This window comes from Terribacillus aidingensis (assembly GCF_900215625.1).
In the GTDB taxonomy this organism is placed as follows: domain Bacteria; phylum Bacillota; class Bacilli; order Bacillales; family Amphibacillaceae; genus Terribacillus; species Terribacillus aidingensis.
This window is the reverse complement of sequence record NZ_OBEK01000002.1, coordinates 230,686-288,356: the sequence shown is the minus strand read 5'-3', so window position 1 is coordinate 288,356 and position 57,671 is coordinate 230,686. Positions and strand designations below refer to the sequence as shown.

Sequence of the window (57,671 nt, the reverse complement as noted above, 5' to 3'; positions counted from 1 at the left end):
TTGGAGGAATAGCACTTCCTGTTTCCTCTACTACTTTTGTTTTTACTGTCTTAAAGCGGCCTCTCTCCTTAGGTCGGGATAAAAACTCAATCATTTGATTTTTCAGTTCTGAAGGAAATATTCCCTCGTCCAACTGAAGCTGCCGTTTCTCATGATTTAATAAGCGGGTTACATTTTCTGATAATCTAAAAAACGCACTCACTTCCTTGAACAATTGTTCTGTTGGATAAATATTATTACTAGTAAATTCTATAAAATTATTTTCTGTCCGAATAGAAACCATCCCTGAGAAAAGCCAGCGTTGTTCCTTCTCTTCATTTTGTTTAAAATAAACATCAATTAATTTATTGTTGTTGTGCTTCAAATGACTCGTTTCTAATAAAGGAAGACATTCTTTAAACGTTTTATAAATCTTATTTTTATTTTTCTCAAAAAACTTAGATGGACGATGCTGTGTTAAATAACTCTTCCAATAAGTGATGGAAATGCGGGATAAGCTGTCTTGCTTTTCATTTAACTGTCTATATAACGGAGGAATTTGAGGGAGATTTGGACTCCATTTTTCAGCTAAGCTGTATTCCCCCAACTCGTACAGCATATCTCCGATTAATGAAATATACCGCTCAATACGATGTTGACCTTTATAAGCTTTATATAAACGGTATATCATACTTAGGTTAAAAGCGGCATTAGAATTGAAAGAATAATTGATCAGCTCATATACAAATACATAAATATAACTCAAGTCCGTTTCCGGGTAGTGCCCATTTATCACTTGCTCCCTCCAGTAAAAATACCAGTTCTTTTGCTCCTTATTCATATCAGAGAACGTGGAGTAGAAAGCTTGAAAGTGAGGCATCTCACATCTGGAGTGTGTCCTATTTTTATATCTGAATGAATCTCTTATAAAGTTACTATCTCTTACACCATATGAAACCGTAAAAGTCATGCCGTTTCTGTTTTCAGATTTCGGCTGCTTTACTGCATCAGCAACCATATTTAAGATTTTAGCTGTAGTTTTTATGTGTCTAAATTCATCAATGTATACATTGGCTTCATTATATAACAACTGATGATTAATCTGATTTTGTTTAGGATCAGGATTAGCAAAGTGAGTTGTTTTCATAACCTCGACTGCTCTATCAATTTTTGTATTATTTTTTTCCTCTCGGTTAAACAGCTTCTTAAAAAACACAGAACTCACCCTTTTGTTTCGATATTTCAATAGTCTAATCCTATTTTACTAGAATGTGTTTAAATTTGGAAACTTTTATTCCATTTTCGGGATATTGTTAAAGATACGGGTAGACATTACAAAGACCAAAACAACCTTAAGAAATCTATTTAATAATAATATCGCCACGATTTCACTTGGATACAGAGGCGGAAGATGGGTAAATTCCTATGGAGCTTGTAAGTAATGAACTAGATTAAGAATATAATGGAGAAAAGGGCAGTTAATTGAATGTTTTTTGCATAAAAAAATGCTGCTTATACTAAATTGGATGAATGGTATTTTCTCATCAACTATTATTTGTTCAGATATTTCTCGACAAAATCAGTTTAATGACAGCACTCCAGGTTATTACAATTATTTTTAACAATGAAAAGACCTCATTTACTTATGGTACGGTTCCCTTATCACAAGTAGTTGCCCATAAAAGCGTACATTTATGATTGTTTATATTATGTTGATATCAAAGCAACGAGCCCTTTCCTTTTATAGGAGAGGGCTCATATTAATATGATTTTAATTTCTGCTATCTGATCTATGAATTACCGATATCCAGTTCGGTAGCAATCTCTTTCAAGCCTTGGTTCAATTGCTTTCTTTTCATAAGCGGAAGGCTTCAGCCCGCCCGAACATTGCCTTCCGTTAATCCCATTAACTTGGAGATTTCCTGATATGATAAGTTATAGAAAACCTTATATTTAAAAACCTGCTTGCCGGACTCATTTAATACTGTTAACAAAGCATCAATTTGGTTTTCAAATATTAAACGCTGCTCCCATTCCCCTATATTTTCATTTGCAGTTTCTACAAATTCATTTTGATATTCTTCGAGAAGCACACCATGCCGTTTGTTTTTTCTGTAGCTATCAATTGCTTTGTTCTTTGCAATTTTTAATATGTAGCGCTTAACCTCGCAATCATCCAGACTGTGAAGTTTTTCTATATTGTTATAAAGTGTAATAAATGTTTCCTGGACAGTGTCTTCAGACTGCTGAATATTATTCAGTATAGAATAAGCTGCTGAATAAACTTTTTGCTCATACAACTCGTATAGTTCTTCCATCTTTTTATAATCTTGTTTAACTTGCTTTTTTTTCTTCATCTTATCCCCCTCTCACTCTATATAGCGAACGTGTCTAAGCATTTGTGACACATTATTAATACTTTTAGATTCTCGTACAGGATAATGCTCAAATTCAATAAAAGAAAATGCTTAGAAACATTAGTAGATCAGTTTTTCACATAAAAAAGCGTGAGAGCTCATACATTGAGGCGTCCCTGTGCAAGCCCTGAGGCATAAAAGGATTGAGAATACCATTACATATTTCAAAAGGCAAGCTGCACGAAGGAAGCATGCAGGACATACACGGATAAAATCAAAAATTATGGACTTAATTTAGGTAAGTATTAACCTGTATAAGGAGAGAGTCAACTGCTTGGCATCTCCGGTAATTAAAGAAGGATACTAAACAACGCTACTGCGTAATTCAGTATCCTCCGGTTACTGTTAGAGAACAAATAAGTGGAAAATATCCCCTCATATATATTTTAGTCAGATAAGTACCTTATAAATGTAATTAAACTTATGTCTTATTAAGATTAAGCGTTGTAGGGGCTTACTCACCTACCATTCCGTCATTATCACGATCGTCCATATACTTGTATAACCAATGATCACTCGTTATTGGCATACTGAACCCTGCTGCTTTTGCTTCTGCGATTGTAACCTGTCCATTACCATTTGTATCAACACTAGAAAGGTCCCCTTCATTTGTAGAGGAACTTGCTGATTCGGACTCGGAGTCCTTATTTCCGGTTAGTCCAAGTGATTCGTTTACTTCATCAGGGTTCACATTGTCAAATGTATCAAAGATCTCGTTACCCATTAAAGTATAAGTATACTGATAACTTGAAGGAATCTGCGTTTCCGTATCCGGATAGGTGATGACAGCTTCAAAATTAGTGGCTCCACCTGCATCACGGATACTTTTTTCCATATACGCTTGATCACCGTGTCGGTTGAGCGTGCTATCTTGAGGTGTGATATTATAAGCATTTGAGACCCCTCCTAGAGAGTCTGCAATAATATGTCCTTCATCTAAAACGTCACTTTCGACACCAGGAACCTTTGCTTCATCAGAGTAATATCTTCCAGACGATAATACAGGTTCGTTACTGTCATCTTGTATAATGATTTCGTCAGCAATGACACGTACCAATTGCCCGTATTCGTTAGTAAACGCCTAATATTCACGTCCCCCAAAACCAATGTCAACGACAACGTTCGGTTGACGATAGCCAGACAAATCACCACCATCGACTTTAAGGATATCGTATCCCGGAAACTCTTCTTCCTTTTCTCCGGTTGAGGTTTCCTCTACTTCAGGCTCCTCTCCATCTGGTTCTTCCACAACCTCCGCAACAGCATCTTCCTTTTCACTTTTTATATCTGAATTCTCTGTGGCTGCTACTTTTGGAGCTGTTTCATTATCGGTAGTGGCTACATCTTCTACATTGGTACAACCAACCATAAAGATGATAGTTAAAAGTAAGATTAAATAGTTCACATTCTTCTTCATTTATTTACCTCAGCTTTCAATGTAATTACTTTAAGGCTAGTTCCAATGCTTTTTTTATAAATTCTTCGTGAGTGATTTTACCTTCTAGGTTAGTCTTTATTAACTTATTTTGTTCTTCAGTTGTATATTTCCCTGACAACACATTAGATGCTGCTGCTCTTCTCATTGATTCCTCAATACTTCTTTTAGTCATTCGGTTATACCCCTTCTATTTGCGCTTCACGAGTAATTCAACCAGCTTTAGTGTTTTTCATTTCAATTATCATGCTCATAAGTTCGTTTCTCCCAATAAGCTCTATGCCAGTTTTGTTGGCCATTTTAATTGCGTTCTTTGTGTAATTATTATTGCTTATAACAGTACCAGCATTGCACTCATAATAAATCTTTGCAGCAATAACCTCTTGCACTGCTCTTACACCTACAGGCTTACTATATCGTTTCGCTTGAATGGCACGATACTCTTTATTATTAGTTATAAGCAGATCAGCACCATAGTCACCACTTCCTGGGGTTATCTTAACTGAATATCCCCTACTCTTATATAATTGTGCTAAGTAGAATTCAAAATTAGCTCCACTCATCTTGTCTATATCTTTTATTCCGCTCTTTTTAATTCTAGAGATCTTAATTCCGGAGTTAATAAAATATACTGACCAATAAATTACAAACATTACTACTAAACCAGTGATTAATGTGCTCAACCCATCCATCTGTTATAACATCCCAATCTTTTAAATCCACTTTACTTTGATTAAGTTTGAATTCCCTTTATTCTTATATCGACATTACCTGTCTCACTTTTAATTATAAAAGTCAGAATTGGATAACATAGTGCTGCAGACTTTCAGTACTTTAAGTCGTAACAAAGTAAAAAAGGTTACCAGAATCCTCTTCCAGTATTTCTGCGTTATATCTTATATATTATCGCAAATAACGCTGGAAATGGTGAGCAGTAAAGAAACTACTTAAGATAGACCTTTATCATTTACTGAGTGCCTTATTTATAATAATAAGTGTAAGGAACAAATTTTATCTCTATGTCGACTATCATATTAATTTTAAAAACCCCTCCTAATTGGAAGGGTTTTTTAAATAATTATAAATCCACTCTGTTATAAGTGTACTTTTGTATTGTTGGTTTTCCTCTGTATTCGACAGTGGTGTATACTTCTACAGATTCTTCATTTACAACCATTTTAGCGTTATTGGCATCTAATTCATCTTGTATCTTAACAGAATCTTGTAACTTAAATTCTTCATTTTCTAAGATAGAATAATCTAATGACCATCCTTCGCCAAGAGGTTTGTGTAGTTGATACAGACCATCATTTTGTGGAGTTAAGTATGAAGCATAGTTTGCTATTTTAGATGAATCTCTCTTTTTATCACCTGCTTCAGTCCACATATAATCATCTTTACTCAAATCATACATTGATCCACCGTCGAAATAGAGAATGTTTTTTTCTGAATCTAAGTATGAGGAATCCCATCCAGAAGACATGCCTAAATTATTCACTACATATTTTTCATTACCTTCATCATCATAAATAATCCCAACGTTATCCAAATTCCTCTCGGCTATAAATACCTTTTCGTTACTACCTTCGACGAATCTCAACGAAAGTGTATTAAATTCATCGCCATCTACAGCTGGATTATCAATTATAAGCTTGGCATTCATTGTCCCTTCTGGATTAAACTTTAACTTATATGCTGTATTGTAATCTCCGTTTGTTTCATCCCAAGTACTCAGTAATAATAAGATAGAATTACCCGATTTAATAAATTCCGGCTCACTAAATGTACGATTGGAAAGATTACTATCATCAGCAATATTAACCTCATTCTGTATTGTTACCCATTTATTATCTTTTGCTACAGAAACATAATAACTACTAGGATCTACAACTTGAGCTTCCCATTGAAATAAATATGTATAGTCACCATCTTTTAATATCTCAAAATCTGTATTTCTAGGGTATATATCCTCTAAACTTTCCCCACCAAACTGATCTATCTTTTCTTCTAGCTTTAAACTAGCTGGTTCCGCTTTAACTTCTTCAGTAGTAGTTCTAGCAGATGCACTACCTTCTTTGGTATTCTTTCCTTCTGCGCCCTCTTCTTCACCGCAGGCACTTAAAAAAACAATACCAATTATAAATAATAAACCCATTATTTTCTTCATTTTTACTATTAACCCTCCTATGGATGCATTTGGAATCAGTTACTATTATAGACCATATGACCCACGTTTGACTATGATTAATTACAATTACCTATTTATCGCTCTCTTACTAAGGAGAAGTTACAGCTCTATTAGATTATTGAGGTTGTAAAGGGATGTAGTGTACAGCCTGAATATATATTGGTTATCTAGCTTATTAAAAGGTGATTAAGGTATTGACTTAAGCGAACTGTAACATAATTGTTTAAACCCTGAACTTATCCATGTTTAATCTTCAAGGCCTGATACTCTTTAAGCCTTTTAAGTAATCTGCTGCACTTCTTCATCTATTTCTGGAAGATGCGTCATCTGCCTAGTATCCATCGCTCATCCTCCTAAAAAAAGGACACCAACGACGCCATTGCATCATTAAGTGTCCTCCAGTTTGCTAGTAGAATACTATTTTTTTTCTTTTTCATAAATTATATTATCAAGTACAGCAATAATAGTTCCTATTCTTTTCTTATCCTTATTTAAGACTGTTAAGACAAAAATAACTGAATAAATTACTAACATGACAATTAAAAAGATATCCAGCATTAGTGAGATATAAGAAAAAGTGTCATTATTATTTAAAGTTATATTAAAGAAATCATTAATAAAAGTTTTAAATTTTTCTGAAGAAACAAGTTCCCTTAAAATTATGGAGAAACAACCTACTACTAAAGGGGCAATAAAACTTTTAGCAAGCTCAGCTAGATTGTTCTTCTGTTGAGCTTCGAGAAAACTCTTCAACAAATGATAATCTCCTACATTATCCCCTAACCTTTTCTTAAGGTACCATTTAACTTTATTTAAATTTAAGATATCGCTCTTTTCCATTTTATCTTCACGTAGCACTTCAAATAAAAATGAATTTTTAAGATTACCTTCACCTAGCCAACTATACAGGTAAATATTTTGTTGTATCGAAGCTTTTCTCTTTAATTTTTTTATTTCACTTTTCTCTAACTGAATAGCGTATACAACAAAATACTTCTTTATTGTAAAGTAAATAAGTACAATCAAAATAACCTTGCTAGCAATATAGCTATTATCTCTAAATATAAATATAGCAAGTATTAAGATTAGTATGCACCGCACCCATATTCTTCCTAAGGAAATGAGCTCGAACCAAGTCCTATTCTTGAACCAACCTTCATTTTTAAAGAAGTAATTACGCATACGGTTCTTATTTCTTATGTCATATCGCACATCATAAAAAAGAATGATTGATAATAGTAATACAATGCCGTAAATTATAAACTTGTTAAGATTCATAATGACCTCTAAACTGAATCGCCTCTAACTCATTAAATAACGAATCAGCTGGATTAATAACTTCTGCAATAATCCTTGGCTCTTTTTCCTCAGATGCATTAGACACCACCACCAAAGCATACTGATCACCTTTATCTGCAGCTACGATCTTCTCACGCAAAGATAAGTAATAAGTGATTTCATTAGCGTTTAAAGCAGTTCCCTTCACTTCAATAAACTTCTCTCGGCCATCTTCAAAGTAAGATTTTATGTCGTACCCTAATCCATCAGTTGTTTTCGAGCACCATTCTACCTTTTCCTGTAGGGCGGGTAAGTGTGCCAGTCTTCTAAGCTCCTGCTGATATACAAATTCTTCTGCAATGTCTCCAACAATTTTCTGCAGTTTGTTTCTCTTCTCTAGGAGAGCAGCATGTTTGTCTACACTTATTGTAGTATATCTTCTCTTCTTTTCATTTGTTTCTTTTACCTCTAACTCTTCGATACCCTTTTCCAACACTATAAGATCTAGTAACTTATGTAGTTTAATAACATACTTAATCAACTTATTGACTTCTATGTTTCTAACATTGAACCTTTTATATACTACTGTTCCTTTTACATACTTTTTAGGCCGCGTACTCTTACCTAAGAAAAAGTTGAAATTTGAATTAAGTTCTAGATCTTCAAGCGGCTCCTTTTCAATAATCTTCATCTGATTTCTTGAGAGTTCCTTTAACTCTTTTAAACCTAGAAACTCAGATCCGTTTCCTATAGATAAGTAAGCATACTCAAGGTTTATATCTAATAGGAGAACTATATAAATACCATTACGAGTTGATAACTTGTTACTTTTGTTCTTTGGTACATAGTCTTCATTAAGAAAAGCAACCCAGAATACCTCTGATAACCTTCCTTCACCAACTGAGGCCTGAATATCCAATTTCTCTTTAGATAAATCAGTACCTTTTAGTTTGGATAACAAGATTTCCGGGATCCTATTCACAAAATATTGGTGCGCAGGATTACTCTTATCAACTCTTTCTCGATGTTTAACCCCTTCCTCATATTTATATCTGTACAGATCATTAAATTCATTTTTCGAAAATAACAACTCCATTTATTACCACCTCCATAGTAATATCGGATATAACTCTTAATCCTTAAATGAAAAGGACACTAAACAACGTCAGTGCGTCATTTAGTGTCCTCTAGTTTGCTTGTAGAACTTTTCTTAAAGGGTTTTATCAGTCCTATTTGTCATATTTTGTATCGCAGATGGAAACATGCCCACTGCACTAGGATACTCTTTCAATAAATATTGTTCGTAGCTCGTTGGCAATTTATGATCTAAATCAAATCCATTACCGATTATAAATAAACTCCTCAAATACTAACTCCCCGCATCTATAAAAGATACATCACATATTTATATGTGTAATTTCAGCATTATTCTATTACCTTTTCTAAGTTATTGCATTCATTTAATCCTTCTCGTTTTCTAGCTTATCAACTTTTACCTTTAATACTATGTCCATATCTAAGCTAAAAACATGTACTATACCGTCAATTACTTATAATATATCTGCTAACTCTTCTCGTTAGGCGTAGCCTTAAACTCTTCTATTGTTTATTCAGTAACAACATGCCTAATCAGTTCTTTACTATTCTGTTTAACGATTTGCGTAATTCTATTACATACTAATTTATTCTAAATTTTTTCACCCGCTATTAGTGTTCCTATCCCTTAAATGAAATCCAAAACTTTTTAACGTAATCCTTTTCAACTGCAATTTGTAGCTGATCATAATCTTTAGTGTTGTTTTGCATACGTTCTAACAATTGGTTATTTCGCTCTTCTAAACGAGTTATATCTTCTTGGGAAGGCAAGCGGTTAGACTTTTCGGAGTTTTCACCTTTATGGCAGTATACTAAATTCCATAGATCATCCGAAAACATATAAGACCACGGTATAACATGGTCAACAGAAGTCTCATTATCAGCTATGGCTTTACCGCAATAAAAACATTTTCTTTTACCGTCCTCAAACATTAAATCAAGGTGCTCTTGAAACTTTTTTAAAGAACTCCGCTTAATGTTATTTTCATCTATTGCCCTTACTTTTCTTGAGATTCTTGGGCTATAATTAAAACCCTCTAGCATCTGTGTCCAACGGTAATTGATTACAGTGAATAAGAGATCGCTGTGTTCTTTAAGAGTTATTACATCCTTTTTATTAAAAATCACCTTACTCTCACTAAGGTTTAAACCATATATTTCATATGTTTGACGATTAAGGTTTTTAAAACGCCAACTGACATCTTGCTTTAGTGTTCTAACAATGTTTTTCACTGTCACTTCATATTCTCGAGCTAATCCAATCGCACTAAAGTCTATCTTCTCAAATCTTATTGGTTGTACAGAATGCTTATTATTAAAGAATAATGTTATTAACTCTTTAGTAGAAGAGATGATCTCAGGAGGTTTCTTTATGTTTGGACTTTGTATTAAATCAAAGTAAATTGTTTGATTCCAATAATATTTTAAACAAAGCTTTGCTATATCATTAAAATCAAATATAACAATGTCATCTATAGGGTCATTGAAATTAACGGTGGATTCAACTAATGCCTTAGACCATGCCATTTTATAAGTGTTATCAAAGCTGCAATTTAAGATAAGATCGCTCCACTGTTTAATGTAAATATTCATTTTAAACCATTCCCTGTTAATCTTGATAGATAGTTTCATCAAATAATTCCGATGTTTAGAAACACATAAGAACGCCTGCAACCTTCGGTAAATACACCACAAGATAATTCTCTAACTGTTTAAAAAATTATCCCTGTGCCACTTCATATATTGTTGCTGTCTCTCATTCATTACGATTCGCATTGTTTCATTGATATTAAAAAGAATCTTTGTTGTATCATCTAAACTTTCCTTAACCATCACTTTACCTGTTTCATCAAAACTAATATAGCTCTTATCAAATAACGCATCATGATTTGGACATAATAACAATCCATTATTAACGTCTAGTCTTTCATGATTACTAGATTTACTCCATGGCTTAATATGACTTGCAATTAGGAAGCGCTCATCCGTTATACCGCATACTTTACATTTCTTTTCAACTGCTAAAAGAGATTTCTTAAATGCAGAATGACCAATTCTAGACTTAATAATTGTTTCTTTTTCTGTTTCGTCTAAAGTAGTTGCAGAATGTAAGTCACTTTCGATTTGTGTTATTATTTCTTCTGGAATACTGTTTTCAAACTGGAATCTTTCCCTTAAAACACTATTTGTCTTTTCGATTATTTCAAAGAAAAAGTTTGCCAGTTCTTTAGACACCCTAAAAAGATAACCTGTATTTCCTCTTCCCAACCTATTAAACGGAGCATATTTTTCATTCTGAAGCTTTAATATATCCTCCATGTAATCTTTATATGTAATAGGTTCCTCTAAATCATTGTAATCTACATTAACTAGCCAACCTTCTTTTTCCCAAAGGTCTAATTCGTCTAATCCAGTTGGTCTTTCATGTTCTTTACAATTTTCTTTTGCTACTAGTACAGATACTAATTTTCCATTGTAACTATTAAAAATAATATCCTCTTTTTTAATCATTTTCATATCAGTCCAATGATGATACGTTTGACCTGTGTTATTTTTCTGAGGTGCCCATAAATAACGACCATTTCGTTCTTCTTTATAACTTTTGTTTTGGAAAACAAGAAAAAAGTTCATATATAAATTACTCCAGTCCCAATTATTCAAAACACATAAAATAATTATCTATTATTATACATAATAAAATTTTTAGATAAGATCAATTTAAGTAGAAATAAAAGCCTACAAAAGTACAATTTAGTAGAGGAATGGCACGCTGTTACCTAGTAGCTCTCTACTTTTTTCATGCTGAAACAATCGTGAACATGTCACTGGTTATTCTATAGCTAGAGGTAAAAAAAACTCATCATATATGATTAACGTTCTGTATGTTAATAAATTTAAAGACCACCTTTACAGCGGTCTTTGAGAAATATGTGTTAAAAATTAGAATGTGCAAGTATCAGATACTTATATAATTTCCAATATTTCCTTCATATACTTTTTAAACGCATCATTTTTCCAGAATCCCAGCCGAATCCCATCTATTCCTCTAGTCATCAGAATATAGTAAATGTTTAACACAAATAATGTAAACTCTTGTGCATTTTCAGGGCTATCATCGTCTTTTGAGAACTTGCCATTTACATTATGAAAATTCACTGGATTACCGAATAACCGTCCCTTTGCATCGACTTGAAGATCATTGCCGACTAAAACACCGACTTTATTCAAATCTATACCTTGGACTGCAAAGACGGAGCCAATCTGATCCTCAGCATCGTCATCTTCTGTATTAATCCAATTTTCTTGAGTAGAATTCCATCTTCGTTTGATATTCCCCTCGTGCCAATGAGTTATTGACGGATCTTTGCCATCAGCCTGCTTCCAAGGTTCAACTAATCCACCTAGTACGCGGTTTATATGTTCAGGATTGAAATTTCTATCTTCTTCTACCCAATGAATTAAATTCTTTAAAGGTTCTGTTTCAAAGTAACCAAAATAAGCATCAGAATCTCTATCGTGGAACACAGTTCTGTCAAAATCAGGGTTGAAATTGGTTTGTTTTAATAGACCTGTATCCTTATACAAAAGATATTTAATGCCATTAACGAAGTCTTCAGATGAATAGTTCTTTCCTGCTGGAGCTTGAATTCTAAATTGAGTTGTTAAATATCTCTGTTCAAAGTCTTTGGTTGCTTCATTGAATTGCGCACGTGTCATATTAGCAGGTCGAATAGCTTGCAATACGTCATACATTAAAACCATTTGTCGGCCTATTTTTCTTAAAGCTTCCAAGTGATTCCCATCCCGGGCAAATCTCCCCTTATACACATTATTAAAAGAAGCCATTTGCTTGGAAAATTTTCTAGAAAGCTTATGAGATTCGTCAACAATTACAACATCATAATCTTCAGCGGCATTAATCAACTGTGTCGAGGTAGCAATTGTCAGGTTACTGCTGTTCATCCCATATACTCTAAAAATTTCTTTTGCAGTTTTAATCCAATTAGGTTGTATAACGACTGCAATTCGCTCATTAGGTTTTTCTTTCAATAGCTTAGCGACCAAATGAGTCAACAACACGGTTTTACCAGTCCCTGCATCTCCATTAATCACCATGCTTTTATCAGGGTTTGATAGAATCTCTTCAAGATAGTTCATTTGTTGGTATGTTAATTCTTTGATTGGACTATATTTAACCAGTGCACCATTGCGCAATTCCTCTAAAGTCTTTGTGCTTACCCATCCATTTGGGTATAGCTCTTTTTCCCAAAAAGGCAAGATTACTTCTGAAGCAACCTTTTCTCGCTCACGGTAGTCATTAACACTGTTACCATAGGTTCGATTCATAATCTCATCATTATCATATTGAACCAGTTGCTTTTTAGATTTTGGATTATCAGCCATAAAGTAAGTTATCAGCTGGCTTTCGACATCATCTAAGGCCGATCCATTGAAATAGGATGATATAAGAACAATTACTTGGTCAAAATCTGCTACTATATTAAACTTTTCATCTTGACCATTGTAGTGCTGCCTATTCCGCTTCGTAAAGTGTTTCGTTTGTCCAATGTAAACCTTTTTTGACTTCGTATCTTTGTAGATATAAACGACATTACCATTTCTAAGAATATTTTGTTCAGGCTGGCGAAGTTTATCGAATCCTTCCAATTCCCCTTTTTTTACTTTTAATGTTATACAGTGGTACTTTGCCATGCTTAATCCTCATCCAATTCATTATATTTCTTTTTTTGATTGAAACTTTTGGTTACTGGATATTTTCGGGCATTTTTCATCAATTTCTCAGCGATAATTTCCTCAATATCAAATTCTAGATTGTCTGCCATCATATAGGAGTAAATCAGCACGTCTGCCAGTTCTTCTTTTAGTCGCTCAGGATCTTCCTTGGTTTCCTCTGGTGTTTTCCATTGAAATAATTCCAATAATTCATTTGCTTCTAAAGAGATGGAAATGGCCAGATCTTTTTCATTATGAAATTGCCGCCAGTTGCGCTCATCTCTAAATTGATTAATCCGCTGCATTGTTTCACTCATATTAATTTTCTTTCATTCCTTCCAGGAAACGTATCCTATCTCTTAATTATTGAACCAGGTATAGAGTTCTTTTCTAGCAATCGTTTTATAACTATGTACATATATAGTTTATGTTACTGACCTTCCTTCTTCAACTGTACTGTGCATTTATGTATCTACTTGCTCATCATTTAGAGGTATTTCTTCATTTTCTGTTTCATTAATAAATTCTAAAAGCAAATGGATAACATCCAATTAAGTCATTCCATCCTATATATAAACTATATTACTTAATGCACTTATTGATAAATTCAAATAAAATTCGTGTTTTATTAAGAATTAAATACAGTTCTCTTCTTCGATGAATACCATTCAAATAAAAAAGCAGCCAATTGGATGCTGCTTAACTTAATCCTGTATTTCTCGTTTAAAGTAAAACCTCATCTGAACTGTTTCTGAAGTTCCTAAGTGAGGCACAGGACCATTTATAGGCATAGTTGATACAAGTTCCCATCCACGTTCGCCGTATTTATTTAGATCATTTATAGTCTCCTCGAAATCATCACTCGTTGGTTCAAGATAAAGACTAGCGTATTCAAACTTTTTCATTATATCTCCTCCTATAACTGTTTATCGGATTTAGATGTGAGATTTACAACATTTAAGAAAATAACATAAAAAGACGCCCAGGAAGAGCGCCTTAATTTTATTGTCTAATATCCTATTAACTTGATGCTTACAAATTTTTCCCTGCCGCAAGTACCTGGATCGTTTCTTCCTGTGTTCATATTAATCACCCTCAACCTTCGCTGTGCAAAGATCATCATTTATCTTTATCATAATCGTTATTAATATTCTAAGAGCATGCAGATAATTTACATAATGCTCATTTTCATTCTCATAGCCAGAAGATGTACCATGTAAATATTTGTTCCTTAAGTCATAACCATTTATAAATTTACTTTTATTCAGATAGTAATCTATATAATCCGATTCTTGCCTTGATAATAATGTATTTTCAGAAACTAAAGCTGTTTCATTTAATAACTTATCCACTTCTCGCTTTAAAGGAGTAGGTAGCTTATTAGTTACAACTACACCGTTTATATGGATAAGATAATATATAAATATTCTATTCCTATTAACCATCACTACTTCATTATCGTCGTTTATCTTTACAAATTTGTTCTCAACAAGCCAATCTAAAGACGGTTTTTGATAACCCTCTATGTCATGTAAATACAGCTTATCTGTTTCTAACCTTTCAATGAGTGTATTATATTGACTATCGCCATAATTCGGGAAATAAGTAAGGTTACTTTGGTCAGAGAACATAATATTTCTCAATATTCTAGCCTCATCATTATTTGGCGCTATATACACGTATCTGTTATTTGTCATGCTTGGGCATTCAGAAAATGGCAAAGGCTTACTTTCCATTTGTACTAGCTCTCCATCAATGTAACCATCCTCTATATAAAACTTATACTTCTTGATTATACTTTCAATAGTTGGAAATATAGATTTACATTTTTCAAAATTCGGATTATCTATAGGCGGTAGCTTAATGTTGAAGTCTTCAATATTGAATTCCTCTTTTAGATAAACATTGAAGAACCATTCAATTATTGCTTCTAGATCTTTGTCTTTACTCTTTAAAAATGAATAATATACATGCATCTGTGCTAAGGATAAAGATTCTCTTATTGAGAAATCTGTACCGGTCTTGTATTCTTTTTCATGAGCAAAACCAAATCTGTCAAAGAAACCTGCATATATTTCATTATATGGAAATTTAGAAACTATATCTTTATTTACAAACTCGAATATATATATAAAGTTGTTCAATAAAGTTGGATTATCAAGATTGGATTCTAACCATTCTTTATCAACCTCTGTTCCTACTTTATTTACTGAGTAATGCTGCTTCACAGTACCCTCTACATTTTCTTTGAACTCGACTACTATATCCGTTCCCATTCCACTACCATCTTTAAAGAGTCCACTCTCAAGTCTTTCGCTTACTCGCTTTGCTTTCAATTTAACTCTAGTATCCAAAGCAAACTCTTTCGTATTCTGTACATTACTAAGAAGCCTGGTGTAATTTAAATTAGGCTTGTCTAAATCTAGGTAGGTGCTAATAATCTGCTCCTTGTCTTTTATAGTTAATGAGTGTGGTAAATAAGATTCCTGTCGTTCGCTCCTATTTTTTAATAAAAATTTATCCAAAAGTAAATTTGTACTACCTTCTGAATTATTAAGCATATATTCTCTTAATTCCACATCATATTGCATCACAAGTTTATGATGCTTAAATATTTGCCATGCAAATACATCAAGTTCATCAAGAAACATCTTAAATCTGCTTTCTGTAATATTACTCAACTTTCTTTTTTCTACTATTTCCCAAAAAGGTGCCTTATATCTGAGATCTACCTCTTCATATTCGGCTAAGATATCTGAATGCTGATTAATATATTTACCTACTAACGAATTAGCTATACTACTTTTTTCTCTAATCCATTCCTCTTTATCTTCACCGAGATATAAAAGTAACGCATCGTCCTTAACATACTTGTTAATATTATATAATTCTATTGCTTCATTGATATTCTCTATTACATGACCAATCGTCAACTCTTCATAAACTTCTTTAGCCTTGTCTAGCATATATCCTTTTGCCAAATCAGGCTCTTTATAGTATTCCACACCTCTATATCTCTCCTTTACCATGCTTCCCTCTTCTTTCTTATTATTAATTTTCTCTTACAACCCTTTACTTTACTTTCTCTTATGAATCCAAAGTTGAATAGGGAAGATCGTTTTTACGTCTTAAACCTGTTCCTAGTAGCAAATAAATTTCGTTGCCAAAACACTTTATTCACTTATGATACGGTTCACGCTGTTACTTAAAAGGTAAAAGAAAGCATCAGCAAAATTCAATTGTAATGCCTTCTTTCTCAACAACGTTATTAATTATAATTTAAGCCATTTTTTCAGTTTTCCTATAATACTATTATCTAATGCTTGTTTCCTTGGTTGTTCTATTACCACAGATTCTTTTTTTATAGGCCTTCGATAGTATGAGATGCTCTCTACTCTATATTCCTCTGCACCAATAAGAAGCCCTGCGAAGGCACGATTTTGACCGGTATTAATAAAAAACTTATCTACATCCTCAAAATAACTTGCACTTGGCAATTCACCGCTTAATCCATTAACAGCAGATAAATCCGAAAAAGCACACTCTGTACTTTTCAACCAATCTATTGAAGACTGAAGGGAAGTAGCATTAGCATTCTCGAAAAAATCATGTAATGATGAATGTCTGAAATGATGTCCATTTTTCAACAAATCATAAAGACTCCTTTCATCAATATCTTTGTGATTTGATCGAAAGATATTTATAACTTTATCCATTGGAACAATATAACCATCTTTATATTGTTCTGTTTTTATATGTTCATATTCTTTAAGATTAATATACTTCAATTTTCTACTACGCAAATAATCAACATGTTTCTGATTATCTATCGGACTTCCCTTTATATATGAGTGAAATGCGCTATAATCAAAATTATTCATCTTGCTCTCCCTTATCTTTTCCAACTAATAATCCATTTTTCATTAAACATTGTGATCACTTAATAGTTTCTATCTTCCTGTAACTGCCCTTATCTCCCTAATACATTCCGTTCTGATTCCTTCTTGTTCTCTATTTAGAACGTCCAGCCGGCTTATCTTTCGATTTCACCCAAAAAAAGGTAAGCTCCTCACTTTAATTGAGCCACTACCTTAACTTTTTCATTGCTACAAATAGGTTTGTGGAATACTAAATCAAAGGCTTCTTCAGCATTTTCTCTAATATATCGATTTGACTCTCTTAATCCATGATAAATAACATACCAGTTTGCTTTTTTGAGTTCTTTATCTCTATGTAGATTAATTCCTTCTTCTTTTCTATCAACTAATTTCATACACACTATATAATTATCATGTCTTATATTGCCGTTATTTATGTCCTTGATACGCTCTTGCTCGTATAATTCATGAAACAAATGGCTTTTTAATCGTAAGCGTACATCTGATGCTTGCCCTCTATATATCGCCTTAACGTTTTCTAATTCTTTTATTTTTAAGTCACAAGGATTCTCCACATAACCTTTCTTATAATCTGTCAATATGACATAAAGGCCTGCTGAGGTACTCGGGAACTCATTCAGATCATCAATAGTGTTAATTTTCTTTGCAAAAATCTTAGGTGTCTTTTCTTGAATTACTCCAAGACGGTACTCATCTTTAATACTTTTAAAGAATGGGATGAACAAATCTTTTTTTAATGTTTCTCCCACCTGATTTAAGATATTTTTTGCCTCTATCATTGATAAAGAGAAGATAGTATTACTCATTTATTTTACTCCTTAAATAATCCCGTTAACTGAATACTAATAATTTATTTATATCTTAAAAAGCGTTAATCACTTGATCAACGCCCAGTCCACCAATAACACACTATAATTAGTAACTTATGCAATGATAAAATATTTCTATTGACTACATCTCTACACTAAAAGTTAAATTCATTCCTCACCGATGATCTTCTTTAACTCTGCTTGAGAAAGATGTGAATTTGCTTCAGCAAAAGCCCTTTTTTCAATTCGTGCGTCTCTTGCTTCATAAGACATTTTAGACTTAAATGATTTCTCCATCCATCTTCGAATTTTTATATTTCTAGGATAAAACCGTCCATACTGTTTTGCTGGTGGGTCAAAAGAAGATAAGCGTCTTCTTTTGAATTCCTCCGCTATTTTAGTGCTATATATATTTCCAAAGTAATCTTGAGAGATGACATAAACAGCACTTCCTTTATATCGATCGAAATTCTTCAGATGTTGATTAGTAATATCCTCATCAATTCTTAGTGGAATCTCAATCTCAGCCTGTTCTTCAAATTTTAAGTTATTAACTGGTTTTGAAAGATAGAAAGATTTTCGAGTATCTTTCATTACAATTAAGAGAAATGTCTTTCGCGCTATACCCCTACCGTAGTTCACTATATGAACTCCAATATTTAATCCATTCTCTTTCTCACTTTCGAAATAATTAAATATACCTACCCTTGGTGCATCAGTTGCAGTAAGGGTTCTCTTTGCGTATCGCAGAGTAAAAAAGGTAATTATCATACTAAATAAAGTTATAATCGCGAGTATAATATTTATATAATCACTTATCTTCATATTGCACTCCGTTCTCTTTAACAGTGATTCTGATGTATTGATAATGCCACCTTAATTTTTCAATTCTGATTTTGCAGTTTTCAGCCAATACATTAGATTATCATTGTTCTTTATTACCGAAAAAATAATGTCGTCTTTAATGTTAAGCCTCTGACTAATTCGATAAAATAGCACAGCATATAAGCGTTGATTAGTAAATAATAATTCCCAGCCTTTATAGTAGTAACTGGGTAACTCACCTAGGTGAGTATAGTAATCTCTTGTATTGGTTATATCAACTGGAACATTTTTTAATTTTTTTGGACTTTCAAACATTATATCTTTTAATTCTTGTGGTAATCCAAGAAGCAACTCTTTTACTCTACGTCGAAAACCAAAGTGATGTGCATAATCAAGGGTACTTTTAAGTTTGTTAATAAGGTTTATATCTGTTCCTTCTGGAATAGCATTAATCATACTATCCTTAATTAACTTGTAACCATCATCATCCATAAATTTCCCAGCATCTCCAGATGTATTTCGATGGAAACTTTCTATGGCCTTTGAATAATCTAAAAATGTAGTCTCTCCATCAACTGCTTTTGAATATAAAATACGCATTAGAATATTTCTTGGCGGTTTAATCTCTTCATCATTAAACCAAGCAGACAGTATTTCGGCTATTTTTTCTTCTATTAGATTCAAGCTTAGAAAACTTTCATTAGCGTCAATTTCCGCCCCCTCTTTTTCTGTAGCGGGTTTTATAAATATCTCAATACTTTCTCTTACATTTCTCTCTTCATTAACAATGTCACCTTTAGCAATAATTCTTTTAACAGAAATAGGGCGATTCATAAGGAAAGTAAGTAAGTACTGAAGTTCTTGTGTTACATCTAAGAACCAATCGATATTTTGTTCAGTATCCGGAATGATATTCAATGAACTCGTATGCTCAAAGATTCTTCTAATATGTTTTTCTCGATTAGCTGTGAAGTTATAACTAGCTTTAATAGTTGACTTCAAGCTTTCTATACGTGCCTCAAATATAGGAGGATACGCATAGGTAAGTCCTGCTTGGGTTAATTTATTTTCTTCTAAAACAATATCATCCGTAAAAGGATTATGGCTCATCCACTCTTCTAAATGAGTATAATTAACATATAAAGAATGAAATTTGATATCTTCAGTTTTAGTAAAATGCTTGCCTATAATTAATTTTCTAAAAACAAGTATAGATGAATTATATCTTCCTAAAGTCAGGTTTGCTATGAACCCACTTTGCAAAGTTATATTTCCTCTTTCGGTCTGGCCTAGAATTAGATCGTATCTGTTTATATCTGAAATAGGATCACTTAGTGTCCCAAATAATTCAAGTCTTATTTCATCACTGCTATAATATAAATTTCCAGCTATTACAACATCCGGATTGGATGGACTCCACCAGTGCCCTCTTATTTCAAAATCCTCGAACATGGTATATTTCTTTTTCTTCATAAGGGATGCCACCTATCTATCCTGAAAAGAATGTTTTTAACTAAATTTGCCTCTATTGGATACTTTAGTTCATAGGTATCAATAAGTCAAATAAAATAATAACTTACATTATAATATAAGTTAATATATGGTATAATCGTATAAAATCATTAAAGGAGTGAATATATGGCTAGTTACCGAAAAAGAGGGAATAGCTGGCAGTACCGCATTAAGTACACTAATCCCATTACTAAGGAAATAAATGAGGTATCAAAAGGCGGTTATAAAACTAAGAAAAAAGCCCAATCTGTCGCTGTAATTCATGAGCAGAGGTTAGCTACTGGTCAAGAGGTAATCACTAAAGACGAGCTCTTAAGTGAGTATCTAAGGATATGGCTTACAGAGTATAAAAAGGATAATGTCAGAAAGAACACCTATATTCTCCATGAGCGTAACATAGAAAAGCACATTATCCCCTACTTCCAACTTATTAATCTCAAAGAAGTTACAGCGCTAAGGTACCAAAAGTTTATAAACCACCTTAAAGCCAAAGGATATAGTACTCGTACAATAGAGATAATTCATCAGACTATGTATAGTGCTATGCAGACTGCAGTTAAGCCATTAAAGAAAATAGGTGAAAATCCATGTGAAGATGTGACGCTTCCCCGTAAAACCCGCAGAATGGCAGATAAGATACAGTATATTGATTCAGATAAAATATCTGATTTCCTCTTCCATGCTCGACGTGATAACTACATGTACTATATGTTCTTTAAGACTCTAATTGAGACAGGAATGAGAAAAGGCGAAGCAGCTGCATTGCAAAGATCAGACATCGACTTAAATAAGGGATATATAACAGTTAACAAAACGCTGGACTTTCAAGCTAAACTTGGAGAAGACCTATTTGGCTTAACGAAGACATACGAGTCGAACAGAAAAATCAAACTGACTAACACACTTACAAAAGAGCTAGCAAAACACTTGGACAAGCTCAATGATAATAAGTTAGTATTCAATGATATTTACCGCCATGACCTTGATTTAATCTTTTGCCGCGAAGACGGTAGCATCTTACCTAAATCATCTCTATATAATGCTTTCAAGCGGATACTTAAACAAGCACAAATAGAAAAACTCCCGATTCATTCTTTAAGACACACTCACGCAGTCTTATTGTTAGAATCAGGAGCCGATATGAAGTTCGTACAAGAAAGACTTGGACATAAGTCGATTAGTATCACTTCAGATATCTATTCTCATATATCACCTAAGATCGAAAAATCGAGCGTTGATGGATATGAAAAATACACTCAGTCAATTTATGACTGATATTTTTTAGCCAAATTTGGTGGTCAAAAAGTGGTCAAATCTAACTTAGGGGTTAGTAACCCACTTTTTGACCACCAGTAAAATGGCTTTAAATCAACGTTTTTCGCTTAGAAGTTCTCCATATACTGAGAACGTTCCCATGGGTGAACTTGTGTGCGGAACATATCCCATTCGATTTCTTTTGCTTCGATGAAGTGTTCGAATAGGTGCTCGCCTAGTGCTTCGACGATTGTTTCGTCAGACTTAAGCTGCTCAAGTGCGTCGAATAGTGTAGCTGGAAGATCTGCTACGCCGTTCTTTTCTCTTTCCGCTTTGTCCATCACGTAAATATTGCGGTCGATAGAAGCTGGTGCATCCATGTTGTTTCGGATTCCGTCTAGTCCCGCAGCAAGCAGAACGCTCATTGCTAGGTATGGGTTAGCAGCTGGATCGACGCTGCGTACTTCTACACGTGTGCTCATGCCGCGTGCAGATGGGACACGGATTAATGGGCTGCGGTTTTTACCGGACCATGCAACGTAGCATGGTGCTTCGTAGCCAGGCACAAGACGCTTGTAGGAGTTTACAGTTGGGTTCGTCACAGCTGTGAAGTTAACCGCATGCTTTAGTGTACCTGCGATGAACTGATATGCTGTTTCAGAAAGCTTCAACTCGCCACTTTCGTCATAAAATGCGTTCTTGCCATCTTTGAATAGAGACATGTTGCAGTGCATACCAGAACCGTTAACACCGTAAAGCGGTTTTGGCATAAATGTTGCATGCAATCCATGTTTTCTGGCGATTGTTTTTACTACGAGTTTAAATGTCTGGATATCATCCGCATGCTTTAATGCATGTGCGTATTTGAAGTCGATTTCGTGCTGACCTGGAGCTACTTCATGGTGAGAAGCTTCGATTTCAAAGCCCATCTCTTCCAGTTCAAGTACGATATCGCGACGGCAAGTTTCACCCAAGTCCGTTGGAGCAAGGTCGAAGTATCCGCCTTTATCATTCAATTCCAAAGATGGTTCGCCATTTTCGTCTAGTTTGAATAAGAAGAATTCCGGCTCTGTACCAATATTGAAAGCAGAGAATCCTAGTTCTTCCATTCTCTTCAGGTTGCGTTTTAGGTTATAACGCGGGCAGCCTTCGAATGGTTCGCCTTCTGGAGTGTAGATATCACAGATAAAACGTGCCACTTTGCCTTTTTCACTAGTCCAAGGGAATACAACAAATGTATCCAAGTCTGGGTAAAGCTTCATGTCAGATTCTTCAATGCGTACGAAACCTTCAATAGAAGATCCATCGAACATCATTTCGTTATCCAATGCTTTGTCTAGCTGGCTAAGCGGGATTTCTACGTTTTTAATTGTGCCAAGCAAGTCAGTAAACTGTAAACGAATAAACTTTACGTTTTCCTCCTTGATTGTTTTGATTACATCTTCTCTAGTAAATTTCGCCATTCTTTCTCCTCCTCTATTAATGGAAGAATCGTGATAATTCTCCCTGACGTAACGAAGCTTTGCCCAAGCGGCCGGTATCCATTAATTCCTGACGCAGCATCTGTCTCAGTGCTTTATCTGATATTTCCGGTTCGATCGGGGTTTCAAGCGTATCTGCTGCTGGTTTCTCTCTGGTTGGCAGCATTTGCTTAATTCCTGCAAGGTTGATCCCTTTGTCGATCAATTCCTTGATTTCCAGCAGTCGGTCCACATCATTGAATGAGAAAAGACGCTGATTGCCTTCTGTTCTAGCTGGGAAAATCAGTCCGTTATCTTCGTAATAACGGATTTGTCTTGCTGTTAGTGCAGTAAGTGATTTTACAATTCCAATAGAGAACAAGGGCATAGATCGGCGATTCATATCACTCATAATCGTCCATCCCCTTTCTTTATGTACTCTACGCTTATTATATACGTAGGTAATTTTAAATGTCAACACATGTTAGATTAGTTAACACGAAAATTTTTATTATGCGTTACTAGTTGCTATTAAGCCTTTTTCCAATAGGTTTTGCGCCGCGTCTTTAATGGCGAGTTTGACGTGCGTATACGTGAGTCCGCCTTGGACAAAAGCTGTATACGGCGCACGGATTGGGCCATCGGCAGTTAATTCTAAGCTGGCTCCTTGAATAAAGGTTCCGGCAGCCATGATCACGTCACTTTCATAACCCGGCATCGGTGCAGCTTGCGGCGTCACATGTGCATTGACAGGTGATGCATGCTGGATAGCTTGGCAAAAAGCTATCATTTGATCTGCAGAATGGAAGTTTACTGATTGAATCAAGTCAACGCGTTTGCTATCGAATCTTGGAGAAGTCGAAAATCCGAGCAGCTCAAGGAACCGCGAAGTAAAGATCGCTCCCTTTAATGCCTCTCCTACTACATGAGGTGCCAAGAAAAATCCTTGAAACAGCTCCTGCAGCATGCCAAGTGATGCCCCCGTCTCTTTACCTAAACCCGGTGCAGTCAAACGATTAGCGCATAGTTCAATTAAATCAGAACGGCCGGCAATGTAGCCGCCAGCGCGGACAATGCCGCCTCCTGGATTCTTAATAAGCGATCCGGCTATCAAATCCGCCCCCACATGCAGCGGTTCCTCTGTTTCGGCAAATTCCCCGTAACAGTTATCCACGAATATAACAGCTTCCGGATGCTTCGCTTTAACAAAGCTGACCATCTCTCCAATCTCCGAAACAGAAAAAGAAGGCCGATCGGCATATCCTTTCGAACGCTGGATTGCCACCACCTTCGTTTTTTGAGATAGCTTTTCTTCCACAGCTGCATAGTCAATTGCTCCGTCTTTCGTGAGATCAACTGCATCGTACGTAACACCAAAGTCTTTCAGTGATCCTGTATCTTCTTCCCGTTTGCCAATCACACCTTCTAGCGTATCGTACGGTTTCCCGGTAATATACAAAAGCTGATCACCAGGACGCAAGACGCCAAATAAAGCTGTTGTAATCGCATGGGTACCAGAGACAATCTGCGGGCGGACAAGTGCGTCTTCCCCGCCGAACACCTCCGCATATACTCGCTCCAATGTTTCACGTCCAAAGTCATCGTACCCATACCCAGTAGTAGGATTAAAATGACTGTCGCTCACGCGCTGGTGACGAAATGCATCCATTACGCGTTTTTGATTCTGCTCGGCGATTTCATCAATTTTAGCTCGCTCGGCACTTGTTTCTTCTTCTGTTCTTCTTGCTGTTTTGTGTATCATCCTTCATTCTTTCCTTTCAACTGATGGTAAAGCGGGTGTTCGCTCATAATATAGCCGCTCACCTCATAAGCATCCAGCTCTTCGTTAAATTCCCGTTTTTTCATAATGGTTTCTTGGGCAATCTTGTCCAAAAGACGCCCGCCAGATGCAGGTACGATTGTATCATACAATTCGCTTGCTTCCTGAATCATTTCCTGGACTTTTTCCATTACACGTCTGCGGTCTTCTTCTTTGAAAGCAGAAATTTGCACATACGGATGCGCACTTGGAATGAAGTCTTCGGTCAGCAGATCCGTCTTATTGTAAACAGTCAGTATTGGTAATTGATTTGCTCCCAGTTCATCAAGCAATTTTAAAACTGTCGCTTGCTGCTGCTCGTGATCCGGATGTGCACTGTTGACCATATGAATGATAAAGTCTGCTTCGGTTACTTCCTCGAGTGTGGATCGAAAAGCAGCGATTAAAGCAGTCGGTAAATCTTGAATAAATCCAACTGTATCCGTCAGCAGCGCTTGGAAGCCGGACGGCAAACGCATGCGGCGTGTCATGGGATCCAATGTAGCAAACAGCTGATCCTGTTCTAAGCTTTCATTGCCAGTTAATCTATTGAAGATGGTTGATTTCCCCGCGTTCGTATAACCTACTAATGCAATTTGGAAAGCTTTATTTGTCTTACGACGCTCTCGATAACGAGAGCGGTGGGACACAACCGCTTTTAGCTGTTGCTTGATTTCATCGATACGGCGGCGGATATGCCGTCTGTCCGTTTCAAGCTTTGTCTCACCAGGTCCCCTTGTTCCGATACCAGCACCAAGCCGGCTCATTTCCGTACCTTGGCCATACAGCCTTGGCAGTAAATACTGCATTTGGGCAAGCTCTACTTGCAGCTTCCCTTCTCTTGTATGTGCTCTTGTAGCGAATATATCAAGAATCAGCTGACTCCGGTCAATGACGCGCACTCCGACACGGTTGCTGATATTTTTTAATTGACCTGGTGATAATTCGTCGTTAGAAATGACCAAAAGCGGTTCTTCCTCTTCAACGAGATCTGCAAGCTCCTGCAGCTTTCCCTCGCCCACATAAGTACCAGGATGCAGACGATCTCTTTTCTGCGTGACAAAACCTGCCACTTCTCCGCCTGCTGTTTTTGTTAATGCTTCTAATTCGTCCAGCGATGATTGAAATCGCTCTAATGTTTGATTCTGATGATGTACTGCCATCAATAATACACGTTCCATGCTGTCACCCTTTCCTTATGTCATTATACCCTATCCTACGGTGAAAAAGCCTTCGCATTTATAATGGAGGCTTAGGAATTTAAGATAAGCACTGTGACTGGGATGCTATATCGGTACCCTTCTTTATTTAGGCTTTCCTTCTTTCACCAAATCCCCTGTATTTACAATCTTTATTTTCACATCGTACTTCACGTCAGCATCTGCAAAATAATTATCCCAATCCTTCTGCATTTTCTGATAGTCTCTTGGATAAGCAATCCGAAAGCTGTCATAAAACTTCACCACATCGGTTTTATAATCTTGCTGCAGTTTTTTCATCGTGCCTTCCACTATCTTAACAACCTCCTCTGCAGCTAACCTCTCCAATTTATCTACATATTTTTCAGATAAATTGTTGCTTGTAAGTGACCAGTCTTCGGTAATCCAACCTTGTGCTGTTATTTGCACATCAAAGGTCAGTTTTCCATTTTTGTAATGAGGGTTTGACTTTGTTTTATAATGCTGGATTTCATAGATGATTGTATTTCCCTTTTCGTCTCGGAAATTAAGCAGGCCTCCAGCCCCCTCGCCTGTCAGCCAGTTAACTCCTTCAACCTCTTTATCAGTTAAGAAACCGGTGAGTTTGTTATCTTTTGCACGAATAATCCCTGCACCATCCAGCTTCACTGTTTTTTTGTCTTTTGTAATTTTCGGCAGGATTACACTAGTTCCCGATATTAAATTGGCTGTAACATCACCTACACGCACTTTAGGAAGAATTTTCATCGTCGAGGTTTCATTCGTGAAAAAAGCACTTATATAATCGCTTGTAATCTCCCCATCAATATTGGTAGCCAATATATCACTTGCTTGCTGCGCCGAAATAACAACACTGGGGCTTAAGCGGGTTATATTATCACGCAGCAGTTCATCCAGTAAAATAAAAAGATCGTAGTCGGTTACAATATCTTGGTTAATTACTACCGTTTCCAAATGATCTGTTAAAATTGGGTACGGCAGCTGCAGCGATAAACCGCGAACCATTTCATGTATGCTGTTTGCTTTTAGTGTAACATTTTGAAATAGCTTTCCCTGCTGCGCTGTCGCTTGTTCACCCTGTTTTTTCGTCAATGCAACTTGCGTAGTAAGCTGAATCGGTTCCTGTTCATCATCGCTAGCATCAATACCAAATCCCATAGCGAAACTTATATCCTCAATATCAGAACTGTCCCAGCAGCCAGACAAACACAAAAGTAATATCATACACAGGCTTAGTTTACGTACCACTCTCTTGCTCGCCATCTCGCTTCAGCCTCCTCATCAACGCTATCAAGAGCAGCAGCGAAGGGACTATAAAAGAAAATGCAAAGCTCGTCCACCCGATAATAGTACCCATCTTCTCTAACTGATTCAGGTCACTTGGTATTAAACAGATAAAATAAACTGCCGCTAAAAGCATATAGCTCGCTTGTTTATAAGAAAGACGTGTTAGTGTTGCTACTCCTTCTGCCGCAACATAGTGGCAAACGATGTAGGTAAGAAACATTTGAATTAGCCAGACAACTAAAAATAATGATTCAAACCGTTCAAACAAAACCCCTCTGTATTCGTATTCTTGAATCAAAGCAAAGGTTGGCCACTTCTCATGCTTCATTCTTTCTACCGATAACCCTCCCGTCATGATGACAACTGCCAATAAATAAATAGATACCGGAATTGCTAATCCAATTAATGCAACTCTTTTTGCTTCTTTCGGCTTCTGCATCATTGCAATAAATACAAGCAGAAATTCAGCACCGCTGAAGGTAAGAAAAGTAGGAGTTAGGCCCTTTAGCACAGGTGAAATTCCCAGACCGAGTACAGGTCGCAAATTATTAAGTTCAAACACTTTAATTCCTAATACAATAACCAATATGAAAATACAAATCGTGAGCGGTGTCAACAATTCAATCAATCGGGCAATCGGGTTGATGCCGCCTGTCAAAAGATAAATCGCCACCCAGTACATACTAATCATAATGACACAAATCGGGGTATCTTCTAATAAATAAAACTGCGTCAGTTCACCCATAGAACGAATCTCAAAGGAGCCAATCAAGAGTGCGTATCCAATAAAAGCAGCACTGAGCAGCATCCCTAGCCATTTCCCGACAATTAATTTATTGAATTGAAAAAAGGTGAGCTGCTTAAAACGCAGACATAAGGTTACGATAATCAAACACGTTAAATAACTAAATACCCCGCCTATCAGGGTGCTTATCCATAAATCCGGGGTACCTACTTTTATGGCCAAATTTCTGGGAAGTGTAAAAATCCCTACCGCAATCAAAGCAGAGGATAGCAGGGCAATCATCTGATTAGTCGTAATCTGGTTTGTTCCTAGTTTCATATCGAACAGCTCCTACTTTTTTCTCATTCTAACTTGATCCTTCGGAAAATATTCAGCCGGCCGCTTTCGCATTGTAAACAAAGGCAATCGCAGGAAAAAATCTTTCCAATCTTCTTTGCTGTATAATGTTCCTGGTGTCACATAAGGCAGGCCGAAGCTCTTTAGCTTGACCGCATGAATACATAAAGCGACGAAAAACAAACTGATGCCATATAAACCTAATAAAGCAGCCGAAAACATTGACAAAAAACGAAGCGATCTTAAAGCGATACCGGCATTGTATTGCGGAGAAACAAAAGAAGAGATAGCCGTAGCTGATACAACAATAACCATGATAGGACTGACTAAACCCGCCTGAACGGCCGCTTCTCCAATAATTAACGCTCCTACCAAACCAACCGTTTGCCCTACCGGTTTTGGCAGACGCAAACCTGCTTCCCTCAATAATTCAATGGATACCTCCATCAATAATGCTTCAATAATGGTTGGAAAAGGTACACCGACTCTTGTCCCTGCTATTGCCAGAGCCAAATCAGTTGGTATCAGACCTTGGTGAAACGAAACAAACGCGATATAAAAAGACGGCAGAAACACACTTAGCAGTGCTGCGACATAGCGAAGCACTCGAATCAGCGACATCGGAATCCAACGTTCATAGTAGTCTTCCGGAGATTGCAGCATTATTGAGAATGTCGCCGGCGCAATTAATACATAAGGCGTGCCGTCCAGCATGATCGCAACTCTTCCCTCTAAAATGGCCGCCATGACGCGGTCCGGCCGCTCTGTTGATTGTACTTGAGGAAAAATAGAGAAATAATTATCCTCGATGAGCTGTTCAATGTAGCCAGATTCTGCGACGTGATCAATATCCAAATCTTCTATGCGTCTTGTTACTTCTGTGAGTAATTCTTCGTTCGCAATATCTCTTATATATGCAATAGTGAGCTGCTTCTTCGTTCGCTCACCTACGTCAAAATCCTTGAAAGTCAAGTTGGGATCTGTTGTCATTCTTCGTAAAATAGCTGTATTGTCACGCAAATTTTCGATAAATCCCATTCTTGGACCTCTTACGAGTGATTCTGAAATTGGCTCTTCCACGCTTCTGGATACCCATTTCTTAACACTTAAAAGAAGTGCCTCGTCCAATCCATCTACTAAAAGGAGCACCGACCCCGACAGCAGCTGCCGAACAACTTTGTCTATCTCTTTCGTCACTTTTATATCACTAACCTCAATTGTGTGGTTCAGCAAATAATCTTTAATACTTTGACTTTTAAATAGATTAAGTTTCGTCTTCGTTTGTTTCCCATGCAGTAACGGATGCAGAATAGCTTGCTGCAGCTGCTGCGTATCAACTAACCCATCAATATGCACAATGCTGCAGCTGCGATTATCATTGCCTAATTTGAATTGACGAAAGATAATGTCTGAACTGTCTCCGACAATCGCTTTAATACTTTTTACATTGGATGTTAGCTTTTCTGATAACACAATACTTGACGGGATGAAATGCTGTTTTGGACGCATATTCGTTTGTCTGCGCAGCTCTTTTAGCTTATGAAAAAGTAAAGCACTCAAAACAGGCACGAGTACAACTACAATCGTTCCAAGCCAAACATCTGTCCTTACTAGAAATTCGATTATTTTCCCCATTATCCGCACTCCTTGCTACGTATCGTGCCCTATCATATCCAGCCTATTCAAGGCGATATTCTGTAAATAAAAAAAGCTCTAGCTGTAATCAGCTAAAGCTTTTTTTAAAGGTTATTATTCTTCTGCATTCAAATCAGCAACAGTCACTTTCATTAGTTCCTCGGTCGACAGATGGTGATCATGACGCACGAGGCGTACTGCCTGCATGCGAATCGCTTTCTCAAGTATGTTACGGACAAATCGAGCATTAGAAAAATCGGGCGTTCGCTTTGACTTTTGCTGCACGATAATTTCTTTCAGTTTCCACTCTGCTTCTTTCGTGAGCTGATATTCTTTCTCGGCAAGCATACCCTTGGCAATATCCATCAGCTGTTCGGATTTGTAGTCAGGAAATTGAAGCTGAATCGGGAAGCGTGAGCGCAGACCCGGATTTAAACTCATAAAATTTGCCATTTCTCTTGGGTAGCCAGCAAGGATAAGGATAAACCTGTTAGAGGCATCTTCCATATGTTTGACTAGTGTATCAATCGCTTCCTTGCCAAAGTCCTTTTCTCCGCCTCGGGCCAGCGAATATGCTTCATCTATAAATAAGATCCCGCCCATGGCTCGCTGTACAAGCGCCCTCGTTTTCTGGGCTGTATGGCCAATATATTCTCCGACCAGATCGGCGCGTTCTGCTTCGATGAAATGTCCTTTATCAAGAACATTCATTTCGTGGAAAACAGCTGCGAGCTTGCGGGCGACCGTTGTTTTCCCAGTACCTGGATTTCCTTCAAATAACATGTGCAGTACTTGTTTTTCCTGTTTTAATCCTGCCGCTTCTCTTTTTTGGTTAATATGGACATTGGCGTAAATTTCTTTAATTGTTTTTTTAAGCTTTTCCAATCCGATGAATGCGGCAAATTCCTGATCAATATGACGGAATGGATCGATATCGCGCTTGATGGTTGCATGCTGCAGCTGCTCCATCTCCTGTTGACGGTTCTTAAGGACGATATTGATCTTACCCTTCGTATTCGTAACTTGAGCTTCCACATGATCACCCCTCATTGCAGTAGTTTACGCTCAAGACAGACATAGCGTGACAAATGCCCAACGGCCTTTCTCTACTTTATTCAGCAAGGAGGCGCTTTACCACCACAAAACAAAACGGGTGCCAGTGGCACCCGTTCTTGTTTAGCTTTGTTCTTTATAATCCAGCGATACATTCTTTGCTGGCGAGAATGTGGAAATCGCATGTTTAAAGATTAATTGCTGTCTTCCTTCCGTTTCGAACAGTACGGTGAAATTGTCAAAAGCCTTTACCGTTCCGCGGATTTGGAATCCATTTGTAAGAAAGATAGTTACTTGCATACGCTCTTTGCGCAGCTGGTTCAAATATTGATCTTGAATATTTACAGATTGTGACATCTATTCCCCTCCTAATTTCTATACGGTTCCTATTTCTACCTTTCTGTCAGCATTCCTGCAAGTTCTTCTAAAATAATTGTAAACTTTTCTGCTTTTTCCGCTGGTGTGATGGTATACCAGTTCACATCCATTTTGTTGCGGAACCATGTATATTGCCGTTTGGCATAGCGACGGCTGTTTTGCTTCAGCTGCGTCACTGTATCCTCCCAGTCCATTTTCCCTTCCAAATAAGGGATAAACTCCTTATAGCCGATTGCACGCATGGATTGTGTATCACGCAACCCAGCATCGAAAAATGTGCGGACTTCGTCTAATAATCCGTCTGATAGCATACGATCCACACGGAGATTAATTTGTTCGTATAAGAGTTCACGATCCATTTCCAAACCGATGATTGTCGCATCATAACGGGAATCTAAGGCGGTTTCCTCATGATCACTCATTCTTTTCCCAGTACGATGGTAAATCTCCAGCGCACGGATAACACGACGTACATTGTTCGGATGGATGCGTTCTGCCTGAATCGGATCTACCGCCTGCAGCTGCGCATGCAAATGCTCTGCTCCATGGGTCTGTGCTTCTAGTTCCAGCTGCTGCTGGTAGCTATCATCACGTTTAGCTTCAGAAAAGTCATAGCTGTACAGTGCAGCTTGTATGTATAATCCAGTCCCGCCAGCAATGATTGGAATTTTTCCTCGGCTATGTATTGCTGCAATACAAGTTTGTACATCTTTTTGGAAATCAGCAGCCGAATAGCTTTCTTCCGGTTCGCGGATATCAATTAAATGATGCCGTATACCTTGCTGCTCTTCTTTCGTGACTTTCGCTGTACCGATGTCCATACCTTTATATATTTGCATGGAGTCCCCGCTGATAACCTCGCCATTAAACTTCTTCGCGATTTCAACACTCAGCTGTGTCTTGCCGACGCCAGTAGGTCCGACAACCACAATAACTTTTTGCTTTTTCATGTTAGTCTCCTTCTTGCCATCATGCCATTAGTTTAGCATAACGAGACAGAGAAAGATAAACGAAAAGCCGTGCATGCAGCACAGCTTATCGATCGGCATCGATGAGATATTTCGTCAAACGAATGGCTTCGTATTCCAGCTTGCCAAGAATATCAACGAGCAAACCCGCTGTCGCTTCATCTTCCTGCCTTCTAGCAATCGGTATGCCGGTAATCTTGATTTCCTGTGCCAGCTGACTGTAGTCATGACGCAGTGTTTTTACTACCTCATAATCCTCATCATCTGCTTCTGCTTCCTTAATGGTTGCTTCTTGCAGAAATTTGCTCATTACTGCAATTGGTCTGCCGCCGATGGCAAGTACCCGTACGCCTAAGCACTTCTTTATGTCATCCAGCTGCTCGTGCAAGTCCTTTGTATATTGTTCAATAACGTATCCGTAAGGACCTTTTGCATACCAATGATAACGCTGAAGTTTCACGTGCAGGACACTTGTATTAGCAATTTGCTGGTTTAAAAAGTCAATAAGATGCTGATTTGTTTGCATAGCTAACGCCCCCTCTGGCTGTCAGCATGCCCAAATTCAGAACAATTTATTCCAAGTTTCCGGACCAACGATGCCATCGACACCGAGTCCATTATTGCGCTGGAAATTGATAACTGCCTGTCGTGTGTTCGGACCAAAAATACCATCGACTGTCACTCCGACAGCGCGCTGGATTTTCCGTACGTTTTCTCCGCGCGACCCAGTCCGAATATAGCTTCCTGGATAAGCTGCGCCAGCGGAATTCTGCGGAGTGCTGGAACTTGCGCCAATATAGTCGAGCGGGTTAACCGCATTGGTTTTATTTGCATTCCATCTGCCCCGATGCAATTCAAAATGCAAATGCTGACCAGTCGAATCTCCTGTGCTTCCCATATAGCCAATGAATTGCCCTTGTCTGACCGTATCGCCTGCGCCAACCTGCCTGGAACCGGAACGCAAATGCGCGTATACCGTTTCAAACGTCTGGCCGCCTAGCTGGTGCACGATAAAAATAACTTCTCCATAAGAAGAAGATACATACGATCGGGTAACCGTTCCGGCCGCTGCAGCCGCTACACGCACTGTTCCAGATTGCGCCCAGTCAACGCCGTTATGAGAAGAACTTGCACCTCGGAAGCCATTTGTCAATCTGCCTGCAGACGGTTTGATAAATAAAGCCATAGCACCTACTCCTTTCCTGTCATTTCTTAGTTACAAGATAGTATAATCGTAAACCACCGCAGGCGAAGCGGTTGATACCTAGACAAGCAAAATAGAGGCTCGATTACGCATATTTTAGCTATAAAAAAACCAAACAATGCCGAATTAACAGCCATTGTTTGGTTTTTTCGTGCATTAGATATACGCTGCTGGACCCTGTTTTAGGGGTAAGCTGCACATCTTTGCGTGCTGGTAAGCCTTCTTATCGCTGGATATAAGAAACGAGACAGCAGCAAGTGTTACAAGGCATCGATCGCAAAATACTATCTCTTCAATCTGAGTAGTCTCCGTGTATTTTTACGTCTAATAGCGGCGTATTCTGCCGCATCTGCAATCAGAGCATCTTAACCTAGTAGTAGTTATTTAAATTTTAAATGAATCTCCCAATTCATCCAAGATTTATTGAACTCGCTTAAACAGCTTCTCCAGTTCATAAGAAGTGAAACGGATAATAATCGGCCTGCCATGCGGGCAAGTAAACGGATCTTGTGATGTACGAAGCTCTTCCAGCAAATGAAACATATCATCATAGTTCAGATGATGGTTCGCTTTGATAGATCGCTTGCAGGACATCATAATGGCCGCTTCTTCTCGCAATTTATGAATATCAACTTTACTTTCCTGCATGACCTGCTCGACGATTTCGCGGATAACTTCTTCCTCAAAACCTTGCGGGAACCATTGCGGATGAGAACGCACAATGTACGTACTGCCGCCGAAAGATTCAAAGAAAAGTCCAACAGCTTCTAATTCTGTTTGATATTGTTCGACGATTAGTGCTTCTTGTTTGGTGAAATCAAACGTAAGCGGAATAAGCAGTTCCTGCAGCTCTTTTTCTACATCGCCAATTTTATCTCTAAAATACTCATATTTAATCCGTTCCTGCGCAGCATGCTGATCGACTAGAAACAGTCCTTCTTCATTTTCTGCCAAGATGTACGTGCCGTGATGCTGTCCAATCGGATACATCACCGGCACCGCATATGCTGGCTCTAGCTCCGGCTCAACCGTCTCTTCTATTATTCTGTCTTCAGCAACTGTTTCTGGCATGTACGCTGGTTCTGAAGAGGTATCGTCCTGCTGTTGTGATGGTTGTGCTTCCATAATAGGCGGCGCTGTCTCTTTTACTTCATCGAAAAACCATTTTTCAGGCTGCGGTTCTCTCGTTGGTTTCGTCTCAAAAAAAGTGAAGCTTTGCTGTTCACTTTTCTCCTGCACCTTTTTTGGTTTTGGTGCCGCTGCTTCGGGGATAAGGCGCTGCTGCCGTAATGCTTTACTAACAAGCTGTTCTACAGCATCAAATAATTCCTTCTCCTTGCTGAAACGTACCTCCAGTTTAGCGGGATGTACATTGACATCAACAAGAATTGGATCCATTTTAATAGAAATCACCGCAAGCGGAAATCTTCCAATTGGCAGCAGCGTATGATACGCCTGCATCACAGCTTTAGCTAAAATAGGATTACGAATATATCTGCCATTAACGATAAATGATACATACTGCCGGGACGCCCGGTTGATTTCTGGTTTTGCTGCTAACACCTCTAACTGATAATCCAATGTTTCATGAGAAGCGTTCACCATTTTCTTTGCGACCGAGTTGCCGTAAATCTGGGCGACAATTTGCAGCATATCACCGCGGCCAGTCGACTGAAACAGCGGCTTGTCATTATGCGTCAGTTCAAAGCGGATTTCCGGGTGAGCTAATGCCATCCGATTAATTACTTCTGATACATGACCAAGCTCGGTATGAATGGTTTTCATATATTTTAAACGCGCAGGTGTATTAAAAAACAAGTGACGAACGGTAATTTCCGTCCCTTTACGCGCATCGCATTTGCCTCGTTCTTTTATAATTCCGCCTTCTAAAGCAAGCTTTACGCCCGCATCTTCTCCAGTACTCGTCTTTATCTCCAACTGACTTACCGCTGCAATACTGGCGAGGGCCTCACCGCGAAATCCTAGTGTACGTACATGAAATAAATCATTTTCATTTCGGATTTTACTTGTTGCATGACGGAAGAAAGCTCGTTCCACGTCATCCGCTTCCATGCCTGCACCATTGTCAACAATACAAATTTCGGTCAGACCAGCTTCTTTAATAGCTACCTTGATTACCGTACTTCCTGCATCAATACTGTTTTCTACTAGTTCCTTGACGACAGAAGCCGGCCGCTCAACTACTTCCCCAGCTGCAATCTTATTTGCTAAAACATCCGGCATCAATTGAATCGCCATATGGGAACCTCCTTACTTCTTTGCTGCCATTTGCTGTAGTTTATATAATAAATTCATTGCTTCCATCGGTGTTTGCTCCATTAAGTTAATGGAAGAAAGCTCCGTAAGTACCTGCTCTGCTCGCTTGTCAGATCGTTTTACAGTTTCTTCTTTTTTCGGTTCTGGTTCGGCGAAGAAAGACAGCTGCATGTCTTCCTGTACTGCTTTAGGAGCAGAGGCTTCCAGCTTCTGTCCTTGTCCTTCCAGCTCTTGCAGGATAGCAGACGCCCGCTCAATCAGGCTGTCTGGCAGCTTGGCAAGTTTTGCTACGTGAATCCCGTAGCTCTCATCTGCCGCTCCTTCACGAATTTGGTGAAGAAAGACAACATTGCCTTCATGCTCCTCTGCTCGCACGTGCACATTGCGGAGTTTTTCCAAATTTTCATCTAGCGTTGTGAGCTCATGATAGTGCGTGGAGAATAAAGTTTTAGCATGAATGTTGTCATGCACATATTCAATTATTGACTGGGCTAACGCCATCCCGTCATAGGTGCTTGTTCCGCGGCCAATTTCATCGAGCAAGATTAAGCTTCTGTCCGTCGCGTGCTCCAAAGCATGCCTCGATTCCAGCATCTCGACCATGAATGTACTTTGGCCGGAAACGAGATCGTCCGCTGCACCGATTCGAGTAAAGATTTGATCAAATAATGGCAGATCTGCCGCTTCACTTGGCACGAAACAGCCTATTTGCGCCATAATGCTCGTCAAAGCAACTTGCCGCATATAGGTGCTTTTACCGCTCATATTCGGTCCCGTAATCAGCAGGATATCCGATCCTTGATCCATTTGCACATCATTCGGAACAAACTCACCGGATTTCATCACTTTTTCAATAACCGGGTGACGGCCTTCCGTAATTGATACAGATCTGCTGCTGTTAAACGTCGGCCGAGCATAGCGCTGCTTTTCACTCACTTCTGCAAAGCTTTGCAGCACGTCCAATTGGCTGATCTGATCTGCCAGCTGCTGCAGTGCTGGAATATATGTTTTCACATGGTCCCTGATCTCCAAGAACAATTCATACTCCAACTCTACACTCTTTTCCTGCGCTTCCAAAATTAACGCTTCTTTTTCTTTCAATTCGGGTGTGATAAAGCGTTCAGCGTTGCTGAGTGTCTGTTTTCGTTCGTACTTTCCTTCCGGCAGCAAATGCAGATTTGCTCGAGTTACTTCAATATAGTAACCGAATACTTTGTTATAGCCGACCTTCAGCGACTTGATTCCTGTTTCTATCCGCTCTTGCTGCTCTAGTGCCGCAATCCATTGCTTGCCGTTTCTGGATGCATCTCGATACGTATCAAGCTGCGCGTGAAAACCATCCTTTAACAGCCCGCCTTCCCGCACACCAATTGGTGCATCTTCATGCAGACTTTTCTCCAAATAGTCATGCAATGCTGGCAGCGGATCTAGCTCTTGTCCCATTCGCTGGACCTCAGCCTCTGCAAAATCCGACAATACTTGCTTCAGTTCTGGCAGTTTTGCCAGCGTTCGTTTCAGCTGTAATAAATCACGGGCGTTTACATTTCCATATGCAACACGGCCGGACAATCTTTCAACGTCGTAAACAGATTGCAGCAGCTGGCGAATGGTATCCCGCTCGAAGAAGTGATCCAAAAATGCTTGTACTAAATCTTGGCGCCGCGTGATTGCTTCTTTTTGTAACAGCGGTCGTTCAAGCCACTTTTTCAGCATTCTTGCACCCATTGCCGTAACTGTATCATCGAGCACCCAAAGCAAACTGCCGTGCTTGCCCTTCTTCAAGATTGTTTCGGTAAGCTCCAGATTGCGCTTTGAATACATATCCAGTGTCATGTAAGACTTCAGTTCCATTACTTGAAGCGGCTTCAGATGATCCAACCCGCGCTTTTGCGTACGTTCTACATAATGTAAAAGCATGAAAAAGCAGTCTAGCAACCTTGTATCAGTAACTCCGCCGGCCAGCTTCTCCTGTGACAGACTGTTAGACACGCCTGGCTCTTGGTATGATAGCGTTACACCAAGCCGCATCTTCAGTTCGTCCTGCAGCGGCTGATCAAGCTGTTCGGAAACGACAATTTCCCGTACCGGCTGATTGTACAGCTCGCTGAGCAGTGTATCAAAACCGCCCTCCAGCAGTGCAGCACGATTTTCCCCAGTAGAAAGATCATGATAAACAAGACTATAAGTATGGTCAGCGTTTTCGTTTACAGCCGCCAAGTAATTATTTTCTTTTTCGTCCAGCATACCATTCTCCATGACTGTACCAGGTGTAATCAGCTGGACTACTTCACGCTTCACGACTCCTTTAGCGGTTTTCGGGTCTTCTACTTGTTCACAGATCGCCACTTTAAATCCCCGTGAAACTAGTATTCTTATATAATTATCAGCCGAATGGTAAGGAACGCCACACATTGGCACCTTTTCTTCCACGCCCGCATTTTTGCTCGTAAGGGTGATTTCGAGCTCTTTCGTCGCCTTTAAGGCATCATCGAAGAACATCTCGTAAAAATCTCCAAGCCGAAAGAAAAGAAACGCATCCTTATAATCGGCTTTTATTCGTAAATATTGCTGCATCATTGGTGTATAACCTGCCATTTTCCTACTCCTCTGTTTCATTGCAATTACGTTCATTATAACACAGGTCTTTTTCGCTTTTCCTGCCTGGTCTCTTTCTTGGCAAACAAAAAACGAGAGCTGCTGCTCTCGTTTAATTATCGTGCTTTTTATCCAAAAAGTCTGGATCCACATCTTTGAAATCGTCATCCGTAAGCTCGAAATCCCATTCTTCTTCTACATCTTCTACAACACAGCCATCTGGATCTACTTTCACGCAAAGTTTCGTTTCGCCGATAACTTCTACAAGAAATTCTTTCTCGATTTCCACGAAAATCTTTTGGCCATGCTGAACAATTTTACATTCCAAGCAGTTTGGCTGCTGTATTGCCTTTGCATAAACTTCGTATTCATCATCAATGCAATTTTCATCTTTTACACTCAATTTGACTAGTTCCTTGTAAGGTACACGCTCTGTGACTACTTCTGTCTTTGTATTGTCATTGTGCGAATACCAAACGTTGATATCATAACTGCCTGTAATTTCAACACCCTTATCGCCTTTCTTTTTTGCGTTGTACAGGTGGTTGATGACCCAGCAGCCAAGGATGCTGGAAGGTTTGTGCTCAGGCTTGATATGATCGATATTCTTGCTGAACTTGCGGCCGCGGCCGATAACTGCTTTCGTGATGATCTCACGGTAGGACTGATCTTGAAAACCCATGTACGAAAACCTCCTCTTTTTACATAGTCATGTTATGCAGGGTGTTCACCTATGGTGTCAGGAAAAATATATTCCTTTACCAAAGCTGGACGCTCCTCCATTCTATGCAGATGCCTAGAAAGAGGTTATTCATTACTTGAAAGTAACTTAACGTTTCTATGAAAGGAAGCTTGAGAACAAAAAGAAAAGATTCGCACTTTTGCATGGTAACAAGTACGAATCTTTTTTCACATGGAAAGCTTATTTCTCCGTCTCTTCCTCTTGAAAGACGGTATGCTGGATGTTTTGAGAGATGCTTTGCAGAATATGGTTTGTGATGACTTGGGATTCCTTGAAGTCTTGCACAATTGGAAGGCTGTCAATCTTTGCTTGCAGCTCATCGATTTCCTGCTCCATTTGCAGCTGCGCTTCCCGCTTGCCATACGCTTGCAAGTTGACTGCCTGCTTTTGTTTCATTTTAATTTGATTGATATATGTCTGCACCTTTTTATTCTCGTTCAGCTTTGCCTCGAGCTGATGGAAATGCGCAATTTCATCTAACCCGCGCATGTCCTCTGCCAACGCTTCTGCTTGTTTAAGAATTTCTTCGGTGGAATAATTCATGAGCTGTGTACCTCCGCTGTTGTTTCTGCTAGTTCGCCGTCAAGTGACCAAGTTTTGGCCTTTGTCACAATAACGGGAACGATTTTACCAATTACTGAAGCGGGTCCTCGGAAATTAACAAGCTTGTTTTTTTCCGTATAACCCGACAATACTTCTGGGTTTCGTTTACTTTCGCCTTCGACGAGCACATGCACCACTTTGCCTTCATACAGCTGCATAGACGCTGCTGCCTGTTGATCTATTAAAGTATTTAATCGCTGGAGCCGTTCTTTTTTCACTTCCAGCGGAACGTTATCTTCCCACTTAGCAGCCGGTGTCCCGTCACGAGGAGAGTAAATATACGTATATGCTGCCTCAAATCCAACTTCTTTGACTAAAGACAATGTCTCCTGGAACTGCTCCTCTGTCTCATTCGGAAACCCGACAATAATGTCTGTAGTCAGTGTGACATTCGGAATGTGCTGTCTGATTTTTTCTACCAAACGCATATAATCTTCACGTGTGTACCGACGTGCCATTACCCGCAGGATATCACTGCTGCCGGATTGAACTGGCAAATGTATGTGGTCAAGCAAATTCCCGCCTTGGGCTAGTACCTCTATTAGTTTATCATCAAAGTCACGCGGATGGGAAGTCGTGAAACGAATCCGAGGAATCGCAATATTTCGAATCTCGTCCATTAAATCGCCAAGTCCAACGTTCACATCGGTTAAGTCCTTGCCATACGCATTAACGTTTTGACCGAGCAATGTGATCTCTTGGTAGCCTTGCGCCGCTAGCTCCCGCACTTCTTGGACGATATCCTCCGGGCGCCGGCTTCTTTCTTTTCCTCTAGTATAAGGAACAATACAATAGGTACAGAACTTATCACATCCGTACATGATATTGACCCATGCCTTGATTTTTCCTTTTCTAACTTTTGGGAGATTTTCAATCACATCTCCTTCCTTCGACCAAACCTCGAGCACCATTTCCTTGCTGAAACGGGCTTCTTGGAGAAGCTGCGGCAATCGATGTATATTGTGCGTTCCGAAGATCATATCAATATGCGGGTGCTTTTTCAAAATGCGATTCACAACTGCTTCTTCCTGAGACATACAGCCGCATACGCCAATGATTAAGTCCGGATTCTCAAGTTTCAATGGCTTCAGATGACCGATTTCGCCAAACACTTTATTTTCGGCATTTTCCCGAATCGCACATGTGTTCAGCAAAATAACATCTGCATCATGTGTATCCGTTGTCGGCTCATACCCCATCTCTACAAACAATCCTGCCATCACTTCGGTGTCATGTTCATTCATTTGGCAGCCATATGTACGGATAAGAAATTTCTTACCTGTGCCGGCTTTCTGCATTGCTGGCGGAATAGTGAAATCATAATGGAACTTGACCTCTTCCCTGCGCCGTTTCTTTGCCTGCTTTAAATCAGGCGGCTGATACGTCGTTTGGAAATACTTCGCGAAATCTGCTGTTGTTTTCTCATGCAAGGCTTTTTCTTCTTGTTTCGCATATTTTGCAGAAATAAAACGATTTGATTTTCGCTGTTCTTCATTCACTGAATTCGTCACCCTCCATTGCATGCTAGTTGCTTCTATTATACCAATGGCAAGTTATACGTCCAAGTATTGGAAATAAAAAAGCCCCGCTTAAAGCGGGACTTATCGTGGTTCCACGATTAATTTAATGGCAGTCCGTTCCTCGTTGTCGATCATGATATCCGTGAATGCCGGGATACAAATTAAGTCTACTCCGCTTGGAGCGACAAAACCGCGAGCGATTGCGACAGCTTTAACCGATTGGTTTAAAGCTCCTGCCCCGATTGCCTGAATTTCCGCTGAGCCACGTTCTCTTAATACGTTCGCGAGTGCGCCTGCTACTGAATTTGGATTGGATTTCGCTGAAACTTTTAGTATATCCAACACTGGTACCTCCTTCGTTTACTGGACTACTTTCCTTTTACTATATTTCTAGCGGATAGTAGATATGCCCATTTTAGGGCGATCTCTGAAAAAGTGGTACAACCTGTCCTGGTTCATCTTTGTAAACAAGAGACCTAGTGAAGGAGCAGCAAAGATCAATCCATATACGGGTGGTCATCGTTGATCAGGATGCGTTTGATGGAGGTTGCCTTTCCCGTTTGCGGATCCAGATCGATTACTACTCCATTTAATTGTGTTTTACCCGTTTTGGGCACTTCAAAACGTACTGGCAAGTTCGTTAGAAATCTTTTGATAACGGCTTCTCGCTCCATACCGAGAATCGCTTCATAAGGGCCTGTCATACCCGCATCTGAAATATACGCTGTACCAGATGGCAATATTCGTTCATCTGCTGTCTGGGTATGTGTATGGGTACCTACAACTGCGCTGACACGTCCATCTACATACCAGCCGAAAGCCTGCTTCTCGCTTGTCGCTTCTCCGTGAAAATCGATAAATATAAGATTCGTACGTTTGCGCGCTTCTTCAATAAGACGGTCCGCTTCTCGGAACGGATCATCTGCCGGCATCATAAATGTGCGTGCTAGCAAATTGATGATAGCTACTTCATGTTGATTTATCTTCACGTAAATAATACCTGTACCAGGTGTTTCTGGCGGCAAATTAGACGGACGAACCAAATATTTTGCATCATCAATGAATTCAAAGATGTCACGCTTATCCCATGTGTGATTGCCCATTGTGACAGCTTGTGCACCCCATTCGAGAAATTGCTTGTAGATCCGTTCATTAATGCCTTTCCCGTCTGCAGCATTTTCTCCATTAATGATTGTCAATTGCGGCTGAAAACGTTTCTTCAGACGCGGCAAATAATCTTGTACCATTTGTCGGCCAGGTTCTCCGACAACGTCTCCAATAAATAGTAGCTTCATAATCTAGTCCTTTCTGTATATCCATGTATCCTAAGTATAGTTTAACATAAAAAAAAAGCGGCACAGGGCCGCTTTTTTATTTTGCATATTCAACTGCACGTGTTTCGCGGATTACCGTAACTTTGATGTGCCCTGGATAATCCAATTCACTTTCAATCCGTTTCCGAATATCACGAGCGACTTTAATGGACTCCAAGTCATCAATTTCATCCGGCTTAACCATGATACGAATCTCACGCCCTGCCTGAATGGCGAAAGATTTCTCTACGCCCTGGAAGGATTCAGAAATCTCCTCCAGTTTCTCCAGGCGCTTGATGTAGTTCTCCAATGTCTCACTTCTTGCTCCCGGACGGGCAGCTGAGAGGGCATCCGCTGCAGCTACTAGCACTGCGATGATAGATGTCGCTTCCTCATCTCCGTGGTGGGAAGCAATAGAATTGATGACGACTGGATGCTCTTTGTATTTCATTGCGAGCTCTTTCCCGATTTCAACGTGGCTGCCTTCTACTTCGTGGTCGATCGCTTTTCCGATGTCATGAAGCAGGCCTGCGCGTTTTGCAAGTGTAACATCCTCGCCAAGTTCGGCTGCTAGCAGTCCGGACAGATAAGCAACTTCCATTGAGTGCTTCAATACGTTCTGCCCATAGCTTGTGCGGTACTTCAATCTGCCGAGTATCTTGACTAAATCCGGATGCAAACCATGTACGCCAACTTCGAAAGTCGTCTCTTCACCTGTTTCACGGATATATTCATCCACTTCCCGTCTGGATTTCTCCACCATTTCCTCAATTCGGGCAGGGTGGATACGGCCATCTTGGACAAGTTTCTCGAGCGCAATCCTTGCAATCTCACGACGGACAGGATCAAAACCGGATAGGATAACCGCTTCTGGCGTATCATCAATAATCAGATCAATTCCGGTAAGCGTCTCTAGTGTACGAATATTACGGCCTTCCCGACCGATGATGCGTCCTTTCATCTCGTCATTCGGCAAGTTAACGACAGATACTGTCGTTTCCGCAACATGATCGGCTGCACAGCGCTGAAGTGCAAGGGAAAGAATGCTTTTCGCTTTTTTATCGGCCTCTTCTTTGGCGCGATGTTCTGCATCTTTAATCATAACAGCTGATTCAAAGGCAACTTCCTTCTCGACTTTATCCAGCACGATTTGACGTGCTTCATCGGATGTATAGCCAGAAATCTGTTCTAATTTCAGCTGCTGTTCTTTCACCAAGACTTCCACTTTGCTTTCCAATTCTTCAATTTGTTGTTGTCTTTCAGTTAATGATTGTTCCTTTTTCTCTAACGTAACTTCACGCTTATCAAGCGTATCGCTTTTACGGTCCAGATTCTCTTCCTTCTGCATCAGACGGTTTTCTTGCTTTTGCAGTTCGAGACGTCGCTCACGTAATTCCTGCTCCGTCTGCTGACGCATCTGAAAGTTTTCATCTTTCGCTTCGAGAAGCGCTTCTTTTTTAGCCGTTTCCGCATTGCGATGGCCTTCTGCGACTATTTGCTTCGCTAATTCCTCCGCACCGGAGATTTTTTTCTCAGCAATAGATTTGCGAACAAGATAACCAACAACACCACCGACGATTAGAACAAGCAAAATGGAGATGATCAGGTAAAATAGTTCCATGATTTCACCTCCCCTGCTATGAAATTGTACAAACATGTCTGTCGGCATGCACAATGTTTTTCATTTAAAAAACGATGGTAACCTTAGAAAAGTATAATACAAAAGAAAATTATACTACTTAATTTTAATCCTGTGTTCGCATGTTGTCAAGATAACATGGAAAGTACTAGAAAGTTGAACATATAAAATGAACTATGACTGACTGGAATTTTTTATGAAAGAACAGCTCGATGGCCGATGGCTGCTGTGCTGCATGCAGCCTGCACCAGTCAGTCTTTAATGCTTGAACTAAACCAGCAGCACAAAACAGAAATTCACCGAGAGCGAACAACATGTCCATTGCGGTTATTTAGCCTCTATTTAGATGAATGTAATAAAAAATCCAAACGATACTGCGTATAATAACAGTTTCGTTTGGACTTTTTTCAGCTAAAACACGATTGTGTCAGCTTTTTATCTTACATATCCAGTGTTTCTTGTTCTTCATCCGGAAGTTTCTTATCTGCATCCAGATTATAGTGCTCACGTACTTGCATCTGAATTGTCGTAGCTACTTCCGGATTTTCTTTCATGAATTGTTTTGCATTCTCACGGCCTTGTCCTAGGCGCTCATCGTTATAAGAATACCAAGCTCCGCTTTTTTGAACGATGTCCAGGTCACTGGCAATATCGATAAGTTCTCCTTCGCGGGAAATTCCTTCTCCGTACATAATGTCTACTTCCGCTTGCTTAAACGGAGGTGCAACTTTGTTTTTCACAACTTTAATTCTAGTTTTATTACCTACCATATCATTACCTTGCTTGAGCGTCTCTGCACGGCGTACTTCGAGGCGAACAGAAGAATAGAATTTAAGCGCACGACCGCCTGGTGTTGTTTCAGGGTTACCGAACATAACACCGACTTTCTCACGAATCTGGTTGATAAAGATGGCAGTTGTTTTTGATTTGTTGATTGCACCAGACAATTTACGTAAAGCCTGGGACATAAGACGTGCTTGAAGACCGACGTGGGAGTCACCCATCTCCCCTTCAATTTCAGCTTTCGGTACAAGGGCAGCTACGGAGTCGACAACAACGATATCAACCGCACCGCTTCGTACGAGGGCTTCTGCAATTTCTAATGCTTGTTCCCCGGTATCAGGCTGGGAAAGTAAAAGTTCATCTATATTAACACCTAGTTTTTGTGCATAAACAGGATCAAGCGCATGCTCTGCATCAATGAAAGCCGCTTGTCCGCCGTTACGCTGTGCTTCTGCAATTGCATGCAGTGCAACAGTCGTTTTACCAGAGGATTCCGGGCCGTAGATTTCAACAACACGGCCTTTCGGATAGCCGCCGACACCAAGGGCGATGTCGAGAGCAAGGGAGCCGCTGGATACGGTAGAGACCTTCTGTTCTGCTCTTTCACCGAGTTTCATAATGGAACCTTTACCGAACTGTTTCTCTATTTGTCTCAAAGCCATATCAAGGGCTTGTTTACGTTCACTCAAATGTATTTCCTCCTTTGGATTATCTATATCTATTTTAACTTGTTTATTGAGATATAACAAGCAAAAAGCGAATAAATGTTCCCTTTTTTTCATTCCGCCCGAACACATCGAAAAGAATGTTTTGCTTAAGGGAAAAAGAACATTTATCCGCTTTTATAATTGACAAATTAAGATTTCACGAAATTGTTGCTTTCAAATGATGGAAGAGCAGCTCAAAACCTTTCTTCACCGCTATAGCTCGTACACCTTGCCGCGAGCTTCGAATAGACAGCTCCGTTGTTTTGGTTGCTTTGCCTTTTTCGTGCAAGCTGATGAAGACTGTCCCGGGCTCTTTTCCTTCTGTGGCATCTGGACCGGCTGCTCCGGTAAAGCTGATCCCAATATCGGCATTCGTAAGACGGACTGCGTTCTCTGCCATTTCGACTGCACACGCTTCGCTCACGGTACCTGCTGTTTTAATTGTTTCTTCCTTCACACCGAGCACATTTTGTTTCACAAGCGGCGAATACGCAACGATGCTGCCAAGAAATACCGCTGACGCACCGCTGATAGAAACAAGTGCGTCACCAAATAATCCGCCGGTAAGGCTCTCAGCGCTTGCCAATGTTAGCTGACGCTGTTTTAGCATATCATATACTTGCTGCTGAACCGACGTTTCATCATAGCCATAAAAATAATGGCCGACTCGATCCATTACATCTCTTTCTACTTCATCAATTAAGCGATCGGCTTCTTTTTTTGTATCTGCCCTCGCTGTAAGCCGAACCGCTACTTCTCCTTCAGAAGCATATGTCGCAATCGTCGGATTCTCTTGAACTTGAATAAGATCAAGCAAATCCGTTTCCAGCTGCGACTCTCCGATACCGATAAAATGAAGCAAACGAGATTGCAGCACCGAGTGCAGCTGCCATTTTTCACGTGCATAAGGCAGGACATGATCAGACATGATTTGTTTCATTTCACGCGGCACACCTGGCATGAAAGCCCAAACAGTACCTTCGTGTTCAACAAGCATACCTGGTGCCATACCGACTGTATTTTCCAGCACAGCTGCACCTTCAAACACACGCGCCTGCTTGTGATTATTCGGTGACATTGTTCGGCCTCGCTTGTTAAAGAAATCTTTAATGGCGTCCATTGCTTCTTGATCTTCATGCATCTCTAACCCCGAAACAAGCTGAAAAGCTTCTCTTGTTAGGTCATCCTCTGTTGGTCCAAGTCCGCCAGTTACAAGAACAAAATCGGCATCGCGCTGTGCTTTTTCAAATGATTCTCGAACACGGCCTAGGTTATCGCCCACAACATGATGGTAAAACACATTGATACCATGATCAGCCAGCTGCTTGGAAATCCATTGCGCATTTGTATTGTTGATTTGACCAATCAGAATCTCCGTCCCGACGGCGATTACTTCTGCATTAATATGTTTCATTTTATTTCGACTCCTTCATTACATGCCAGTTCTTCATAAAGTAGTCGACTCCGGACACGATCGTCAGAATAAGAGCAAGATACAAACAGATTGCAGCGAACGGAAATCCTAGATAAGAAAACGGCCAGTTATGCAAAAGCAAAGCGCTGATGGCAACAATCTGCAACGCTGTTTTCTGTTTGCCCATCTGCCCTGCTGCCAATACAAGGCCTTCACCAGCGGCAACAAGTCTTAGTCCTGTGACAGCAAATTCGCGGCTTATAATGATAATCGTAACCCAAGCCGGTGCTAATTCCAATTGTACCAGTAAAATGAGCGCAGCTGAAACAAGCAGCTTATCTGCAAGCGGATCGAGGAATTTACCTAAGTTCGTAACAAGGTTAAACTTGCGGGCATAATAGCCATCTACCCAGTCGGTACACGAAGCGATGATGAAAAGAATCGCTCCTGCTAAATGATTAACCGGCAAGTTGTTTTCGCCGATATCCAACGTTCCCCAATCAAAAGGTACTGCAAGTAAAATAATGAAAATAGGAATCAGAAAAATTCGGGATAAGGTAATTTTATTTGGGATGTTCATGACTGCCTCCAATGTATGTAAAGATAAACACAAGTTAAACCCTTTCCATAAACGTAAAGGGTTTAACTTGCAACGTTATTTTTGAATGTTGACTACGATTGTCTGGACATCATTATCAATTGGGAATTTCAATTCCTGTCCATTGATTTGCAATTTTGTCGTTTTTGAATAACCAGTTCTAACGGAAACTGTCTCCAAATCGCTTACATCCTGTTCGACAGGCTCACTGCCTGCTGCAATTGTTCCAGTATACACATTACCTGCGCTGCTGCCGTCACCGACTTGCAGCCAAGCGTCTCCGCCTTCTGCAGCAAGTGTTAATGTGACGTCTTCGCCAGCATTCTCTAATGTATACGTTGTTACTGGATTGCTTGCTGTGCCTTCTTCATCAACAGACAATTTCGGTTCTGCAGCTTCTTCTTCCTTCTGTGCCTGTTCTTCCTCAGCTTGATCTGTTTGTTCTTCTGTGTCCGCAGATTCATCAGCTTCTTCTTTTGCAGTCTGCTCATCATTCGGCTGTACTACTTGATCTTCGCTCGGCTGCTGTGTTTCGGAAGCTGTATTGTTATCATTTGTATCGTTTGATCCGCCAGCGTAAATTAATACGACAACGACAATTGCGGCGATAACAAGCAGGCCGATAATAATCGACGACAAATACGGAATACCTTTTCGTTCACGGCGCGGAGGTCTGTCATTTTCCCGAGCCTGGCTGCGCTCTTGACGAGAAGGAGCCTCACGCTCTTCTTGCACAGGAGCAGCTGCTGTTTCCTGCTGTTTCTGTTGTAGTACTTCATCCGGGTTAACTCCTACTGTTTGTGCAAATTCTTTAATGAATGCACGTGTGTAGAAATCACCTGGCATAACACTGTGATTATTTTCTTCAATTGCCTTTAAGTAGCGCTTCTGTATTTTGGTGCGCTGTTGTACATCTTCCAAAGTCATTCCTTTGGATTCTCTTGCTTCCCGGAGCTTTGCACCAATGTCCATTCTTACCACCATCCATCTTTAAAGTTGCTTACACCTGTCTAAATTCCGGTTCATAAATAATTTGTTCGTCGTCATGATTCCGAAGTTCAATAATATAATCGAAATCATCTATTGTAAACTCTGTTTCTCTAACGAAAATATCCGGATGTTCAATAACCTTGGCTACAGGGAGCCGCATTACCTCACGCACCAATTCCCAATGACGCTCACTCGCACGGTTTGTGGAGACAATTCCGTCAATGATAAACAGGTTGTCCGAATTGTATTCGTCGTGCAGCAGCTGGTTTCTGGCTGTCTGCTTTAACAAAGTACTGGAGACGAACAGCCATCGTTTGTTCGCGCTGACACTAGCCGCTATTATTGATTCTGTCTTGCCAACACGAGGCATGCCTCTTATTCCTATTACCTTAGAGCCTTCCTGTTTAAACAATTCTGCCATAAAATCGACAAGAAGTCCGATTTCACTGCGAACGAAACGGAATGTTTTTTTGTCATCCACATCTCTATGTATGTACCTGCCATGCCGGACAGCAAGCCGGTCCCGAAGCTTTGGCTCGCGAGATTTTGTAATATGCACATGCTCCATCGTCCGCAAAATAGAGTGCAGACGAATAATCTGCAATTCCTTTTCCGCTGCAAGCAGCATACCTCGCCGCTGATTCTCCACACCGTTAATGGTTTTAATATTGATGTGCAGCATCCCCAGCAAGGAAGAGATGTCCCCAAGTAACCCCGGCCGGTTAAGCTGGATTTCGTATTCCAAGTACCATTCCAATGAATCCATAAGAAAGCCCCTTTACAGGAAAATAGCGTTTAACTTAACAAAACCTATCCTTACTATAAAGGAAAACAAAAAATTAGAAAAGCCATAACAGGCTGGGAAAATAGCGATAAGAAAACCTGCTTCTTAAAAAAGAAGCAGGTTTGAATGAAGTTGGCCGCTAAATTAGCGTGTGTGGCCATTGTCTTGGACAAGCTTTACCATCATGTTGGCGATTGCTTGCTTCTCATCCTGGGAAGCAACTGTCCAAAGGTCACGTAAAATTTTCTCTTCCGTGTTCTTTGCATCTACTTTCGTCGCGAGATAATCACCAATTTCATACGCAATACCAGAGACAGTGCTATTTTCCATCCCTTTACCTTGCGCCTGATGCAGGCGATCACCTAGGAAGTCTTTCCAAGAGTCGAAATTATCAAGAACTGACATGGTTTATTCCTCCTTCATTAGCTTGCAGTTTAGCTTGTGACAGAAGGAGGTACTCTATACACAAAAAAAGACTTATTTTTACCAGCCGCCGTTTACTTGAAGCACGTGACCATTTATATAAGAAGCACTGTCACTGAGCAAATAACTGACAGCCTCAGCTACTTCGCCTGCTGTTCCGAAGCGGTTCATCGGAATCTCGCCTGTCAGCTGCTCTCGTTCCTCTTTCGTAAGATTGCTGTTCATCTCAGTGTCAATTACACCAGGCGTCACTGCATTCACGCGCACACCGCTTGTCCCCGTTTCTTTCGCCAGTGCTTTTACGAAGCCGATTTGCGCTGCTTTTACACTGGAATAAGCAGCTTCAAAGCTTGCTCCTCTCTCCCCCCAGATAGAGGAGATAAGGACAATTCCGCCTTTTTTTTGTGCCAGCATCGGCTGCAGCATGTGCTGACAGAGCCGCCAAGGAGCTTTTACATGTACATGAAGTAAATCGTCCATTGCTTCTGCCGTCATATCCTGAAACAGCCCATAGTGCGCCATACCGCCCGCATACACGAGCTGATCAATTGGAAAAGCCAGAAAACGAACGAGTTCGTTTATGCCTTCTTCTCTCGTCAAATCAGCCTGAACAGTGCCGAGTATACTTTCCGGTATGTCCCGCCGCAAGTTTTCAATCGCCTGTGCATTTCGGTTGTAATGAAGCAAAAGCTGATGTCCTTCGCCGGCAAGCTGACGGGCGCAAGCAGAGCCAATTGCCCCGCTTGCGCCCGTTATAAAGATAACCCTCCGCATGCTTATGCCTCCTGCGGCAGAATTTGGCAGACAGACAGACGCTCTGGGCTGAACCAGTTTTCCAAGAATTCGTTCGCATCATCAGCTGTGAGCTTCTCTATTGCCGGAACAATCTCAAACAGATCTACACCTGCCAGATGATATTGGATAAACCGGTTAGAAACAAATTCTAAGCTATTCATTGCGCGCAGCATCTGACCGATTGTCTTTTTCTTCATCCGGTCCATTTCTGCTTCTGAAACTTTATGATTTTTCATGCGCTGCAGCATATCTTTTACTGTATCGGCAAATCGATCTGGTTCTTTCGTATTGCCTCCAATGATAGAAAAGCCAAAGTTTTTCTCAAGACTTGTTTCAAAACCGAAACTGTCATCAATTAAATCTTGTTTGTATAGCTCTTCATAATAAACGCCGCTCTTCGAGAAATAATAATCCAGTACCATATCCGTGAGCAACTCTTTTTTCAAATACGCTTCTGGTGAAGCATAGTCTGTCTTTTCTTTGATTCCAACCATACATTTCGAAACGCTGACTGGCATGCGTACTTCCTTTTTCGTCTCAGCCACTGTTTCTGGTTCTTCTGGGAAGAAACGCTCAATCTTAGCTGGAGGCGCAAATGATTTTGCGGCTTGGTTTGACGTAATAAGCTCCATCATCTTCTCAGCATCAATATCACCAGCAACGAATAACGTCATGTTCGATGGATGGTAGAAAGTGTTATAGCATGTGTATAAATCTTCTTTCGTAATATCCTGAATAGACTCCACCGTTCCGGCGATATCAATTCGGACAGGATGCGATTGGAAAAGGCTTTGGATTGTTCCAAAGAAGGAACGCCAATCGGGCTGATCATCGTACATACGGATTTCCTGTGCAATGATACCTTTTTCTTTCTCTACTGACTTATCTGAGAAATACGGATCCTGCACAAAATCAAGCAGTGTTTTCACGTTCTCATCAATATTAGAAGTAGCAGAGAACAAGTAAGCTGTCTGCGTGAAAGAAGTGAATGCGTTCGCTGACGCCCCTTGTTTCGTAAAGTCTTGGAAGACATCACGATCTTCTTTTTCAAACAGTTTGTGCTCTAGAAAATGGGCGATACCCTCAGGAACTGTGATTTTTTCTTCACCGTCAAGCGGAACGAAGGTTTGATCAATAGAGCCGTAATTTGTGGAGAAAATGGCATAGGTTTTTGACATCTCTGGTTTTGGCTGCAGGAACACTTTCAGACCATTCGGAAGCGTTTCTGCATATACTGTTTCCTGCAATTGCTCATAGTTCTTTTTATGCATGGTTCTCTGCCTCCTTGTTCGTCAAAAGATAGACGGTATCGAGCTGTACTTTTTCAGCTGCTTGCAGCACGTCGTCTTTCGTCACTTGACGAATCGCATCAAGCATTTCTTCTACTGGCATCTGTTTATTGCCTATTACTTGCTGATACAGCGTCTCCATCAGCCCAACTGGATTATCAATTGTTTCAAGAATTTGACTGACAATCAGATCTTTTACTTCTTCTACTTCTGCGTCATCAAATTCACCCGCCTGCATAGCTGTCATTTGCTCATCAATAATTTCTTTGGCTTTTGTGTAATCTTTCGGATCGATTCCGGAGAACACGAATAATAACCCTTTATGACTTTCAAAACGAGATGCAGCATAATAAGCAAGACTATGTTTCTCCCGGACATTACGGAACAGTTTCGAGCTTGGGAAACCGCCGAATAGACCGTTGAACACCTGCAATGCTGCATAATCTGGGTCACTGTAGCGAATGTTGGTCCGATAGCCAAGATGAAGTTTCGCCTGCTGGACATCCTGTGTTTCGATCACTTCTTTTTCAGCTTCTGGTGCTGTGCTTACACTGGCCGCCTGCTCTTCATGCGGCTCTGTGTCTCGTTCCATAAAGCTTGCGACTGCTTTTTCAGCCTGGCTTTTCTCTACATCGCCCAAAATATAAATATCCATCTTATCTTGTTTCAAAATGTGTTTATACACGTCATACAGTTTTGAGCTGTTCAGTGTATTTAAATCTTCCTCATAACCATGCACATGCAAGCTGTATGGTTCTTCTTTGCACATTTCATCCATAAGCCGCGTATTCGCATAGCTCATCTTATCGTCTTTTAGAGCCGTTATTTTTTGTTTTAAAGTCTGAATTTCCCGCGACACAATCGTATCTGAAAAAGCACCATTTTCGACTTTCGGTTCAAATACAATTTCACGCAATAAATCAACCGCTTTTTCAAATAAAGGTGTTCGGTCACTTAGGAAGTTTTCATTCGCCACATCCAAACGAATTGTGATGATATGTTTTTCCCCTTTTTTTGTTCCGGAAATGGAAAGAACAGCACCATACAGGTCGTCCAGTTTAAGCCGAAGCGCCCGCGCATCTGGCAAATTGGCAGTTCCCTGCTGAAGTACATACGGAAGCAGCGCTCTCGCTGTGATTGTCTCCCGCTCAAGCGGTGCCTGTAATTTCACCGCGATGCTGATTGTCTTGTATTTTTTGCTTTGGATGAGATGCAGTGCAGCACCTTTTCCTGTGATGATTTGTTCACCTGCGATTTTCATATGGTACCTCCCTGGCTTCTTTATGTATAGCTTTGCTTGTTTTCCTTATATATATCCGACAATCCTCGCTACCATTACCATATTAATGAAAAAAGACATAGAAGTAAACGAATCGGATTGCACAAAAAGACCCGATGCATGTTTTGCATCGGGTCTTTAGGCTTAACGGCTTCCTTTGACGTACGGGACACCACTTGCTTTTGGGGCAACCGAACGGCCAATGAAACCTGCCAAAGCAAGAATCGTCAGCACATACGGGGCAATCAGCAAATAGACTTGCGGTACATTTTCGAGTAACGGAATGGAAGAACCTACCACACTTAGCGATTGAGCGAAACCAAAGAATAATGCAGCCCCCATCGCACCAAGCGGATTCCATTTACCAAAGATAACAGCAGCGATTGCCATAAATCCTTGTCCGGCAATTGTCGACACGGAAAAGTTTAATGAGATTGTCATTGCAAATACACCGCCGCCGATACCCGCAAGAGCACCGGAAATGATTACTGCAATATAACGCGTTGTGTAAACTTTAATACCATTCGTGTCAGCTGCCATTGGATGTTCTCCCACAGCCCGAATACGCAAGCCAAATGGCGTTTTAAACAAGACATACCAGGCAACAAACGAAAACGCAATGGCAATGTATGACGTAATGTACATATTGTTAAAGAACATTTCTCCAATTACCGGTATATCAACCAAACCCGGCACATCTTTTGTGTAAATTGGCTCTGAAATGAATTCTGTTTGTCCTTTGTTAAAGATTTGTTTGATCATGAACACACCAAATCCAAGTGCCAGCATGTTAATTGCAACGCCCGTAACTGTCTGATCAGCACGGAAAGTGATGGCTGGAATGGCAAGAAGTAAAGAAAATACCGCACTTGCAACCATCGCAACTAGTAAGGAAATCCACGGTGTCATAGTGCCTAATGCATTCGCATAAAGCAAATTAAACGTGACAGCAGCAAATGCCCCAATAACCATAAGGCCTTCTAAACCGATATTTATTACACCCGAACGCTCACTATACACACCGCCTAGTGCGGTAAAAATAAGAGGAGCGGCAAAGAATAGTGTTTGCGGAATAAGTGAATAAAGAATATCCAGCATGTTATTTTCTCTCCCCTTTTTTCAATTGCAGCAGTGCCCAGCGAATAATAAAGCCGGATGCAACAAACAAAATAATCAATGCAATAACAATTTCGATGATTTCATTCGGCACACCTGCTGTAGACATATTCAAGGCACCCACTTTTAGGAATCCGAACAAGCTTGCAGAAAGAATGACACCAAACGGATTGTTACCGCCTAAAAGAGCAACAGCAATCCCGTCAAAACCTAGATTCGAGAAGGCTGTATTTGTAAATGCAGTACCGAAACTTCCCAAACCTTGCATCGCACCAGCAAGACCGGCGAACAAGCCTGAAATTACCATAGAGATAACAATGTTTCGCCCTACTTTCATACCAGCGTAATTGGATGCATGCTGGTTGTAACCTACAGCTTTTAGTTCATACCCAAGCTTTGTGCGTTCCAAAATAACCCACATAACGAGCACCATGAAGAGCGCAACGATAAATCCTAAATGAAGACGCGAACCTGTTAGTCCGATCAGGAAATCATTGGTTAAAGAAGCCGTCTGTTTCACTTGCTCCGTTGATTCTGAGTTGTCTGTCATCACATCACGGATCAAATAGTTAGTCAGATGCAGCGCTACATAGTTCATCATAATACTAACGATAACTTCATGAACACCTAGCTTTGCTTTCAAAATACCAGGAATAAACGCCCAAAAAGCGCCAGCTGCTGCTGCTGCAAGCAGTGCAAGCGGCAAGTGAATAACAGTCGGTGCATCAATAGCTGTTCCTACCCACACAGAAGCAATCCAGCCGACAAGTACTTGTCCTTCTGCACCAATGTTGAATAAACCTGTCCGGAATGCAAAAGCAATCGCCAATCCGGTAAGAATATAAGGTGTAATGCGGTTGACTGTTTCCGACATAAAGAATCCGCTGTCGAAAACACCATTCCATAATGCCTGGTAGCCAAGTATAGGATTATAGCCGAAAATAAGCATGATAATTGCGCCGGCAGCCAGACCAAGGACGACCGAGATGATTGGAATAATGAAATTGAACTTTGTGCTGGAAAACATTAGTTGTGCGCCCCTTCTTTCTCAAGCTTCGAACCTGCCATCAGTAATCCGAGCTCCTGTTCATTCGTTTCCTTTGGATCCACCGTCGCGATGATTTTGCCATCGAACATAACAGCGATTCGGTCACTTACGTTTAAGATTTCATCTAACTCGAAGGAAACAAGCAAAACAGCTTTTCCTTGGTCACGCTGTTCAATCAGCCGTTTATGAATAAATTCTATTGCCCCTACGTCAAGTCCTCGCGTTGGCTGTGCTGCGATTAACAAATCCGGATTACGGTCAATTTCCCGGCCGATAATGGCCTTTTGCTGATTCCCCCCGGATAAAGCACGTGCTTTAGTAAGGTGACTCGGTGTGCGTACGTCATACTCTTTAATCAGAGCTTTGGCTTTATCAAAGATGCGCTTGAAGGAAAGGATGCCGCCTTTTGCATATGTTTTTTTGTAATAAGTCTGTAAAACGATGTTCTCACCGACCGAAAAGTCTAGAACCAAACCAAGCTTGTGACGGTCCTGCGGAATGTGACCAACACCGCTTTCTGTTATAGCGCGAACAGGCATATTTGTAATATCTTGATTTTTCAATGTTACTTTGCCGGCAGATTTCTTCCGCAGACCAGTAATTGCTTCAATTAATTCCGTTTGTCCATTTCCGTCAACTCCGGCAATTCCGACAATTTCGCCTGCACGAATATCCAGGTCCAGCGATTTTACCATGTCAACATGACGGGAATCCTGCACAGTCAATCCTTCAATAGATAGAATGGTCTCTTTTGGTTCAGCTGCTTTCTTATCGGTAGAGAAATGAATTTCCCGTCCGACCATCAAGGAAGCTAGGTCATTCGGATTTGTTTCAGAAACTTCCACTGTTCCGATTCCCTGTCCTTTGCGAATTACTGTACAGCGGTCACACACTTCCATAATCTCTTTCAGCTTATGTGTGATCAAGATGATGGATTTGCCTTCTTTGACTAACGTACGCAATATAACTATAAGCTCCTTGATTTCCTGCGGTGTAAGCACAGCTGTCGGTTCATCCAATATGACAACATTTGCTCCGCGATACAAGGTTTTCAATATTTCTACACGCTGCTGCATGCCTACCGAAATATCGCTGATCTTGGCGGTAGCATCTACCTGTAGTCCGTAACGGTCAGAAAGCTCCTGTACCTCACGGACTGCTTTCTTCATATCAATTTTCAAGCCTTTTTTCGGCTCGCTGCCCAGTACGATATTTTGTGCGACCGTAAAGGTGTCAATCAGCATAAAGTGCTGATGAACCATTCCGATGCCCAATCGGTTGGCAACATTCGGATCATTGATTTCTACTTGCTTTCCGTCTACACGGATTTCTCCCTTTTCCGGCTGGTACAGACCGAAAAGAACATTCATCAAGGTAGATTTACCAGCACCATTCTCACCTAGCAGCGCATGGATTTCTCCTTTTTTCACTTGAAGCGTGATGTTGTCATTGGCGACAATTCCGGGAAATTCTTTACGAATGTTCAGCATTTCGATTACATAATTCTCCATATTTTACACTCCTTCGCGGAATTACGAACTTTCTTTGATTTCGTTCAAAAAAAAATCGTCAAATGAAGCGGGGAATTGTCTAGTTAAGAGACGCTTCAGTTGAAGATTTTTTTATAAAGGGCTAGAGTAAGCACTCTAGCCCTTCTGGTTTTATAGAGAATCTTGGTATTCTTGTAGTTCAGCATCTGTGGAAGGAGCAGTTACATCGCCATCGATGAGTTTTTGCTTCCATTCGTTTACAGCTGCTTTGATGTCCTCTGAATATGCATCTTTATTTGTTTCTGCGATATTGATTCCATCATCTTTCAAACCATAAGAAACGATTTCTCCTCCAGGGAATTTGCCGTCCTTGGACTGCTGCGCAATATCAGCAACCGCTACATCAACAGCTTTCAGCATGCTAGTCAACGTCACGTTGTTATCTCCAATTTGGCCTTCTTCATACTGGTCACGGTCAACACCGATTACCCAGTAGTTTCCTTCTGGATCATTGTTTTTCAAATCTTTCGCTTGTGCGAATACACCATTACCTGTACCGCCAGCAGAATGGTAGATTACATCTACGCCGGAATTGTACATGTTGGATGCAATCAATTTCCCTTTATCGGGTGCACCGAAGGATCCAGCATACTGTACATCCACTTCAATATCTTTGTTAACTGATTTCGCACCAGCAACATACCCTGCTTCAAACTTCTTGATCAATTCACTTTCTTCTCCGCCAACGAAGCCGATC

At 39.9% G+C, this 57,671-nt stretch carries 52 protein-coding genes and 2 pseudogenes (2 of these 54 only partly in view); 1 reads left to right on the top strand and 53 read right to left on the bottom strand.

Annotated features, from left to right (window positions below; genetic code table 11):
* From CRO17_RS06805 to CRO17_RS06720, 19 genes and pseudogenes are all read right to left on the bottom strand, one after another.
* A protein-coding gene (locus CRO17_RS06805; RefSeq protein WP_097040622.1) for a TerB N-terminal domain-containing protein crosses the window boundary here: on the bottom strand, nt 1-1,195 show its 5' portion. 485 nt of this gene lie to the left of the window's left edge; only the first 1,195 of its 1,680 coding nucleotides appear in the window; its start codon is at nt 1,193-1,195; its stop codon lies off the left edge, out of view.
* Nucleotides 1,196-1,850: 655 nt separating this feature from the next.
* Nucleotides 1,851-2,336, bottom strand: a complete 486-nt coding sequence (locus CRO17_RS06800; protein ID WP_097040620.1) for an RNA polymerase sigma factor — start codon at nt 2,334-2,336, stop codon at nt 1,851-1,853.
* A gap of 514 nt (nt 2,337-2,850) precedes the next feature.
* Nucleotides 2,851-3,813, bottom strand: a pseudogene (locus CRO17_RS06795) (DNA/RNA non-specific endonuclease).
* 25 nt (nt 3,814-3,838) lie between these two features.
* Nucleotides 3,839-4,006 carry a hypothetical protein gene (locus tag CRO17_RS17455; RefSeq protein ID WP_179636886.1) on the bottom strand — a complete coding sequence of 56 codons (168 nt, stop codon included), beginning with the start codon at nt 4,004-4,006 and terminating at the stop codon, nt 3,839-3,841.
* Nucleotides 4,007-4,043: 37 nt separating this feature from the next.
* Nucleotides 4,044-4,523, bottom strand: coding sequence for a restriction endonuclease (locus tag CRO17_RS06790; protein WP_097040619.1), 480 nt, complete (start codon nt 4,521-4,523; stop codon nt 4,044-4,046).
* Between the two features lie 386 nt (nt 4,524-4,909).
* On the bottom strand, nt 4,910-5,998 hold the full coding sequence (locus CRO17_RS06785; RefSeq protein WP_097040616.1) for a hypothetical protein: 1,089 nt from the start codon (nt 5,996-5,998) through the stop codon (nt 4,910-4,912).
* 438 nt (nt 5,999-6,436) lie between these two features.
* A complete protein-coding gene (locus CRO17_RS06780) occupies nt 6,437-7,120 on the bottom strand; it encodes a hypothetical protein (protein WP_143595994.1) in 684 nt (227 codons plus the stop codon).
* A 166-nt stretch (nt 7,121-7,286) separates the two neighbouring features.
* Nucleotides 7,287-8,393 carry an MrcB family domain-containing protein gene (locus CRO17_RS06775; protein ID WP_097040611.1) on the bottom strand — a complete coding sequence of 369 codons (1,107 nt, stop codon included), beginning with the start codon at nt 8,391-8,393 and terminating at the stop codon, nt 7,287-7,289.
* 114 nt (nt 8,394-8,507) lie between these two features.
* Nucleotides 8,508-8,663 (bottom strand): AbiH family protein, encoded by a 156-nt coding sequence (locus CRO17_RS06770; RefSeq protein WP_097040609.1) that lies wholly within the window; start codon nt 8,661-8,663, stop codon nt 8,508-8,510.
* Between the two features lie 350 nt (nt 8,664-9,013).
* Nucleotides 9,014-9,985: an HNH endonuclease domain-containing protein gene (locus CRO17_RS06765; protein ID WP_097041926.1), complete on the bottom strand. Its 972-nt coding sequence runs from the start codon at nt 9,983-9,985 to the stop codon at nt 9,014-9,016.
* A 111-nt stretch (nt 9,986-10,096) separates the two neighbouring features.
* Nucleotides 10,097-11,023: an HNH endonuclease gene (locus tag CRO17_RS06760; RefSeq protein WP_097040607.1), complete on the bottom strand. Its 927-nt coding sequence runs from the start codon at nt 11,021-11,023 to the stop codon at nt 10,097-10,099.
* Nucleotides 11,024-11,356: 333 nt separating this feature from the next.
* Complete coding sequence (locus CRO17_RS06755) at nt 11,357-13,105, bottom strand: DUF2075 domain-containing protein (RefSeq protein ID WP_097040605.1); 1,749 nt, start codon at nt 13,103-13,105, stop codon at nt 11,357-11,359.
* A 2-nt stretch (nt 13,106-13,107) separates the two neighbouring features.
* Nucleotides 13,108-13,443 carry a nucleotide pyrophosphohydrolase gene (locus tag CRO17_RS06750; RefSeq protein WP_097040603.1) on the bottom strand — a complete coding sequence of 112 codons (336 nt, stop codon included), beginning with the start codon at nt 13,441-13,443 and terminating at the stop codon, nt 13,108-13,110.
* Nucleotides 13,444-13,830: 387 nt separating this feature from the next.
* The gene (locus CRO17_RS06745) at nt 13,831-14,031 is read right to left on the bottom strand and encodes a DUF4177 domain-containing protein (protein ID WP_097040602.1); all 201 of its coding nucleotides are present in this window, start codon (nt 14,029-14,031) and stop codon (nt 13,831-13,833) included.
* A 180-nt stretch (nt 14,032-14,211) separates the two neighbouring features.
* Nucleotides 14,212-16,155: a hypothetical protein gene (locus CRO17_RS06740; RefSeq protein WP_097040600.1), complete on the bottom strand. Its 1,944-nt coding sequence runs from the start codon at nt 16,153-16,155 to the stop codon at nt 14,212-14,214.
* Between the two features lie 243 nt (nt 16,156-16,398).
* Nucleotides 16,399-17,007, bottom strand: a complete 609-nt coding sequence (locus CRO17_RS06735; protein WP_097040598.1) for a hypothetical protein — start codon at nt 17,005-17,007, stop codon at nt 16,399-16,401.
* A gap of 188 nt (nt 17,008-17,195) precedes the next feature.
* On the bottom strand, nt 17,196-17,831 hold the full coding sequence (locus CRO17_RS06730; RefSeq protein WP_097040596.1) for a hypothetical protein: 636 nt from the start codon (nt 17,829-17,831) through the stop codon (nt 17,196-17,198).
* 171 nt (nt 17,832-18,002) lie between these two features.
* The gene (locus CRO17_RS06725) at nt 18,003-18,659 is read right to left on the bottom strand and encodes a hypothetical protein (protein ID WP_097040594.1); all 657 of its coding nucleotides are present in this window, start codon (nt 18,657-18,659) and stop codon (nt 18,003-18,005) included.
* 51 nt (nt 18,660-18,710) lie between these two features.
* Nucleotides 18,711-20,132 (bottom strand): ApeA N-terminal domain 1-containing protein, encoded by a 1,422-nt coding sequence (locus CRO17_RS06720; RefSeq protein WP_097040593.1) that lies wholly within the window; start codon nt 20,130-20,132, stop codon nt 18,711-18,713.
* A gap of 165 nt (nt 20,133-20,297) precedes the next feature.
* Here CRO17_RS06720 and CRO17_RS06715 point away from each other — a divergent pair, with 165 nt between their 5' ends.
* Entirely contained in the window at nt 20,298-21,446 is a 1,149-nt protein-coding gene (locus CRO17_RS06715) for a tyrosine-type recombinase/integrase (RefSeq protein ID WP_097040591.1), read from the top strand.
* 107 nt (nt 21,447-21,553) lie between these two features.
* Here CRO17_RS06715 and glnA read toward each other — a convergent pair whose 3' ends face one another.
* From glnA to CRO17_RS06550, 34 genes and pseudogenes are all read right to left on the bottom strand, one after another.
* Entirely contained in the window at nt 21,554-22,888 is a 1,335-nt protein-coding gene (gene glnA / locus CRO17_RS06710) for a type I glutamate--ammonia ligase (RefSeq protein WP_097040589.1), read from the bottom strand.
* Nucleotides 22,889-22,904: 16 nt separating this feature from the next.
* Nucleotides 22,905-23,297 carry a MerR family transcriptional regulator gene (locus CRO17_RS06705; protein ID WP_097040588.1) on the bottom strand — a complete coding sequence of 131 codons (393 nt, stop codon included), beginning with the start codon at nt 23,295-23,297 and terminating at the stop codon, nt 22,905-22,907.
* Between the two features lie 99 nt (nt 23,298-23,396).
* Nucleotides 23,397-24,647, bottom strand: coding sequence for a methionine gamma-lyase family protein (locus tag CRO17_RS06700; protein WP_097040586.1), 1,251 nt, complete (start codon nt 24,645-24,647; stop codon nt 23,397-23,399).
* On the bottom strand, nt 24,644-25,885 hold the full coding sequence (gene hflX, locus CRO17_RS06695; RefSeq protein WP_097040584.1) for a GTPase HflX: 1,242 nt from the start codon (nt 25,883-25,885) through the stop codon (nt 24,644-24,646). The genes CRO17_RS06700 and hflX overlap by 4 nt, the downstream gene beginning before the upstream one ends.
* 123 nt (nt 25,886-26,008) lie before the next feature.
* On the bottom strand, nt 26,009-27,166 hold the full coding sequence (locus tag CRO17_RS06690; protein ID WP_097040582.1) for a Ger(x)C family spore germination protein: 1,158 nt from the start codon (nt 27,164-27,166) through the stop codon (nt 26,009-26,011).
* On the bottom strand, nt 27,141-28,253 hold the full coding sequence (locus tag CRO17_RS06685) for a GerAB/ArcD/ProY family transporter (RefSeq protein WP_097040580.1): 1,113 nt from the start codon (nt 28,251-28,253) through the stop codon (nt 27,141-27,143). The genes CRO17_RS06690 and CRO17_RS06685 overlap by 26 nt, the downstream gene beginning before the upstream one ends.
* Before the next feature lie 12 nt (nt 28,254-28,265).
* Nucleotides 28,266-29,780: a spore germination protein gene (locus CRO17_RS06680; RefSeq protein WP_097041924.1), complete on the bottom strand. Its 1,515-nt coding sequence runs from the start codon at nt 29,778-29,780 to the stop codon at nt 28,266-28,268.
* Nucleotides 29,781-30,020: 240 nt separating this feature from the next.
* On the bottom strand, nt 30,021-30,956 hold the full coding sequence (locus CRO17_RS06675; RefSeq protein ID WP_097040578.1) for an AAA family ATPase: 936 nt from the start codon (nt 30,954-30,956) through the stop codon (nt 30,021-30,023).
* A gap of 126 nt (nt 30,957-31,082) precedes the next feature.
* Entirely contained in the window at nt 31,083-31,316 is a 234-nt protein-coding gene (gene hfq / locus CRO17_RS06670) for an RNA chaperone Hfq (protein WP_097040576.1), read from the bottom strand.
* A 35-nt stretch (nt 31,317-31,351) separates the two neighbouring features.
* Nucleotides 31,352-32,287: a tRNA (adenosine(37)-N6)-dimethylallyltransferase MiaA gene (gene miaA, locus CRO17_RS06665; protein WP_097040574.1), complete on the bottom strand. Its 936-nt coding sequence runs from the start codon at nt 32,285-32,287 to the stop codon at nt 31,352-31,354.
* Between the two features lie 85 nt (nt 32,288-32,372).
* Nucleotides 32,373-32,831, bottom strand: coding sequence for a Dps family protein (locus tag CRO17_RS06660; RefSeq protein WP_097040572.1), 459 nt, complete (start codon nt 32,829-32,831; stop codon nt 32,373-32,375).
* A gap of 36 nt (nt 32,832-32,867) precedes the next feature.
* On the bottom strand, nt 32,868-32,987 hold the full coding sequence (locus CRO17_RS17715) for a peptidoglycan-binding domain-containing protein (protein ID WP_245864759.1): 120 nt from the start codon (nt 32,985-32,987) through the stop codon (nt 32,868-32,870).
* A gap of 108 nt (nt 32,988-33,095) precedes the next feature.
* A pseudogene (locus CRO17_RS17710) lies at nt 33,096-33,491 on the bottom strand (M23 family metallopeptidase); the annotation flags it as partial.
* 438 nt (nt 33,492-33,929) lie between these two features.
* On the bottom strand, nt 33,930-35,768 hold the full coding sequence (gene mutL / locus CRO17_RS06650; RefSeq protein ID WP_097040570.1) for a DNA mismatch repair endonuclease MutL: 1,839 nt from the start codon (nt 35,766-35,768) through the stop codon (nt 33,930-33,932).
* 12 nt (nt 35,769-35,780) lie between these two features.
* Nucleotides 35,781-38,381: a DNA mismatch repair protein MutS gene (gene mutS, locus CRO17_RS06645; protein ID WP_097040568.1), complete on the bottom strand. Its 2,601-nt coding sequence runs from the start codon at nt 38,379-38,381 to the stop codon at nt 35,781-35,783.
* A gap of 112 nt (nt 38,382-38,493) precedes the next feature.
* A complete protein-coding gene (gene cotE, locus CRO17_RS06640; RefSeq protein ID WP_097040566.1) occupies nt 38,494-39,063 on the bottom strand; it encodes an outer spore coat protein CotE in 570 nt (189 codons plus the stop codon).
* Nucleotides 39,064-39,303: 240 nt separating this feature from the next.
* Entirely contained in the window at nt 39,304-39,666 is a 363-nt protein-coding gene (locus CRO17_RS06635) for a YlbF/YmcA family competence regulator (RefSeq protein WP_097040563.1), read from the bottom strand.
* The gene (miaB, locus tag CRO17_RS06630) at nt 39,663-41,225 is read right to left on the bottom strand and encodes a tRNA (N6-isopentenyl adenosine(37)-C2)-methylthiotransferase MiaB (RefSeq protein WP_425444425.1); all 1,563 of its coding nucleotides are present in this window, start codon (nt 41,223-41,225) and stop codon (nt 39,663-39,665) included. Before miaB ends, CRO17_RS06635 begins: the two co-directional genes overlap by 4 nt.
* Nucleotides 41,226-41,327: 102 nt before the next feature.
* Entirely contained in the window at nt 41,328-41,588 is a 261-nt protein-coding gene (locus CRO17_RS06625; protein WP_058307744.1) for a stage V sporulation protein S, read from the bottom strand.
* Nucleotides 41,589-41,743: 155 nt separating this feature from the next.
* Nucleotides 41,744-42,541: a TIGR00282 family metallophosphoesterase gene (locus CRO17_RS06620; RefSeq protein WP_097040558.1), complete on the bottom strand. Its 798-nt coding sequence runs from the start codon at nt 42,539-42,541 to the stop codon at nt 41,744-41,746.
* Nucleotides 42,542-42,617: 76 nt separating this feature from the next.
* Entirely contained in the window at nt 42,618-44,180 is a 1,563-nt protein-coding gene (gene rny, locus CRO17_RS06615) for a ribonuclease Y (RefSeq protein ID WP_097040556.1), read from the bottom strand.
* A 458-nt stretch (nt 44,181-44,638) separates the two neighbouring features.
* The gene (recA, locus tag CRO17_RS06610) at nt 44,639-45,670 is read right to left on the bottom strand and encodes a recombinase RecA (RefSeq protein ID WP_097040554.1); all 1,032 of its coding nucleotides are present in this window, start codon (nt 45,668-45,670) and stop codon (nt 44,639-44,641) included.
* A gap of 175 nt (nt 45,671-45,845) precedes the next feature.
* A complete protein-coding gene (locus CRO17_RS06605) occupies nt 45,846-47,102 on the bottom strand; it encodes a competence/damage-inducible protein A (RefSeq protein WP_097040552.1) in 1,257 nt (418 codons plus the stop codon).
* A 1-nt stretch (nt 47,103) separates the two neighbouring features.
* Nucleotides 47,104-47,682, bottom strand: a complete 579-nt coding sequence (gene pgsA, locus CRO17_RS06600) for a CDP-diacylglycerol--glycerol-3-phosphate 3-phosphatidyltransferase (protein ID WP_097040550.1) — start codon at nt 47,680-47,682, stop codon at nt 47,104-47,106.
* 75 nt (nt 47,683-47,757) lie between these two features.
* On the bottom strand, nt 47,758-48,672 hold the full coding sequence (locus CRO17_RS06595; RefSeq protein ID WP_179636884.1) for a helix-turn-helix domain-containing protein: 915 nt from the start codon (nt 48,670-48,672) through the stop codon (nt 47,758-47,760).
* 28 nt (nt 48,673-48,700) lie between these two features.
* Nucleotides 48,701-49,456 (bottom strand): DUF3388 domain-containing protein, encoded by a 756-nt coding sequence (locus tag CRO17_RS06590; RefSeq protein ID WP_097040545.1) that lies wholly within the window; start codon nt 49,454-49,456, stop codon nt 48,701-48,703.
* Between the two features lie 162 nt (nt 49,457-49,618).
* Nucleotides 49,619-49,879: a DUF3243 domain-containing protein gene (locus tag CRO17_RS06585; protein WP_097040543.1), complete on the bottom strand. Its 261-nt coding sequence runs from the start codon at nt 49,877-49,879 to the stop codon at nt 49,619-49,621.
* Between the two features lie 78 nt (nt 49,880-49,957).
* Nucleotides 49,958-50,671 carry an elongation factor P 5-aminopentanone reductase gene (gene ymfI / locus CRO17_RS06580; protein ID WP_097040541.1) on the bottom strand — a complete coding sequence of 238 codons (714 nt, stop codon included), beginning with the start codon at nt 50,669-50,671 and terminating at the stop codon, nt 49,958-49,960.
* Nucleotides 50,672-50,673: 2 nt separating this feature from the next.
* A complete protein-coding gene (yfmH, locus tag CRO17_RS06575; protein ID WP_097040539.1) occupies nt 50,674-51,963 on the bottom strand; it encodes an EF-P 5-aminopentanol modification-associated protein YfmH in 1,290 nt (429 codons plus the stop codon).
* Complete coding sequence (yfmF, locus tag CRO17_RS06570) at nt 51,956-53,242, bottom strand: EF-P 5-aminopentanol modification-associated protein YfmF (protein WP_097040537.1); 1,287 nt, start codon at nt 53,240-53,242, stop codon at nt 51,956-51,958. The genes yfmH and yfmF overlap by 8 nt, the downstream gene beginning before the upstream one ends.
* 162 nt (nt 53,243-53,404) lie before the next feature.
* The gene (locus CRO17_RS06565) at nt 53,405-54,358 is read right to left on the bottom strand and encodes an ABC transporter permease (RefSeq protein ID WP_097040535.1); all 954 of its coding nucleotides are present in this window, start codon (nt 54,356-54,358) and stop codon (nt 53,405-53,407) included.
* Between the two features lies 1 nt (nt 54,359).
* Nucleotides 54,360-55,403, bottom strand: coding sequence for an ABC transporter permease (locus CRO17_RS06560; RefSeq protein WP_097040533.1), 1,044 nt, complete (start codon nt 55,401-55,403; stop codon nt 54,360-54,362).
* Complete coding sequence (locus tag CRO17_RS06555) at nt 55,403-56,935, bottom strand: ABC transporter ATP-binding protein (RefSeq protein WP_097040531.1); 1,533 nt, start codon at nt 56,933-56,935, stop codon at nt 55,403-55,405. The genes CRO17_RS06560 and CRO17_RS06555 overlap by 1 nt, the downstream gene beginning before the upstream one ends.
* 150 nt (nt 56,936-57,085) lie before the next feature.
* A protein-coding gene (locus CRO17_RS06550; protein WP_097040529.1) for a BMP family lipoprotein crosses the window boundary here: on the bottom strand, nt 57,086-57,671 show its 3' portion. It continues 491 nt past the right edge of the window; 586 of the gene's 1,077 nt are visible here — the last part of the coding sequence; its start codon lies off the right edge, out of view; its stop codon occupies nt 57,086-57,088.

Bases quoted from the DNA above. Each gene is read 5' to 3' on its own strand.
- CRO17_RS06685 (WP_097040580.1), bottom strand. From the start codon at position 28,253: ATGAAACTAGGAACAAACCAGATTACGACTAATCAGATGATTGCCCTG.
- CRO17_RS06725 (WP_097040594.1), bottom strand. From the start codon at position 18,659: ATGAAGATAAGTGATTATATAAATATTATACTCGCGATTATAACTTTA.
- CRO17_RS06765 (WP_097041926.1), bottom strand. From the start codon at position 9,985: ATGAATATTTACATTAAACAGTGGAGCGATCTTATCTTAAATTGCAGC.
- CRO17_RS06755 (WP_097040605.1), bottom strand. From the start codon at position 13,105: ATGGCAAAGTACCACTGTATAACATTAAAAGTAAAAAAAGGGGAATTG.
- CRO17_RS06790 (WP_097040619.1), bottom strand. From the start codon at position 4,523: ATGGATGGGTTGAGCACATTAATCACTGGTTTAGTAGTAATGTTTGTA.
- CRO17_RS06675 (WP_097040578.1), bottom strand. From the start codon at position 30,956: ATGAGGGGTGATCATGTGGAAGCTCAAGTTACGAATACGAAGGGTAAG.
- CRO17_RS06730 (WP_097040596.1), bottom strand. From the start codon at position 17,831: ATGAGTAATACTATCTTCTCTTTATCAATGATAGAGGCAAAAAATATC.
- CRO17_RS06800 (WP_097040620.1), bottom strand. From the start codon at position 2,336: ATGAAGAAAAAAAAGCAAGTTAAACAAGATTATAAAAAGATGGAAGAA.
- hfq (WP_097040576.1), bottom strand. From the start codon at position 31,316: ATGTCACAATCTGTAAATATTCAAGATCAATATTTGAACCAGCTGCGC.
- cotE (WP_097040566.1), bottom strand. From the start codon at position 39,063: ATGGGTTTTCAAGATCAGTCCTACCGTGAGATCATCACGAAAGCAGTT.
- CRO17_RS06715 (WP_097040591.1), top strand. From the start codon at position 20,298: ATGGCTAGTTACCGAAAAAGAGGGAATAGCTGGCAGTACCGCATTAAG.
- ymfI (WP_097040541.1), bottom strand. From the start codon at position 50,671: ATGCGGAGGGTTATCTTTATAACGGGCGCAAGCGGGGCAATTGGCTCT.
- mutS (WP_097040568.1), bottom strand. From the start codon at position 38,381: ATGGCAGGTTATACACCAATGATGCAGCAATATTTACGAATAAAAGCC.
- CRO17_RS06745 (WP_097040602.1), bottom strand. From the start codon at position 14,031: ATGAAAAAGTTTGAATACGCTAGTCTTTATCTTGAACCAACGAGTGAT.
- miaA (WP_097040574.1), bottom strand. From the start codon at position 32,287: ATGAAAAAGCAAAAAGTTATTGTGGTTGTCGGACCTACTGGCGTCGGC.
- CRO17_RS06705 (WP_097040588.1), bottom strand. From the start codon at position 23,297: ATGAGTGATATGAATCGCCGATCTATGCCCTTGTTCTCTATTGGAATT.
- CRO17_RS06760 (WP_097040607.1), bottom strand. From the start codon at position 11,023: ATGAACTTTTTTCTTGTTTTCCAAAACAAAAGTTATAAAGAAGAACGA.
- CRO17_RS06750 (WP_097040603.1), bottom strand. From the start codon at position 13,443: ATGAGTGAAACAATGCAGCGGATTAATCAATTTAGAGATGAGCGCAAC.
- CRO17_RS06565 (WP_097040535.1), bottom strand. From the start codon at position 54,358: ATGCTGGATATTCTTTATTCACTTATTCCGCAAACACTATTCTTTGCC.
- CRO17_RS06660 (WP_097040572.1), bottom strand. From the start codon at position 32,831: ATGCAAACAAATCAGCATCTTATTGACTTTTTAAACCAGCAAATTGCT.
- hflX (WP_097040584.1), bottom strand. From the start codon at position 25,885: ATGGAACGTGTATTATTGATGGCAGTACATCATCAGAATCAAACATTA.
- CRO17_RS06690 (WP_097040582.1), bottom strand. From the start codon at position 27,166: ATGGCGAGCAAGAGAGTGGTACGTAAACTAAGCCTGTGTATGATATTA.
- CRO17_RS06605 (WP_097040552.1), bottom strand. From the start codon at position 47,102: ATGAAACATATTAATGCAGAAGTAATCGCCGTCGGGACGGAGATTCTG.
- CRO17_RS06585 (WP_097040543.1), bottom strand. From the start codon at position 49,879: ATGTCAGTTCTTGATAATTTCGACTCTTGGAAAGACTTCCTAGGTGAT.
- CRO17_RS06720 (WP_097040593.1), bottom strand. From the start codon at position 20,132: ATGAAGAAAAAGAAATATACCATGTTCGAGGATTTTGAAATAAGAGGG.
- glnA (WP_097040589.1), bottom strand. From the start codon at position 22,888: ATGGCGAAATTTACTAGAGAAGATGTAATCAAAACAATCAAGGAGGAA.
- CRO17_RS06775 (WP_097040611.1), bottom strand. From the start codon at position 8,393: ATGGAGTTGTTATTTTCGAAAAATGAATTTAATGATCTGTACAGATAT.
- CRO17_RS06635 (WP_097040563.1), bottom strand. From the start codon at position 39,666: ATGAATTATTCCACCGAAGAAATTCTTAAACAAGCAGAAGCGTTGGCA.
- CRO17_RS06595 (WP_179636884.1), bottom strand. From the start codon at position 48,672: ATGGACATTGGTGCAAAGCTCCGGGAAGCAAGAGAATCCAAAGGAATG.
- rny (WP_097040556.1), bottom strand. From the start codon at position 44,180: ATGGAACTATTTTACCTGATCATCTCCATTTTGCTTGTTCTAATCGTC.
- CRO17_RS06680 (WP_097041924.1), bottom strand. From the start codon at position 29,780: ATGCGTCCAAAACAGCATTTCATCCCGTCAAGTATTGTGTTATCAGAA.
- yfmH (WP_097040539.1), bottom strand. From the start codon at position 51,963: ATGCATAAAAAGAACTATGAGCAATTGCAGGAAACAGTATATGCAGAA.
- CRO17_RS06590 (WP_097040545.1), bottom strand. From the start codon at position 49,456: ATGGATTCATTGGAATGGTACTTGGAATACGAAATCCAGCTTAACCGG.
- mutL (WP_097040570.1), bottom strand. From the start codon at position 35,768: ATGGCGATTCAATTGATGCCGGATGTTTTAGCAAATAAGATTGCAGCT.
- CRO17_RS06740 (WP_097040600.1), bottom strand. From the start codon at position 16,155: ATGGTAAAGGAGAGATATAGAGGTGTGGAATACTATAAAGAGCCTGAT.
- CRO17_RS06560 (WP_097040533.1), bottom strand. From the start codon at position 55,403: ATGTTTTCCAGCACAAAGTTCAATTTCATTATTCCAATCATCTCGGTC.
- CRO17_RS06555 (WP_097040531.1), bottom strand. From the start codon at position 56,935: ATGGAGAATTATGTAATCGAAATGCTGAACATTCGTAAAGAATTTCCC.
- yfmF (WP_097040537.1), bottom strand. From the start codon at position 53,242: ATGAAAATCGCAGGTGAACAAATCATCACAGGAAAAGGTGCTGCACTG.
- CRO17_RS06735 (WP_097040598.1), bottom strand. From the start codon at position 17,007: ATGAATAATTTTGATTATAGCGCATTTCACTCATATATAAAGGGAAGT.
- CRO17_RS06700 (WP_097040586.1), bottom strand. From the start codon at position 24,647: ATGATACACAAAACAGCAAGAAGAACAGAAGAAGAAACAAGTGCCGAG.
- CRO17_RS06785 (WP_097040616.1), bottom strand. From the start codon at position 5,998: ATGAAGAAAATAATGGGTTTATTATTTATAATTGGTATTGTTTTTTTA.
- CRO17_RS06620 (WP_097040558.1), bottom strand. From the start codon at position 42,541: ATGAAGCTACTATTTATTGGAGACGTTGTCGGAGAACCTGGCCGACAA.
- pgsA (WP_097040550.1), bottom strand. From the start codon at position 47,682: ATGAACATCCCAAATAAAATTACCTTATCCCGAATTTTTCTGATTCCT.
- CRO17_RS17455 (WP_179636886.1), bottom strand. From the start codon at position 4,006: ATGACTAAAAGAAGTATTGAGGAATCAATGAGAAGAGCAGCAGCATCT.